Source organism: Halomarina oriensis, assembly GCF_009791395.1.
Lineage (GTDB): Archaea > Halobacteriota > Halobacteria > Halobacteriales > Haloarculaceae > Halomarina > Halomarina oriensis.
In genome coordinates this window covers 774,114-830,037 of the sequence record NZ_WSZK01000015.1, presented here as the reverse complement: position 1 = coordinate 830,037, position 55,924 = coordinate 774,114, and the positions used below count along the sequence as shown (strand labels likewise).

54 protein-coding genes, 3 tRNA genes, 3 rRNA genes and 1 other RNA gene (2 of these 61 only partly in view) are annotated in these 55,924 nt (G+C 67.8%); 24 read left to right on the top strand and 37 right to left on the bottom strand.

The features are described 5' to 3' along the window. Positions 1-395: the 3' portion of a 50S ribosomal protein L16 gene (locus GQS65_RS10855; protein ID WP_158204598.1), read on the top strand. Its footprint begins 136 nt before the window's first position; the window shows 395 of its 531 coding nt (coding positions 137-531); its start codon lies off the left edge, out of view; the stop codon is at positions 393-395. A gap of 102 nt (positions 396-497) precedes the next feature. After that, positions 498-1,367, top strand: a complete 870-nt coding sequence (locus tag GQS65_RS10850; protein ID WP_158204597.1) for an ATP-grasp domain-containing protein — start codon at positions 498-500, stop codon at positions 1,365-1,367. Positions 1,368-1,414: 47 nt separating this feature from the next. On the opposite strand, the gene GQS65_RS10845 is transcribed toward GQS65_RS10850, so the two are convergent. The 6 genes from GQS65_RS10845 to GQS65_RS10820 all read right to left on the bottom strand — a co-directional run bounded on the left by GQS65_RS10845 (position 1,415) and on the right by GQS65_RS10820 (position 8,782). Further along, positions 1,415-2,374 carry a hypothetical protein gene (locus GQS65_RS10845; RefSeq protein WP_158204596.1) on the bottom strand — a complete coding sequence of 320 codons (960 nt, stop codon included), beginning with the start codon at positions 2,372-2,374 and terminating at the stop codon, positions 1,415-1,417. A 38-nt stretch (positions 2,375-2,412) separates the two neighbouring features. Then, positions 2,413-3,585: a matrixin family metalloprotease gene (locus tag GQS65_RS10840; RefSeq protein ID WP_158204595.1), complete on the bottom strand. Its 1,173-nt coding sequence runs from the start codon at positions 3,583-3,585 to the stop codon at positions 2,413-2,415. Positions 3,586-3,815: 230 nt separating this feature from the next. Then, positions 3,816-4,188: RNase P RNA component (gene rnpB / locus GQS65_RS10835), an RNA gene on the bottom strand. A gap of 39 nt (positions 4,189-4,227) precedes the next feature. Next, positions 4,228-5,370, bottom strand: coding sequence for a nicotinate phosphoribosyltransferase (locus GQS65_RS10830; protein WP_158204594.1), 1,143 nt, complete (start codon positions 5,368-5,370; stop codon positions 4,228-4,230). Between the two features lie 385 nt (positions 5,371-5,755). After that, positions 5,756-7,051, bottom strand: coding sequence for an Hvo_1808 family surface protein (locus tag GQS65_RS10825; RefSeq protein WP_158204593.1), 1,296 nt, complete (start codon positions 7,049-7,051; stop codon positions 5,756-5,758). A 3-nt stretch (positions 7,052-7,054) separates the two neighbouring features. After that, complete coding sequence (locus GQS65_RS10820; RefSeq protein ID WP_158204592.1) at positions 7,055-8,782, bottom strand: Hvo_1808 family surface protein; 1,728 nt, start codon at positions 8,780-8,782, stop codon at positions 7,055-7,057. 79 nt (positions 8,783-8,861) lie between these two features. On the opposite strand from GQS65_RS10820, the gene GQS65_RS10815 reads away from it, so the two are divergent. Then, entirely contained in the window at positions 8,862-9,434 is a 573-nt protein-coding gene (locus GQS65_RS10815; protein WP_368280059.1) for an isochorismatase family protein, read from the top strand. 3 nt (positions 9,435-9,437) lie between these two features. Here the strand turns inward: GQS65_RS10815 and GQS65_RS10810 are convergent, their stop codons facing one another. From GQS65_RS10810 to GQS65_RS10795, 4 genes are all read right to left on the bottom strand, one after another. Continuing rightward, complete coding sequence (locus GQS65_RS10810; RefSeq protein WP_158204591.1) at positions 9,438-9,911, bottom strand: PaaI family thioesterase; 474 nt, start codon at positions 9,909-9,911, stop codon at positions 9,438-9,440. A gap of 63 nt (positions 9,912-9,974) precedes the next feature. Next, a complete protein-coding gene (locus GQS65_RS10805; RefSeq protein ID WP_158204590.1) occupies positions 9,975-10,418 on the bottom strand; it encodes a hypothetical protein in 444 nt (147 codons plus the stop codon). After that, entirely contained in the window at positions 10,418-11,707 is a 1,290-nt protein-coding gene (locus GQS65_RS10800; protein WP_368280057.1) for a right-handed parallel beta-helix repeat-containing protein, read from the bottom strand. The genes GQS65_RS10805 and GQS65_RS10800 overlap by 1 nt, the downstream gene beginning before the upstream one ends. A gap of 96 nt (positions 11,708-11,803) precedes the next feature. Further along, positions 11,804-12,298: a halocyanin domain-containing protein gene (locus GQS65_RS10795; RefSeq protein WP_368280055.1), complete on the bottom strand. Its 495-nt coding sequence runs from the start codon at positions 12,296-12,298 to the stop codon at positions 11,804-11,806. A 34-nt stretch (positions 12,299-12,332) separates the two neighbouring features. Between GQS65_RS10795 and GQS65_RS10790 the strand changes: the two genes are divergently transcribed. Beyond that, positions 12,333-13,379: a DUF7350 domain-containing protein gene (locus GQS65_RS10790; protein WP_158204588.1), complete on the top strand. Its 1,047-nt coding sequence runs from the start codon at positions 12,333-12,335 to the stop codon at positions 13,377-13,379. A gap of 267 nt (positions 13,380-13,646) precedes the next feature. Beyond that, on the top strand, positions 13,647-14,099 hold the full coding sequence (locus tag GQS65_RS10785; RefSeq protein ID WP_158204587.1) for a DUF4385 family protein: 453 nt from the start codon (positions 13,647-13,649) through the stop codon (positions 14,097-14,099). 3 nt (positions 14,100-14,102) lie between these two features. On the opposite strand, the gene GQS65_RS10780 is transcribed toward GQS65_RS10785, so the two are convergent. Further along, positions 14,103-14,984, bottom strand: a complete 882-nt coding sequence (locus GQS65_RS10780; protein ID WP_158204586.1) for a hypothetical protein — start codon at positions 14,982-14,984, stop codon at positions 14,103-14,105. Positions 14,985-15,092: 108 nt separating this feature from the next. Here GQS65_RS10780 and GQS65_RS10775 point away from each other — a divergent pair, with 108 nt between their 5' ends. Further along, on the top strand, positions 15,093-15,773 hold the full coding sequence (locus tag GQS65_RS10775) for a lipoyl protein ligase domain-containing protein (RefSeq protein ID WP_158204585.1): 681 nt from the start codon (positions 15,093-15,095) through the stop codon (positions 15,771-15,773). A gap of 81 nt (positions 15,774-15,854) precedes the next feature. Next, a complete protein-coding gene (locus GQS65_RS10770; protein WP_158204584.1) occupies positions 15,855-17,186 on the top strand; it encodes a dihydroorotase in 1,332 nt (443 codons plus the stop codon). 16 nt (positions 17,187-17,202) lie between these two features. Here the strand turns inward: GQS65_RS10770 and GQS65_RS10765 are convergent, their stop codons facing one another. From GQS65_RS10765 to GQS65_RS22025, 5 genes are all read right to left on the bottom strand, one after another. Further along, positions 17,203-17,580, bottom strand: coding sequence for a DUF7268 family protein (locus tag GQS65_RS10765; protein ID WP_368280054.1), 378 nt, complete (start codon positions 17,578-17,580; stop codon positions 17,203-17,205). A gap of 1 nt (position 17,581) precedes the next feature. Further along, positions 17,582-18,538, bottom strand: a complete 957-nt coding sequence (locus tag GQS65_RS10760) for an ABC transporter permease (protein ID WP_158204583.1) — start codon at positions 18,536-18,538, stop codon at positions 17,582-17,584. Further along, entirely contained in the window at positions 18,538-19,581 is a 1,044-nt protein-coding gene (locus tag GQS65_RS10755) for an ABC transporter permease (RefSeq protein ID WP_158204582.1), read from the bottom strand. Before GQS65_RS10755 ends, GQS65_RS10760 begins: the two co-directional genes overlap by 1 nt. A gap of 40 nt (positions 19,582-19,621) precedes the next feature. Continuing rightward, positions 19,622-21,376, bottom strand: a complete 1,755-nt coding sequence (locus GQS65_RS10750; RefSeq protein ID WP_158204581.1) for an ABC transporter substrate-binding protein — start codon at positions 21,374-21,376, stop codon at positions 19,622-19,624. 102 nt (positions 21,377-21,478) lie between these two features. Next, positions 21,479-24,100, bottom strand: coding sequence for a dipeptide ABC transporter ATP-binding protein (locus tag GQS65_RS22025; RefSeq protein WP_368280053.1), 2,622 nt, complete (start codon positions 24,098-24,100; stop codon positions 21,479-21,481). 104 nt (positions 24,101-24,204) lie between these two features. On the opposite strand from GQS65_RS22025, the gene GQS65_RS10740 reads away from it, so the two are divergent. Continuing rightward, entirely contained in the window at positions 24,205-24,768 is a 564-nt protein-coding gene (locus GQS65_RS10740; protein WP_158204580.1) for a DUF7529 family protein, read from the top strand. A gap of 29 nt (positions 24,769-24,797) precedes the next feature. On the opposite strand, the gene GQS65_RS10735 is transcribed toward GQS65_RS10740, so the two are convergent. Next, positions 24,798-25,535, bottom strand: coding sequence for a DUF5806 family protein (locus tag GQS65_RS10735; RefSeq protein ID WP_158204579.1), 738 nt, complete (start codon positions 25,533-25,535; stop codon positions 24,798-24,800). A 131-nt stretch (positions 25,536-25,666) separates the two neighbouring features. On the opposite strand from GQS65_RS10735, the gene GQS65_RS10730 reads away from it, so the two are divergent. Both GQS65_RS10730 and GQS65_RS10725 read left to right on the top strand, forming a co-directional pair. Continuing rightward, positions 25,667-26,035: a universal stress protein gene (locus GQS65_RS10730; protein ID WP_158204578.1), complete on the top strand. Its 369-nt coding sequence runs from the start codon at positions 25,667-25,669 to the stop codon at positions 26,033-26,035. Further along, the gene (locus GQS65_RS10725) at positions 26,032-26,628 is read left to right on the top strand and encodes a GNAT family N-acetyltransferase (RefSeq protein WP_158204577.1); all 597 of its coding nucleotides are present in this window, start codon (positions 26,032-26,034) and stop codon (positions 26,626-26,628) included. Before GQS65_RS10730 ends, GQS65_RS10725 begins: the two co-directional genes overlap by 4 nt. Positions 26,629-26,637: 9 nt before the next feature. Here the strand turns inward: GQS65_RS10725 and GQS65_RS10720 are convergent, their stop codons facing one another. Further along, complete coding sequence (locus tag GQS65_RS10720) at positions 26,638-27,018, bottom strand: universal stress protein (RefSeq protein WP_158204576.1); 381 nt, start codon at positions 27,016-27,018, stop codon at positions 26,638-26,640. Positions 27,019-27,112: 94 nt separating this feature from the next. On the opposite strand from GQS65_RS10720, the gene GQS65_RS10715 reads away from it, so the two are divergent. From GQS65_RS10715 to GQS65_RS10705, 3 genes are all read left to right on the top strand, one after another. After that, the gene (locus GQS65_RS10715) at positions 27,113-27,466 is read left to right on the top strand and encodes a DUF7344 domain-containing protein (protein ID WP_158204575.1); all 354 of its coding nucleotides are present in this window, start codon (positions 27,113-27,115) and stop codon (positions 27,464-27,466) included. 65 nt (positions 27,467-27,531) lie between these two features. Then, positions 27,532-27,930 (top strand): universal stress protein, encoded by a 399-nt coding sequence (locus GQS65_RS10710; RefSeq protein ID WP_158204574.1) that lies wholly within the window; start codon positions 27,532-27,534, stop codon positions 27,928-27,930. A gap of 118 nt (positions 27,931-28,048) precedes the next feature. Continuing rightward, positions 28,049-29,182 (top strand): DHH family phosphoesterase, encoded by a 1,134-nt coding sequence (locus GQS65_RS10705; RefSeq protein WP_158204573.1) that lies wholly within the window; start codon positions 28,049-28,051, stop codon positions 29,180-29,182. A 363-nt stretch (positions 29,183-29,545) separates the two neighbouring features. Here the strand turns inward: GQS65_RS10705 and GQS65_RS10700 are convergent, their stop codons facing one another. The 4 genes from GQS65_RS10700 to GQS65_RS10685 form a co-directional block, all read right to left on the bottom strand. Beyond that, positions 29,546-30,475, bottom strand: a complete 930-nt coding sequence (locus GQS65_RS10700; protein WP_368280052.1) for a PfkB family carbohydrate kinase — start codon at positions 30,473-30,475, stop codon at positions 29,546-29,548. Between the two features lie 128 nt (positions 30,476-30,603). Then, the gene (locus GQS65_RS10695; RefSeq protein WP_158204572.1) at positions 30,604-31,050 is read right to left on the bottom strand and encodes a DUF5807 family protein; all 447 of its coding nucleotides are present in this window, start codon (positions 31,048-31,050) and stop codon (positions 30,604-30,606) included. A gap of 170 nt (positions 31,051-31,220) precedes the next feature. Next, complete coding sequence (locus tag GQS65_RS10690; protein ID WP_233265074.1) at positions 31,221-31,643, bottom strand: DUF7112 family protein; 423 nt, start codon at positions 31,641-31,643, stop codon at positions 31,221-31,223. A gap of 4 nt (positions 31,644-31,647) precedes the next feature. Then, entirely contained in the window at positions 31,648-32,064 is a 417-nt protein-coding gene (locus GQS65_RS10685; RefSeq protein WP_158204571.1) for a 30S ribosomal protein S6e, read from the bottom strand. Between the two features lie 90 nt (positions 32,065-32,154). On the opposite strand from GQS65_RS10685, the gene GQS65_RS21915 reads away from it, so the two are divergent. The 5 genes from GQS65_RS21915 (at position 32,155) to GQS65_RS10665 (ending at position 34,990) form a co-directional block, all read left to right on the top strand. Further along, positions 32,155-32,283, top strand: coding sequence for a hypothetical protein (locus tag GQS65_RS21915; protein WP_267902901.1), 129 nt, complete (start codon positions 32,155-32,157; stop codon positions 32,281-32,283). A 39-nt stretch (positions 32,284-32,322) separates the two neighbouring features. Then, the gene (locus GQS65_RS10680) at positions 32,323-32,652 is read left to right on the top strand and encodes a hypothetical protein (RefSeq protein WP_158204570.1); all 330 of its coding nucleotides are present in this window, start codon (positions 32,323-32,325) and stop codon (positions 32,650-32,652) included. A gap of 26 nt (positions 32,653-32,678) precedes the next feature. Beyond that, the gene (locus tag GQS65_RS10675; RefSeq protein WP_233265073.1) at positions 32,679-32,972 is read left to right on the top strand and encodes a hypothetical protein; all 294 of its coding nucleotides are present in this window, start codon (positions 32,679-32,681) and stop codon (positions 32,970-32,972) included. A gap of 83 nt (positions 32,973-33,055) precedes the next feature. Continuing rightward, positions 33,056-34,285: an MBL fold metallo-hydrolase gene (locus GQS65_RS10670; RefSeq protein ID WP_368280050.1), complete on the top strand. Its 1,230-nt coding sequence runs from the start codon at positions 33,056-33,058 to the stop codon at positions 34,283-34,285. A gap of 159 nt (positions 34,286-34,444) precedes the next feature. Continuing rightward, complete coding sequence (locus tag GQS65_RS10665) at positions 34,445-34,990, top strand: hypothetical protein (protein WP_158204569.1); 546 nt, start codon at positions 34,445-34,447, stop codon at positions 34,988-34,990. A 40-nt stretch (positions 34,991-35,030) separates the two neighbouring features. Here the strand turns inward: GQS65_RS10665 and GQS65_RS10660 are convergent, their stop codons facing one another. After that, entirely contained in the window at positions 35,031-35,231 is a 201-nt protein-coding gene (locus GQS65_RS10660) for a hypothetical protein (protein WP_158204568.1), read from the bottom strand. Between the two features lie 212 nt (positions 35,232-35,443). On the opposite strand from GQS65_RS10660, the gene GQS65_RS10655 reads away from it, so the two are divergent. Beyond that, the gene (locus GQS65_RS10655; RefSeq protein ID WP_158204567.1) at positions 35,444-35,794 is read left to right on the top strand and encodes a DUF7344 domain-containing protein; all 351 of its coding nucleotides are present in this window, start codon (positions 35,444-35,446) and stop codon (positions 35,792-35,794) included. A 229-nt stretch (positions 35,795-36,023) separates the two neighbouring features. Here GQS65_RS10655 and GQS65_RS10650 read toward each other — a convergent pair whose 3' ends face one another. Next, entirely contained in the window at positions 36,024-37,421 is a 1,398-nt protein-coding gene (locus tag GQS65_RS10650) for an HD domain-containing protein (RefSeq protein ID WP_158204566.1), read from the bottom strand. Positions 37,422-37,617: 196 nt separating this feature from the next. Here GQS65_RS10650 and GQS65_RS10645 point away from each other — a divergent pair, with 196 nt between their 5' ends. Continuing rightward, on the top strand, positions 37,618-38,040 hold the full coding sequence (locus tag GQS65_RS10645) for a hypothetical protein (RefSeq protein ID WP_158204565.1): 423 nt from the start codon (positions 37,618-37,620) through the stop codon (positions 38,038-38,040). A gap of 54 nt (positions 38,041-38,094) precedes the next feature. On the opposite strand, the gene GQS65_RS10640 is transcribed toward GQS65_RS10645, so the two are convergent. Together GQS65_RS10640 and GQS65_RS10635 are read right to left on the bottom strand one after the other, a co-directional pair. Continuing rightward, entirely contained in the window at positions 38,095-38,379 is a 285-nt protein-coding gene (locus GQS65_RS10640) for a DUF6360 family protein (protein WP_158204564.1), read from the bottom strand. Then, positions 38,379-40,157: a nitrite/sulfite reductase gene (locus tag GQS65_RS10635; RefSeq protein ID WP_158204563.1), complete on the bottom strand. Its 1,779-nt coding sequence runs from the start codon at positions 40,155-40,157 to the stop codon at positions 38,379-38,381. Before GQS65_RS10635 ends, GQS65_RS10640 begins: the two co-directional genes overlap by 1 nt. A 371-nt stretch (positions 40,158-40,528) precedes the next feature. Between GQS65_RS10635 and GQS65_RS10630 the strand changes: the two genes are divergently transcribed. Both GQS65_RS10630 and GQS65_RS10625 read left to right on the top strand, forming a co-directional pair. Beyond that, positions 40,529-40,690: a hypothetical protein gene (locus tag GQS65_RS10630; RefSeq protein WP_158204562.1), complete on the top strand. Its 162-nt coding sequence runs from the start codon at positions 40,529-40,531 to the stop codon at positions 40,688-40,690. 158 nt (positions 40,691-40,848) lie between these two features. Continuing rightward, positions 40,849-41,517, top strand: coding sequence for a DUF7119 family protein (locus GQS65_RS10625; protein WP_158204561.1), 669 nt, complete (start codon positions 40,849-40,851; stop codon positions 41,515-41,517). 175 nt (positions 41,518-41,692) lie between these two features. On the opposite strand, the gene GQS65_RS10620 is transcribed toward GQS65_RS10625, so the two are convergent. The 9 genes from GQS65_RS10620 to GQS65_RS10580 all read right to left on the bottom strand — a co-directional run bounded on the left by GQS65_RS10620 (position 41,693) and on the right by GQS65_RS10580 (position 51,589). After that, entirely contained in the window at positions 41,693-43,018 is a 1,326-nt protein-coding gene (locus GQS65_RS10620) for a M20/M25/M40 family metallo-hydrolase (protein ID WP_158204560.1), read from the bottom strand. 267 nt (positions 43,019-43,285) lie between these two features. Next, positions 43,286-43,359 (bottom strand) — tRNA-Lys (locus GQS65_RS10615). Positions 43,360-43,437: 78 nt separating this feature from the next. After that, the gene (locus tag GQS65_RS10610; RefSeq protein ID WP_158204559.1) at positions 43,438-44,712 is read right to left on the bottom strand and encodes a hypothetical protein; all 1,275 of its coding nucleotides are present in this window, start codon (positions 44,710-44,712) and stop codon (positions 43,438-43,440) included. 428 nt (positions 44,713-45,140) lie between these two features. Further along, a tRNA-Cys gene (locus tag GQS65_RS10605) sits at positions 45,141-45,216 on the bottom strand. Positions 45,217-45,455: 239 nt separating this feature from the next. After that, positions 45,456-45,574: ribosomal RNA gene (gene rrf / locus GQS65_RS10600) — 5S ribosomal RNA — on the bottom strand. 106 nt (positions 45,575-45,680) lie between these two features. Further along, positions 45,681-48,592 (bottom strand): 23S ribosomal RNA (locus GQS65_RS10595). 201 nt (positions 48,593-48,793) lie between these two features. Beyond that, a tRNA-Ala gene (locus GQS65_RS10590) sits at positions 48,794-48,865 on the bottom strand. Between the two features lie 116 nt (positions 48,866-48,981). After that, positions 48,982-50,453 (bottom strand): 16S ribosomal RNA (locus tag GQS65_RS10585). Together the 16S, 23S and 5S rRNA genes with 2 tRNA genes alongside form the textbook arrangement of a ribosomal RNA operon. Before the next feature lie 821 nt (positions 50,454-51,274). Further along, positions 51,275-51,589: a non-histone chromosomal MC1 family protein gene (locus tag GQS65_RS10580; protein WP_158204558.1), complete on the bottom strand. Its 315-nt coding sequence runs from the start codon at positions 51,587-51,589 to the stop codon at positions 51,275-51,277. Between the two features lie 174 nt (positions 51,590-51,763). Between GQS65_RS10580 and GQS65_RS10575 the strand changes: the two genes are divergently transcribed. Both GQS65_RS10575 and GQS65_RS10570 read left to right on the top strand, forming a co-directional pair. Next, positions 51,764-51,964, top strand: coding sequence for a hypothetical protein (locus tag GQS65_RS10575; protein WP_158204557.1), 201 nt, complete (start codon positions 51,764-51,766; stop codon positions 51,962-51,964). After that, positions 51,964-53,013, top strand: a complete 1,050-nt coding sequence (locus GQS65_RS10570; RefSeq protein ID WP_158204556.1) for a quinone-dependent dihydroorotate dehydrogenase — start codon at positions 51,964-51,966, stop codon at positions 53,011-53,013. The genes GQS65_RS10575 and GQS65_RS10570 overlap by 1 nt, the downstream gene beginning before the upstream one ends. Positions 53,014-53,186: 173 nt before the next feature. Here GQS65_RS10570 and pheT read toward each other — a convergent pair whose 3' ends face one another. Further along, positions 53,187-54,980 (bottom strand): phenylalanine--tRNA ligase subunit beta, encoded by a 1,794-nt coding sequence (gene pheT, locus GQS65_RS10565; protein WP_158204555.1) that lies wholly within the window; start codon positions 54,978-54,980, stop codon positions 53,187-53,189. Further along, positions 54,980-55,924 carry the 3' portion of a phenylalanine--tRNA ligase subunit alpha gene (gene pheS / locus GQS65_RS10560; RefSeq protein ID WP_158204554.1) on the bottom strand. Its footprint extends 573 nt past the window's final position, so the window shows 945 of its 1,518 coding nt (coding positions 574-1,518); the start codon falls outside the window, past its right edge — the gene reads right to left on this strand; the stop codon is at positions 54,980-54,982. Before pheS ends, pheT begins: the two co-directional genes overlap by 1 nt.

Genomic DNA, 55,924 nt, shown 5'->3' with positions numbered 1-55,924 from the left:
ACCCGGTCCAGATCAGTCTCGTCGTCGAAGAGTCCGTCCAGCTCCGTCACGGCTCGCTGGAGGCCTCGCGCCTCTCGGCGAACCGCCACCTCATCAAGGAGCTGGGCGAGAAGAACTACAAGATGATCCTCCGGAAGTTCCCCCACCAGGTGCTCCGGGAGAACAAGCAGGCGACCGGTGCGGGTGCGGACCGTGTCTCCGACGGGATGCGCCTCTCGTTCGGGAAGATCGTCGGCACCGCCGCCCGCGTCTACGAGGGTGAACAGCTGTTCACCGCGTGGTGTACGCCCGAACAGGCTCCAGTCGTCAAGGACGCCTTCCGCCGTGCGTACAACAAGATCACGCCGCCGTGTCGCATCAAGGTCGAACGCGGCGAAGAACTGCTGGTTTCGTAGACCCAGCGGTTCTTCGCTCCGTCCCGACGGACGCGGCGAGGAGCTTCTCGTCTCGTAGCGACCGAAACCTATCTTTTTGCGTTCTCCCACCCCGGATAGCGTATGCTCCGGCTGGCGATGACGACCGACGCCGAGACGTTCGAGCGCGTGGCCGACCCGCTGGCCGAGCGCGGTATCGAGGTGGGGTACGTCCCGACCGACGAGCGGACGTTCGCGCTCGGCGGCGAGGAGTCGACCGACCTCGGCGAGTTCGACGTCGGACTGGTCTACCCCTCCCGACTCGCGGAGGGTGGCGTCGTCGACGCCCTGCTCGACGTGCCGTGGGTCAACGACCGGGAGGCGATGCTGCGCTCGCGGCACAAAGGTGAGGCGCTGGCCCGCCTGTCGCGGGCGGGCGTGCCGGTCCCCGAGAGCGTCGTCGTCTCGAACCCCGTGGACGACGACCACCTGCGAGACACGTTCGAGCGGTTCGACCGGCCGGTGGTCGTCAAGCCGAACTCCACCACCCGAGGAACGGGTATCACGAAGGTCCACGACGCGGACTCGTTTCTCGGCGTCACCGACTACCTCTCGCTGGTCCACGACTACCGCGCGACCGGCGACAAGTCGTTCCTCGTCCAGGAGTTCCTCCCCGAGGCGCGTGACTACCGGGCGATGGTGGTCGACGGCGACTGCGTCGGGGGCGTCGAGCGTCGTCTCTCGGAGGACGCGCGAGCGGCCGGCCAGTGGAAGCACAACGTCCACCGTGGGGCGGTCGCAGAGGGGGTCTCGTTGCCGAGGGAGTTGCGAACCGTCGCCGAGGACGCGGCGGCGGCACTCGGCGTCGACTACCTCGGCGTCGACCTGCTCGTGACCGACGACCGGGTCGTCGTCGGCGAGACGAACGCCCGGCCGACCGTCGACGACGAGACGAAGTACGACCCCGGCTTCTACGACGACTTCGCGGCGCTGATTCGCTCGCAGGTCGAGTGAGCGAGCCAAGAGAGAGCGAACCGACGGTGACACCGCGCCCGTCCGCTTCAGCCCTCGAAGACGGCGACGGAGAGCAACAGCAGGCCGACCGTCACGCCGATAGCCGCGAGATACCAGCCGAGGACGCCGCCGAGAAGGCCGACGGCGAGCGCCGCCCCGACGACGTGCGCGAGGCCCATCGCACCTGCGACGAGCGTCACGGTCCGGTTCGACGACCGGGACGCGTCGTCGGTCGTCCTCGACCGCCCCGTCGTCGCGGCGTGTTCGAGCACCGCCGTCACGGCGGGGGCGTCGGTTGCCGGAACCAGCACGCGCTGGAGTTTCGTGAGACGCCCCGGTCGTCGCGGGTAGTGCAGTCGGAACAGCACCAGCGGCCCGAGTCGGTGGCGGGCGTGTCCCGAGAGTCCGGCGAACGACCGCTCGCCGCCGGCGTGGAGGGTGTACGTCCGGCGCTCCGGGTCGAGGCGGCCCGCAGTCGAGACGACGCCGACGACGAGTGCGGCGACGACACCGACGGCGACGAGAGCGAGTACCGCCGGGAGCCACAGCCACGCCGCCGTGACGACGACCAGTGCGCCGAGGACGGCGACGGCGAGACGACGCCGCGAGAACGGCCGCGGGCCGACCCCGTCGGAGACGGCGAGGACTCCCGTCGAGGCGATTCGCTCCCGTTCGGTCCGCGAAATCAGGAGGACGCCCATTGGCGAGAGCGCCACGCGGACGAGACCGAACGCGAGCGAGACCAGGACGACGGCCACGCCGTCGGTGTCTGGGACACCGTCGACGAACAGGCTCGCGAGGCCGACGAGCGCCGCCAGCACGGCCACGACGAGCGCCGTCGCGGTACTCACCAGCGCCGTTCGGACCGCGGCGACACCGCGAAGCCAGCGGACCGTGGTCGGGTCGTAGCGCCACTCGACAGGGGCGGGGTCGACCGGCCCGGACGGGTGACGGGGGATGTCGGAGGACCCCGAACGGTCGGACGAACCGTCGGATGGAGGGGACACGAGACCGTATCCGGGCGGGGAGAGTAAAAGTCCGGACGTCAGCGCCACCACTCGCTGCGGCGTTCGTCGTAGGACGCCGACGCGCGGAGCGGGTCGGGGTACTCCTCGTCTTCGAGACCCAAGCCGAGACCCAGCCAGCGGCCGACGTGCCACGCGACGGCGTCGGTGTCGAGCGAGGCGAGCGTGATCTGGAGCTTCGAGTACGACTCCAGTGCGCCGTCGCCGTCGGGGTCGAACCCGCCGACGCGCCCACAGGACCCCGGCGTCGCGCCACAGGGCGACTCCTCGGTGAACCGAATCACCACGTCTGCACGCTCGGCGTCGGCCGCCCGGACGAACGAGACGTTCTCGGGGACCGTACCCTCGGCCCCGTCGGCGAAGTACTCCAACGCGGCCGTCACCTGCCGTTCGGTGGCCTCGCGGTCCTCGACGCCGCCGTAGTCGACGAACACCGAGAGCGTCGAGTCGTTCCACGCGAGCGCCCGGTCGCTGGCGTCGGTCCGGGGCAGCGTCGTGAGCACCGTCGTCGCCGACATCACGGCGCTCGGTGCGTCGTCGTGACCGAGACCCAGCGTGTGCCCGAGTTCGTGTTCGAGGACGAGTCGCGTCGAGTCGTCGTCGTAGCCCGTCTGGATGCGGACGAGCGCGGGGCGCTGGACCGGCCCGTCGGTGACGTAGGGGGCACAGCCGGCGACGTGCTGTTCGCGGCCGCAGTTCCGGATGTCCGATACGAAGCGAACGACCACGTCCGCGTCCGTCGTGTCGCTCCCGTCCAGCAGTTCGTAGTCGATGGGGTAGCCGGCGTAGCGCTCGGCGTTGGCCTCCCAGTACGCCAGCGCCTCGCGGACGACGGGTCGGACGTCACGGTCCGCGGAGACGTTCCGTGCGTCGATAGCGACGGTCAGCGTCCCCTCGCCGTAGGGGTTCTCGCGTGATTCGACGGCCGGTTCTCGGGTCCCGTCCGTCGTCGTGGCGCTCGGCGTCACGGTGGTCGCGTCCGGTCGGGGAGTCGACGGCGTCGAGTCGCCGGTCGGTTCCGACGACGACGGTGTCGACGTCCGGTCGCGACCCGTCTCCGGTGTCGAAGGGCGATCACTCACCGTGCCGGTGTCGACGTCCGTCTCGCCGACGCCCGGGAGCGTGACAGGGGCAGAACAGCCCGCGAGCACGACACAGCAGAGGAGGGCGAGCGCGGTGACCCGTCTCGTCATCTACACACTGTACCACGGCGAGCGGAATGACCCTTGTGGGTGTGCTGTCGACGGGTCGAGGACGGATTCGGTGGCGACAGCAGGTGAGACAGACACCGGAAGCCAGCTAACCCACCGTGAGCGAGTGTAACGAGCGAGCGGGCCGAGGAGTCCCCGAAGGGGACGACGCGGGCTTTTGGTCCAGCTTTTACCAGTGAGCGGCGCAGCCGCTCACGCAGTAAAAGGTGGTGGGCTGCGAGCCGTAAGCCCCCTTCTGTTCGAACCGGCATTCGGCTGAGCGCCCGCGACAGGCCGACCGTATCGGTCGTCTGCCGGGCTACCTCGACGTCGCGGGCTTGCACCGGCGAGGGTTCGCCGTTCCATCCGTTCTCTTCCGTCGCGTGCGAAGTCGCACGACGGCCCTCGGTGGGTTCACTCGGTCATCTCACGAATCACTTCGCGCACCTCATCGGTCCGGAAGAGGGGTCTCGTTTCTGTTCCATAGCCGACGGTCTCCCGTCCCGGGCTTGTGCCCGGTCGCCTGCCCGGCCGGTGGGGGGACTTTCCTCGTTTGCGTCGCGTGCCCGCTGGCACGGACGCCACGGTGGCCGGTCACTCGCTGCCCGAGCGTCCCTAGCCGGTAGCGCGGCCTAAATCGTTCGGTTACTCGGCTTCGTCGAAGCCGACGCGCTCGGCGTCCGTCGCGGCCCGCTCCGCCGCCGCGTCGACGTCGAACTCCGCGACCACCTCGCCGTCCCGGACGAGCGGTTCGAGGAGCGACTCGGCGGCCTCGGGTGGCGTCTCGTCGTCCGGAACCACGAGGTGCTCGCCGTCGGCGGTCCGGTAGACGGCCTTCCGACCGGGCAGTTTGCCGCGTTTGGCACCCGCCTCGCCCTCGACGTCGACGATGTCCAGTGCGAAGTCGACGGGGTCGGCGTTCGAGACGAACCCGCCGACGCCGAAGCCGTCGACCACGTCACGCAACTCGCGGAGTTCGGCGGGGCCGAGGCCACCCGAGCAGAACACCTCGACATCCTCGTAGCCCGCCGCGTCGAGTTTCCAGCGCACTTCGCGGACGATGTGGCGGAAGTCCCCCCGTCGGGAGCCGGTCGTGTCGAGGCGGACGCCGTCCAGGTCGATGGTCTCGGCGGCACGAAGCGTCTCGTCGGTCTCGTCGGTGTAGGTGTCACAGAGCGCGATTCGGGGCGTCCCCTCGGGCGCGGCGGCGTCGAACGCCTCCCACGCCGCCTCCTGTTCGCCCGGACCGAAGCAGATGACCAGCGCGTGGGGCATCGTCCCCGACGCCTCCCGACCCAGGAGTTCACCGGCGGCGACGTGCGAGAAGCCGTCGAAGCCGCCGACCAGCGCCGAGCGCTCGACCATCGCGGCGATAGAGGGGTGGACGTGTCGGGCACCGAACGAGAGCAGCGAAGCGTCGGGGGCCGCACGGCGGGCTTTCAGCGCGTTCGTGGCGACACCGGAGGCGTGAGAGAGGAATCCGAGGAGGGCGGTCTCGAACCGGGCGAACTCGGTGTAGGTGCCCTCGATACGCATCACGGGGCCGCCGTCGAACAGCGTCCCTTCGGGGAGCGCGTCGACGGCGACGGCGAGTCCCGAGAGGAGTTCGGCGGCGTCCTCCACGCCGGCGAACACCTCGAAACCGCCGTCGGGGAACTGGTCGGCCGTCACTTCGGCGACGACGTGGGGGTCGCGGCCCGCGTGGTCGAGGGCGGCGACCGTCCGGTCGAAGTAGGCGTCGGTCGCGTCCCCCGACCGGATGGCCTCGGGAGAGACGATGTCGAACATGGATGACGAGCGGTACGCGCCATGGAGCAATCAAACGGGTGGGTTCGTCCCCACGACGGGGTGCCGTGCGACCGCGAAGGACGGGGCGACCGAGGCGTCGGCGTCACCACCCACGCCTCGGCCGAGTGACTCGAACGGCTCCCGAGGTCTCGGGAGCCGTCGGCAGACCCGCCACCGCACGAGCGCACCCGACCGCCGGACGTGTCTTTCCAGTTGAAAGACAGGGGTTCGTGAGCGCGTCAGACGTCCGGCAGACACGTCCTCGAAATCGTATCAATAGACTCCCGAGAGGCCGAACACCAGGACGAGTCGACAGTTCACACGACGACCGCCGGTGCGGACTCGCTCGTGACGAGTCGACCGTCGACGAAGGAAACGTGTGCGCTCAGTTGTGGGAGTAGACCGCGTCCAACTCCTCGCGCGTCGGCGCGTTGACGACGGTGACCGTGTCGCCGTCCACCGTCACCCGGAAGGCGTCGGCGTACGGCCCCGTGGGAATCACGAACACGTCGCCGCCCTCGCTGGTCGCGTTCTTCGAGCGGAGCAGTTCGCGGTAAGCGTCGGCGAACTCGCGGGCCTCGCTCGGCGAGTCCCACGTCAGTCGCCAGACGTAGCCCGCCCCGCCCGTCTCGGCGTTGGTGTAGGGGACGAGGCGGTCACCGGCCCACCCCGTCGACGCCGGGTGGGAGTAGTTGTAGCGCTCGTGGTCCTCCAGCAAGTCGTTGGTCTGGAACATCGTGTAGACGGCCACCTCGCCCAGCCGGTCGGTCTGCCGGTCACGCTCGATACGCTCCCACGCCGCGGCCGAGCGGTCCTCGACGGTCACCTCCGCGACCGGTTCGTCGGGGTAGCGCTCGGGGTGGATGGTCTGTTCGGTGCTCTCGGGGAACCGCTCGTAGGCGTCGTTCACCGCCTCCCAGCCCCCTCGGTCGTGGATGGTGCGGACGAACCGCGGCCCCTCGACGTACGGCTGGATGATGGCTCCGTAGATGGCGCGGTTGAACGACCCCGGCGACTCGGGGCGCTCGGGGACGGCGAGACAGTCCCACTCAGTGCCACAGCGCTGTTCGTACAGCGTCTCGACGTAGTTGGCGTCGCCCTCGACGAGACCCTCGCGGGCGCGTGAGCCGTCGAACGTCGTCCGTCGTGGGCCGAACCCGAGATGCTGGTCCTGCAGGGCGTGGAGGAGTTCGTGAGCGAGCGTCCGGGAGTCGAGTTGCGGCGTCTCGCTGTCGCTGACGATGACGATGCGGTCGTTCGAGTAGAACCCGATGACCGAACTGCCGTACACCTGCTCGAAGGAGGCGGTGGCGTCGGCGTCCTCGCCGACGCCGAACAGCGCCTCCCAGCGGGCGTTGACGAACGCGCGTTCGGCCGGGGCGGGCGTCGACGAGCCACCGGAGCGGTACTCCTCGCGGCTGATGAGTTCGACCTCGACTGTCCGTTCGAACTCCAGGCCGCGAAGCTCCTCGACGCGAGCCATCGTCCGGCCGAGGACCGCCTCGCGTTCGCTCTCGTTGAGGCCGTCGTCGGTCGTCACCGACAGCGACGCGTCGGCGGTGTAGCCCGCCTCGTAGCCCAGTCGGTCGTTCGGGTCCTCGGGTGCGCCCGGCCCGATGGCCGGGAGCGAACAGCCCGCGAGGACAACGAGCACCGCACAGCAGGCCGGCAGTACGCGCATCGACTACTCGCGCCGCGCGAGGAGGGCGACGGCGAGCAGTGCGACGAGTGCGACGACGACACCGAACCCGGGCCCGGTCTCGGCGGTCGTCCCGTCGTCGCCAGTCGCCGGAACCGAGTCGTTCGACGTGCCGCCGGTCGCGGTGTCGCCCGTCGAACCACCCTCGGTGGCGGTCGTCCCGCCGTTCGTGCCGGCGGTGGTCGTTCCGTTCTGCCCGCTCTGGACCTCCTGAACCTCGACGCTGCCGTCGACGCCCGAGAGGTCCTCGACCGTCGGGGCGTTGACGATGGTCGTCGTGTTCCCCTCGACGGTGACGTGGAACGCGTCGGCGAACTCGCCCTGTTCGACGACGTAGGTGTCCTGACCGACCTGCGTCGCGCCGTGGAAGCCGAGCAGTCGTTCGTAGCCGCTCCGGAACTCCTGGGCCTCCTCGGGGGAGTCCCAGTGCATCTTCCAGACGTAGCCCGTCTCGTTCGTCCCGGCGTCGTCGGCGACGTACGGCAGCAGTTTGTCACCGTCCCAGCCGTTCGACCACGACTGATTGTAGTTGATGGGGTCGAACGAGTCGACCTGGTTCGTCTCGTTGAGGTTGAGGAACTCCTGGGGTGCGAGCAGGCCGCCCTGCCCCTCTGAAGCGTACGTCGGGTAGATGAACATCGAGGCGATACCTCCCTCACCGAACTCGGCGTAGTCCACACCGCCCTCCAGTTCGAGGACGTTCCAGCGGTCGTCCGAGCGGTCCTCGATGGTCACCTCGGTGGGCGCGTCCTCGCCGTACAGTTCGGGGTGGATGGTCTGTTCGGTCGACGCGGGCGGGTTCTCGTAGATGGCGTTGACCGCCTCCCAGCCCTGCTGTTCGTGGATGGTGCGGACGAACGCCGGGCCGTCGCTGTACGGCTGGTAGACGACGAGGTAGAGCCCGAGGTTCAGGCTGCTCTGGCCGGTGGCCTGGTCGCCCGACCCGGACGCGGGACTGTCGGCCAGACAGTCGCCCCAGGCGTTCGGGTCGTCGTCGGGCAGTTCACAGCGCTGCTGGTAGAGGTAGTCCACGTAGTTGCCGTCGCCCTCGACGATGCCGTCGATGGCGTTGTGCTTCTCGCGGGTGGACTGGTTGTACGACCCGATGTCGAACTGCTGGTCCTGGAGGGCGTGGAACAGCTCCTGGGAGAGCGTTATCTCGTCGAGTTGTGGCGACTCGGCGTTCTCCGAGACGACGACGATGCGCTCGGCGGCGGGACTGTAGTAGCCGCCGACGGACGCCCCCTGGTTGGACTGCTGGACGCCGACGGCGTCGGTCGACTCACCGACCATGAACGTCGCCTCGTACTTCACGTTCTGGTGGAGGCGCTGGTCGGCCGAGACGTTGCTCGACCCCTGGCTGAGTTCCTGCTGGAGCTGTTCACGGGTGTATATCTCGACCGGGACCGTCCGTTCGAACTCCAGGCCCCGGACCTCCTCGACGCGGGCCATCGACCGGGCGACCACCTTGTCGAGTTCCTCGTCGTTCAGGCCGTCGCTGGGGTCCACGTCGATGCTCTCGTTGTACCAGTAGCCGTTCTCCCAGCCGAGGACGTCGGTCTCGGGGTCGGCCGGAGCTCCCTCTTGTGCCGATTCGAGCGTCGAGTCGGTCGAAGCGTCCAGTACGGGGACCGACCCGGGGACGGCGGCCGCGACGGGTGCCGACAGCGTCAGCACCGCGAGGACCACCGCGAGTAGTACAGGGCGTCGCATACCACCCGTACACGGGCACTGACAATGAAACCCATGTTGTCGTCGTGACTGTTTTTCCCACGGCGGTCGGACGTCGAGTGTGACGCTCGACCCAATCACGACGGCCGTCGTCGTCGTCGACATGCAGAACGGCTTCTGTCACCCCGACGGCAGTCTCTACGCGCCGGGCAGCGAGGAGGCGCTCGACCCCGTCACCGACCTCGTCGCGCGCGTCCGGGAGGCCGGTGGCCGCGTCGTCTACACCCGCGACGTCCACCCGCCCGAGCAGTTCGAGGACAACCACTACTACGACGAGTTCGAGCGCTGGGGCGAACACGTCGTCGAGGGGACGTGGGACGCCGAACTCCACGACCCACTCGACGTGCGCGAGGCGGACCTCGTCGTCGAGAAACACACCTACGACGCGTTCTACGACACCCAGTTGGAGGGGTGGCTTCGCGCTCGGGGCATCGAGAACCTCCTGCTCTGTGGGACGCTGGCGAACGTCTGCGTCCTCCACACCGCCGGGAGCGCCGGTCTCCGTGACTTCCGACCGATGCTCGTCGAAGACGCCATCGGCGCGCTCGAAGCCGACCACAGGGAGTACGCGCTGGAGCACGCCGACTGGCTGTTCGGCGAGGTGGTCGAGCACGCGGACGTCGACTTCGAGTAGGCCTCAGCCCCGAAACAGGCGGTACGCGCCCTGCCCGACGGCGACCGGTTTCTCGCTACGCCCGGACCGCTCCGCGTCCCGGTCTCCCGGCACCTCGCTCGTCACCGTCACCTGGCTCACGCCGACGGAACCACCAGCACGGATGACCTCGGCGTGGGCGGTCATGTCGCCCGCTGCCCGTCGGAGGTAGTTGACGTTGAGGTTGATGGTCGCCACGCCGCCCTGCATCGGGTCGTCGAGCGACGGGCGCAGTGCGAGGCCGCCGGCGGTGTCGACGAGCGTCGCCGCGATACCGCCGTGCATCGTCGGTGGCGAGGTGGGGTTGGTGAGTTTCTCGTCGAACGGCACCGCGAGCGTGATGGTGTCGTAGGTGAACTCCTCGACGGTGGTCCCGAGCCACGACAGGTAGCCGTGTTCCTGCTCGATGAACTGCTGGAGCATCGCCTGTGCCTCCGGCGGGAGGTGGTCGTCGGTCATATCCCCTGTCGAGTGAGGACGCGCTTGTAGGCAGCGGTCCACCGGGAAGTCGCGCTGTGGCGCTCAGCGCCCCACTGCCCGGCGAAACCGCGGGAGGAACGGCCCCGAAGCGACTCGATAACCGACCGCCGCGGGAACCAGCGCGACCACCCAGAACAGGCCGACGAACAGCAGGTCCGTCACCGAGAGGAGGTGCACGAGCGGGGCGGCCGTCGAGAGCGCGAGGACGAGTTCGTAGACGACCGGAATCGCGGCGACGAGTGCGGCGAGGGCGTACAGTCCCGTCGCCGTCACCGCACGCCGCGACGCTCGACCGTAGAGCACTCCCCCGAACCCGAGGACGCCGAGGACGAACGTCAGCACACGGGGGAGCAGGTCGGCGAGGACCCACGCCGCGAAGACGCTCAGGACGAGCGCGAACGCGACGACCACCCCCGTGGTGACGGCGTCGTGAGACGCCCCGAACGCGGCCCCGAAGCGCTCTCGCAGCGCGTCCGTCGTCGACATCACGACTCACCTCGGCGGACCGCCTCGCGGGGCGGTGCGTCCCGCGCGTTCGGCATGCTCTCCAGTTCGGCGAACGGCGGTTCCGGGGCGTTGCGCCAGTCGCCACGTGGGGCCTCCCCACGGTCGAGCTGTGTGAACTGCTCGAACAGGACCATCGTCACCCACGGGTCGCCGCCGACCAGTCGCGTCCCGCCGTCGAGGCCGCCGGGCCGGGACGACCCGGCGACGTTGTCCTCGAAGACGTTGCCACCGTCCTCGGGTGCACCGATGGCCAGGTCCGCCCGCCCCGACCCGGAGACGTCGTTGTCGACGAAGCGGTTCCCGCGCGGCGGGTAGAGGTTCTCGTCTATCATCGGGACGGCGACGATACCGAAGTTGGCGTGGTCGCGGACGGTGTTGCCCACCACCTCGTTGTTGATGCCGCCGGCGACGTTGATGCCCGTGCCGAACGCGGCGTAGCCGAACGACTCGTCGGGCGCGTCGGCGTTGTTGTTCGACTCGACGAGGTTGTTCTCGATGCGGGCGCTGTCCTGTGGCGGGTCGGCCTCGCTGTCCAGCGAGTTCGGGACGATGCCGCCCATGTTGTTCCGCCAGACGGAGTCCCGGACGGTGAGGTAGCCCCCCGCGTTCGTCCCGGAGTAGCCGATGGCGTTGTGCTCCGAGCGGACGTGCTCGATGACGGCGTGACAGGGTTTGCACTGGCCGATGTAGAACCCCGAGTCGGTGTGACCCGAGGCGTAGCAGTTGTCGTAGCGACCGTGCTGACTGGCGATGTTGTAGATGCCGTAGACCTGGTTGTTGTAGGCGGTGAGGTACGACCCCCGCCACCCCGACACCGACGACCAGAAGAAGCCGTTGCGGACGTAGTGACGCGCCGTGAGGTTCTCGACGACCACGTCGTCGACGGTGACGAGGACGCCGTCCTCGCGTTTGAACTCGCCGTCGAGGACCACGTCGTTTCGGTCGGTGCCCCGAATCGTCAGCCGTGGCGTGTCGGTCACCTCGACGGCTTCGCGGTAGACGCCCGGTTCGACCAGCACGAGGTCCTCCGGGGCCGCCGCCTCGACGGCCGCCTGGACGGTGTCGTACTGGCTCGGCACCTCGTGGACGGTGTAGTCCTCGTAGGCACGTGGCTCGCCACGCGGTGGCTGGCCAGCAGGGTACTGCCCGCCCGACTGCTCGGCCTGCGAGGCGGCGTCCCCGACGAACTGTCCGCCGAGGACGCCCGCCACACCGACGGCACCGGCCGCCCCCATCGCCCGCAGCAGGTCACGACGCCGCGGCGTCACGACCCACCACCCATGTTGGTTGATAACATGACACTATCGTTGGAGCAGCCGGGCTTAAACGCTCCGCCGGGGGCCGCTCCCGGTCGCGTGGTGGTGTCAGCCGTCGCCGTCGGCCCCGCCGACGACGTCGACGCCGCCTTTCATCCCGAGTGTCCGGTGGGGGTCACAGAAGTACGGGAACACACCCACCTCCTCGAAGGTGTAGGACCACGTCTCGCCTTCGGCCTGGAGGAGCGGGCTGGAGAACGCGTCGTCGCGTTCGACGACGTTGTGCCCGCCGCCCCGCCCGGTCCACTCCCAGACGACGGTCGTACCGGGGTCGACCTCGATGGCGGCGGGCGCGAACGCGAGGCCGTCCTCCGCGCCGACGGCGACGCTGGTCTCGGACTGGCCGGTCCGGTCGACCGCTCCGTCGTGGTTGTCCACGTCGTCGAACCAGTCGCCGTAGCCCTCGCCGCCGCTGCCGCCACTACCGTCGTTCAGACAGCCGGTACCGACCGCCAGCGACCCCGCGGCGACCGCGAGGAACGCTCGTCTGGTCGGTCGTCGCCGTGCGGGTCGGACGGTGCTGGAGGACGCTGGAGGCTGCACAATCCATATCATCCGACAGTTCCCTCTTAACTGTATGCGCCGTCGGACGTTCCTCGCTACGGCGACCGGTCTCGCGGTCGGAAGCGGCTGTCTCGGCCCCGGTGCGAGCGAGAGCGACACGCTCCCGCCGCGCGTCGAGGCCCCGCCGAGCGGCGTCTACCGGCCGCCGGCCCGGTTCGAGATGGTACTCGTCGGCGTCGCCGACGCGGGACCGTTCCGCGTCGGCCTGCTCTACAGCCACCCCGTCCGGTTCTGGGAGGTCGTCGGCGAGGAGACGTACCTGCGCGACGCCGACCCCGAGGACTCGGTCCACCTGCTGGCGCTCGCGTGGGACCGCGAGACGGGCGTCGTCTGCCCCGAAATCGGTCTGACCGTCGAGGTCGAACGCGACGGCGAACTGGTCGCCGAGGAGGCCGTCTACGCGATGGCCTCGCAGTCGATGGGCTTTCACTACGGCGACAACGTCGCACTCCCGGCCGACGACGCGTACGACGTCACCGTCGCGGTCGGCGGCCTCCGACTCCGCCGGACCGGAGCCTTCGAGGGACGGTTCGGCGACCCGGCCAGCCACACGTTCACCGTCGAGTACACACGGGCGGCACGCGACGCGCTCGGCGTGGTACGGACCGAACGGGCCGGCGAACACGGTGCGCTCTCGCTCCCCGAGAGTCCGTCGGTGCCGGCTGCCGTCGCTCCCGACCCGAAGCCCTCGTGGACCGTCCTCGACGAGACGACCACCGCGGACGCCCGACTGACCGGCTACCTCCTGACCGGCGACGACGCCGCGCGGTTCGACGCCGACCGGTACCTCGCCGTCGTCGCGGCGACGCCGTACAACCGTCTCGTCCTCCCGTCGATGGGGCTCCGGGCGACCGTCGAGCGTGGCGGAGCGGCGGTGTTCGACAGCATCCTCACGCGGACGCTGGACCCGGACCTCGGCTACCACTACGGGACGGCGGTGCCGACGCTCGACGGCGGCGACGAACTCGTCGTCGAGACGCTGACGCCGCCACAGGTCGCCCGCCACGAGGGGTACGAGACGGCGTTCCTGTCGATGCCCGAGGCCCGACTGCGGGTGTGAACCAGCCACACGGCTACAGCTGTCGACGCGTCGCGGGACCGAACCGATAGGCGTAGCCGTGAGCCTCGTGCGTTCGACGGTGGTCCTCTCCGATGCGGACGACGCGACGGGCCCCCCGACCCAATCATCACGCTCGTCGCGTGGCCGCGACCAGTTCGGCGACCGAGAGCCGTCACTCCGACGTGTCTCACCCGACGGCCTCGGTGGCCTGCCACTCACCTCGCCAGCCACAGGTTCACCGGACCGGCGTGCGAACCGACGAACCGCATGAGCGACGGCGACGACGGCGGTCCCGAGTACGACGTGGACTTCCGCACACACCCCGAGCAGTACGACGTGGGCCGCGGCGAGGAGGGCGTGTTCAAGGTCGAACCGTACAAGTCCGAACTCCTCCCGCTGTGGGGGTACGCCGACCGCGAGACCGCCGACGAGGCCGGCGAGGCCATCTACGAACGGTTCCGCGAGTACCGCGAGCGCGAGGAGTTCGTCGGGATGGACATGGCGCGGAAGTACCTCCAGATGGGCTACACCAGAGCGATGCGCTACGCGCGGTATCCGGGCGGGCGGAAGTACGTAGCGGGGGAAGAACGCGACCCCGAACACTGGGCCGACCACGACAAGCGCGAGGCGGCGCTCGTCTACGAGGTGTGGTGGGGGATGGTCGAAGACGACGAACGGTACCAGCAGGCGAGAACCGCCCACCGCGAGCGGGCCGAGTAGCGTTCAGCCCAGAACGGTCGGGTCGTCGGTGGGTTCGAGCGTCACCCGAACCACGTCGCCGACGGCGAGGGTGTGGCCCGGACAGACGACCTTCGCGCCGAAGCCGTCGTCGCGGGCGAGGAACAGCGACAGGCCCGTGACGCGGTCGTCGTCGACGAACACCGCGAGACCGTTCCAGGCGACGGTCCCGTCCTCGGCGACGCCCACCTCGCGGCCGAGGAGCGTCACGGGGCCGTCGGCCGCGCCGTGAACCCCGCCGCCGTCGTAGTGGACGAGGCCACCGTCGAGGACCCCACCCGTCTCCGAGGCGATGCCGGCGAACCGGCCAGGCTCGGGGTGAACAGGTGAGTCGAGGACGACGGAGGTCCCACCGGCCTCGCGGACCGTGCCCGTCCCGTCCCAGTCGAGTGCCAGCGGGTCGCAGTCGAGGGCGATGGGCATCGACCCCGAGGCCCGGTACGGGTTCGCGTCGGGGGCGCGAAAGCCGAGGTGGATGTGGTTGTCGACCCACGGTGCGAAGAAGCCCGCGCGGACCAGCGTCCCGAGCGAGTCGCCCACCGCGACGTGGTCGCCCGCCTCGACTGCGGGGTCGACGTGGAGCAGTCGGGCGACGGTCCCCGGTGGCGCGTCGATAGGGGAGTCGTCGGCCAGTTCGACGAGGAGCAGGTGGTCCTGCTCGGCGGCGTAGGGTTTGGGAGGGGCGCGCACCGAGCGGGTGTCGAGCACCTCACCCGCGACGGGCGAGGGCGCGGCGACCGCCCGCCGGGGACCGGTTTCGGGGTAGAGGTCGACGGCGCATCCGGCGTCGTGGGCGACGTACGGCGAGTTGTACTGGGACAGTCGAGGGTAGCGTTCGAGCACCGACTCGGGCAGCGTCACCGCCATTGGGCGGGCTACGGGAGCGGGCGGGTTAGCCACGTCGAAAGTGGAAAGCGGTCGAGCGGCCACGCGGTGAGCGGACCGCTTTAGCCGACACGCACCCGACCGACACCCATGCGCGTGGTACGCGGACGAGCGACGGACGCCGAGACCGACCGAGCGGTGACGCGGACGCTCGTCGAGGACGTCCGTGACGACGGTGAGGGTGCGGTCCGCGTCTGGACCCCTCATCGACAGGTGGCGTTCGGGCGGCGCGATACCCACGCCGACGGGTACGAGGCCGCACGAGCGGCCGCCGAGGAACGGGGCTTCCCGCCCCTGGAACGCCGCGTCGGCGGCCGGGCGGTGGCGTACACCGGCGAGACGGTGGCGTTCGCTCGCGTGACACCGGTCGGCGACATGCGTGTCGGCATCGACGAGCGCTACGAGGCCGCCGAACGCGACCTGCTGGCGGCGCTCGACGGGCTCGGGGTCGACGCCCGACCCGGCGAACCGCCAGACTCGTTCTGTCCCGGCAGTCACTCCATCCAGGCCGACGGGAAGGTCGTTGGGCTCGCACAGCGCGTCCAGCGCGGCGTGGCGCTCACTGCCGGCATCTGCGTCGTCGCCGAGCGCACCGACGTCGCCGACGTGCTCGACGCGGTGTACACGGCGCTCGACCACCCGTTCGACCCGGCGAGCGTCGGGAGTGTGGCGAGCGCCGGCGGACCGGACGACGCGACGGCGGTCGTCCGATCCATCGAAGACGCGCTGGTCGGCGGCCGGGAACGCGACGTCGAGCGACTCGACGGCTGAGCGGGTCGGCGCGTCCGGGCGGTCGATTACGGTAACCGACGGAAGGGACAGCGTTACGACCGATGCCGCCGGAGGGGCGGTATGCTCATCAGGGACGCCCAACTCGCGGACGGGCGGGTCAGAGACGTTCGGGTGCGCGACGGTCGCATCGTCACGGTCGGACGGAACCTCCAGGAGAACGACGACCGGGTGCTCGACGCGCACGGCAATCTCCTCTTGCCGGGCGCTATCGACGTCCACGTCCACTTCCGGGAGCCGGGAGACTCACACAAGGAGACGTGGACCACCGGGTCGCGCAGTGCGGCCGCGGGCGGCGTCACCACCGTGGTCGACCAGCCGAACACCGACCCGCCGACGACGACGGGCGAGGCGTTCGACGAGAAGGCCGCTCTCGCCCGCGACTCGCTCGTCGACTACGGCATCAACGGCGGCGTCACGCCCGACTGGGACCCCGACTCGCTGTTCGAACGCCCGCTGTTCGCGCTCGGTGAGGTGTTCCTCGCGGACTCGACGGGCGACATGGGTATCGACGTCGACCTGTTCCGCGAGGCGCTCGAACGCGCTCGTGACGCCGACGTTCCCGTCACGGTCCACGCCGAGGACGCCGACCTGTTCTCGGAGGCCGCCCGAGAGCGCAGCGACGTTCCCGAGAGCGACCCTCTCGGGAGCACGCGGGACGGCGGCCGTCCCGCGGATGCCGACGCGTGGAGCGCGTTCCGGACCGCCGAGGCCGAGATCGCCGCCGTCGAACGCGCCTGTGACGTCGCCGTGGACGCCGGGACGACCATCCACGTCGCCCACACGTCCACGCCGGAGGCGGTTGACCTCGCCCACGAGGCGGGCATGACCTGCGAGGTGACCCCCCACCACCTCTACCTCTCGCGGGACGACTACGAGGAGCTCGGGACGTTCGGGCGGATGAACCCGCCGCTCAGGAGCGACGGCCGGCGTGCGGACCTGTTCGCACGCCTCGACGACGGCACCGTCGACGTCGTCGCCACGGACCACGCGCCGCACACCCGCGCCGAGAAGGACGCGAGCATCTGGGACGCCCCGAGCGGCGTCCCCGGCGTCGAGACGATGCTGCCGCTGTTGCTCGACTCCGCGCGTCGGGGCGACCTGCACTACGAACGTATCCGCGACGTGACCGCGCGCAACCCGGCGCGTCTGTTCGGTCTCCCCGAGAAGGGTCGCATCGCCGAGGGCTACGACGCCGACCTCGTGCTCGTCGACCCCGACGCGCCCCGCGAGATTCGCGGTGCGGCCCTCCACACGAACTGCGAGTGGACCCCGTTCGAGGGTCGACAGGGGGTGTTCCCGCTGTGGACGATGGTTCGGGGTGAACTGGTCTACGAACGCACCGGCGAGGACGAGCGCTTCGGCGACGCGGTCGGTGAGAACGTCCGGGAGTAGCGAGCGTCGGGGCCCCTCAGAGTCCGGCGACGACACTGCCGAGCACCGCGACGGCGAGCATCGCGCCGAGGCCGGCACCGGCGACACGGGCCATCGCCCGTCGTGAGTCGGCCTCCGTCCAGTCCGTGTTCGTATCGAGGAAGCGCTGGGCCGACTCGACGCTCCCACCGAGCAGTACCGACCCCGACCAGCTCAGCGTCCCGAAGCCGAAGACGAGCGCGCCGAGCGCGAACGCCGTCGTGCTGGCAGCCCGCTCGCTCTCGCCGGTGGCGAGCAACCCGAGGAGGAGGACCGCCCCGAGCGCCGCCCCGACGAGGGCGCTCCGGGCGAGCAGGCCGAGGCCATCACGGAGATATCGGCGGAGCGCGGCCGTCGAGCCGAGCGGGTCGCTCACGTCAGTCGACGGTCTCGCGCATCCGTGGATCGAGTGCGTCGCGCATCCCGTCACCCAGCAGGTTGAACCCGAGCACCGTCACCGCGAGGAACAGGCCGGGGAAAAAGGAGAGCCACCACTGGCCGGTGAGCAGGCCGTTGTTGACCCCTTCCGAGAGCATGATGCCCCACGAGGGCGTGCCGGGGGCCGCACCGAACCCGAGGAACGACAGCGCCGCGAGGTCGATGATGGCCAGTCCGAAGTTGAGCGTCGACTGGACGGTGATGGGTGCCAGCGAGTTCGGCAGGACGTGTTTCACGAGGACGCGCGGGTCGCTCGCACCGAGTGCGACCGTCGCGTCGACGTACTCGTCTTCGAGCACCTTCAGCGCCGCCCCACGGACGACGCGGGCGAACCGCGGCGTGTAGACGAGCACGAGCGCGATGACGGCGTTGCCGAGACTCGCCCCGAAGATGGCGACGAGTGCCAGGGCCAACAGGAGCGACGGGAACGCGAGCAGCACGTCCATCGTCCGCATGATGACGTTGTCCGTCACGTCGCCGTAGTACGCCGCGAGCGTGCCCAGACCGACACCCAGCACCGTCGAGAGGCCGACGGTGACCGTCCCCCACTTCAGGGCCAGCCACGCGCCGTAGAGCGTCCGTTCGTAGATGTCACGAGCCTGTGCGTCCGTCCCGAAGATGTCCGTGAGGAGCCCCTGGCCGGCGAGCCAGCCGGGCGGGGCCTTGTTCTGGGCGTTTCCGAGCTGCGAACTCGTGAGGTCGCTGAGCGGTGCGCCGAAGGGGCCCGCGACGAACAGGCGGGCGTAGAGCGCGACGACCACCATGGCGAAGATGATGCCCAGGCCGGCCACCGCGAGACGGTTCGAGAGCAGGTTCGAGAGGAACGGCGACGCTCGGAGTCTGTCGAACAGGCCGCGCGAACTCGCCGCCGTCCGTGTGCGTGTGTCTGCTGCCATTACTGTTGGATACGTGGGTCGAGGTAGCTGTAGGTGATGTCGACGCCGAGGTTCACGAGCGTGAACAGCAGCGCGAACGTGAGGACGGTGCCCTGCACGAGCGGGTAGTCCGTCGCCCCGATGGCGGCGACGAGCATCGTCCCGATACCGCCGATACCGAAGATGGTCTCGGTGAGGACGGCTCCGCCGAGGAGCGTCCCGAACTGGATGCCGATGACCGTGATGACCGGGATGAGTGCGTTGCGAAGCCCGTGTTTCAGGACCGTAATCTTCGCGCCCTGACCCTTCGCGCGGGCGGTGCGCATGTAGTCCTGCCTGACGACCTCCAGCATCGACGAGCGCATCATCCGCGAGAGCAGCGCCATCGAGTAGATGCCGATGACGACGGCCGGCAGGAACAGGTGCTGGACCGCCGAGACGAACGCCTCCCAGTTGCCGAGCAGGAGCGTGTCGACGGTGACCATCCCCGTCAGCGGCAGTTCGGTGCCGAGCAGCGTCCAGGTGTCGGGGAGGAAGAAGGCGGTGCCGATGCGGCCGCTCGTCGGTAGCCACCCGAGGGAGGTGGCGAACAGCAGGATGAGCAACGGTCCGCTCCAGAAGATGGGGACCGAGATGCCCGCCAGCGCCCCGACGCGCGTCAGGTGGTCGGTGATGGAGTCCTGCTTGACCGCCGAGAGGATGCCCAGCGGGATGCCGAAGAGGATACCCAGCACCTGGCCGTAGAGCGCGAGTTCGATGGTGACCGGCAGGCGCTCGACGAGCACCTCCCGAACCGGCGTCCCACGGGCGATCTGGTAGGAGTTCCCGAAGTCGAAGACGACGGCGTCACCGAGAAACCGGACGTACTGTATCCAGATGGGGTCGTTCAGACCGAGTTCGGTACGGACCTGCTGGACCTGCGCCGTCGACGCCCGCTGGCCGACGATGACCTTCGCCGGGTCACCGGGTGCCAGGTGGAGGATGGCGAACACGAGGCTCGCCACGCCGAACAGCACCGGCACCAACAGGAGGAGTCGCTTGACGACGAACCGCTTTGAAACCATTTGTGTGAGAGTGAGGTGAGGGGAACTGCGCGCGACGGAGCTACTGGTTCAGCTGGACGGTGTTGAGGTACGGACCGCCGACGGAACTCACGGTGTAGGAGTCCTGTGCGACCGCCTGGTTGACCCCACGGAGCGTCTTCGCGTAGTCGATGAACACCCACGGTGCCTGGTCGTGTGCGATCTGGGCGGCGTCCTGATACAGCGACCGGCGCTGGCCCTCGTCGTAGGTCGCCTGCCCCTGCTCGACGAGGTCCATGTACTCGCTGTTGGCCCACGCCGAGACGTTGAGGGTGTTGTAGCCCTCGGTGTCGAAGCCGACCCAGTCCTGGTCCTCGGGGATGGCCGAGCGGTCGACCTGCGGGTGGAGCAGGGCGTAGAAGAAGTTGTCCGGGTCGGCGTTGTCGGTGTACCAGCCCAGGAAACAGGCGTCGTGCTTGCCCTGGTCGGTGTAGTCGAGATACGAGGAGAACGTCGAGAACTGGTTGATGGAGACCTCCAGGCCGACGTCGGCGAGGTCGGATTTGACCTGCTGGGCCGTGTTGACCGGCGACGGGTTGTAGCCACGCGGGTTCGAGAACGTCGCCAGTTCGAAGGAGAAGTCGGTCTGGCCGGCCTCTTCGAGCAGGCTCTGGGCCTGTTCTTTGTCCTGTGGGTACGGGTCGAGCTCCTCGTTGTACCCGAGGACGTTGGGCGGAATCGGCTGGTCGGCCTGCGAGGCGAAGCCCTCGTAGATCTGTTCGACGATGGCCTGCGTGTTGATGGCGTAGCTGATGGCCTGACGCACCTTCGCGTCGCGGAACGCCTCGAACCGAGCCATGTTGAACGCCATGTAGCCGACGTTGATGCCGTCCTTCTCCGCGAGCGTCGCGCTGTCGGCGTTCTGAATCTGCTGGGACGCCTGTGCGCCGATGCCGTCGATGATGTGCGAGTCGCCGTTGACGACCGACTGGGCCCGCGTGGAGTTCTCCGGGATGGTGTTGAAGATGACCTGGTCGACCGACGCGGTCTCACCCCAGTACTCCTCGTTGCGGACGAGCTGGACGCGCTGATTGGAGTTGTCCATCTGCTCGAAGGTGAACGGGCCGGTCCCGACCGGTTCCTGACCGAGTTCGACCTGACTCGCCGGGTCCGCACCGAGGCTCTCGATCTGTGCCCGCGAGAGCACGGAAGCGGCGAACATCGCCAGGTTGCGCAGGAACGGCGCGTACTCCTGGGTGAGTTCGAGTTCGAGGTTGTAGTCGTCCTGGACGTTGACGGAGTCGATCCACGACCCGAGCGTGAACGGGCCGTACCCCGAGGCGTTCTCGGTGCCGAGGTAGTACTCGTAGTCCTCGTCGACGAACCGGCGGTAGGTCGCCTCGAAGTCCGCCGCGGTGAACTCCTCGCCGTTGTGGAACGTCGCGCCCTCGCGGAGCGTCAGCGTGGCCGTCGTCCCTTCGAGACTGTACTCCGTCGCCAGCCCCGCTTCGAGTTCGCCGCCACCACCGGGGACGAACTGGATGAGCTGGTTGAAGATCTGGTTGGTGACCTTCGCCACCTCGCCGCTGGTCGTCTGCTGTGGGTCGTAGTTCGTCGGGTGGTCGCCACGCGAGTAGACGAGCGTGCCGCCGGACTGGCCGCCGCCACCGCCACCACCGCCGCCGCCGTCGGTCGAGCCGTTGCCGTCACCGGAGCCGTTCGAGTCGTCACCCTCGCCGCCACCGTCACCGCCGAGACAGCCGGCTATCGAGGCCACCGCAGCGGTACTCCCCGCCGCTTTGAGAAACGTTCTCCTAGAGGTGTCAGTATCAGCCATATCCACACTCGACACAGGACGAGGGATAACTCTACCGGACTTAGAAAGCGGAAATTAAGTCACCGTCTCACGGTTTCTCTGCGCTCGAATCGGGCGACCCGCTCAGGCCGAGTCGTCGCCGTCGGGTTGCTCGTAGAGGTGACACGCCGCGGGGTGGGGCGCGTCCTGGAGCGTCGGCCGGTCGCGCTCACAGACCGTCTCGAAGCGGTCGCGGAGCGTCGTCGCGGCGGCCTCCCGGTCGCCGTCGAGCAGTTCACCGACCGCCCGCTCGACGGTCGTCCGGTTCTGCCCCGAGAGGTCGGCGTCGAACAGGTCGTCGACGACCGAGGTCGGACTCACGTCGAACGACTCGCGCTCGACGCTCCGGGCCCCGGTGCCGCCGTCGGTCGCCGCCGTCGGTCGGTCGGGGTCGCGGAGCGCGTCGACGTCGATACGGTCCTCCTCGACGCGCTGGCGGAAGTCCATCACCTCGCGGAACGCCGCCTGCTCGATGTCGACGTCGGCCGGCGGGATGACCGACGGACAGCGCGTCCGGAACCGACACCCCGAGGGTGGGTCGACGGGACTCGGCACGTCGCCTTCGAGGATGACCCGGTCGGTGTCGGCGGTCGGGTCCGGCTGTGGTATCGCCGAGAGCAACGCCCGCGTGTAGGGGTGTTTCGGGTCCGCGAACAGTTCGTCCGTCGCCGCCACCTCCACCACCTCCCCGAGGTACATGACGGCGATGCGGTCACAGATGTGCCGGACGACCGAGAGGTCGTGGGCGATGAACAGGTAGGTCAGCCCGAACTCCTCTTGCAGCTCCTCCATGAGGTTGAGGATCTGGGCCTGGACGCTCACGTCGAGCGCCGAGACGGGTTCGTCACAGACGATGAAGTCGGGGTCGACGGCGAGCGCGCGGGCGATGCCGACGCGCTGGCGCTGGCCCCCCGACAGCTCGTGGGGGTAGCGGTCGGCCTGGCTCGGGTCGAGACCGACCGCCTCCATCAGCTCCGTGACGCGCTGTCGGCGCTGTTCCTTCCGGGAGACGCCCTGACCGGGCGCTTCCTCGGGGAGGTCGTGGATCTTCAACGGTTCGGCGATGGTCCCACCGACGGTCTGGCGCGGGTCGAGACTCGACAGCGGGTCCTGGAAGATCATCTGCATGTCCCGGCGTTTCTTCCGGAGGGCGCTCGTCGAGAGGCCGCCGAGGTCGTCGCCCGCGAAGACGACCGTCCCGTCGGTCGGGTCGAGCAGTCGGAGGATGGACCGGCCGGTCGTCGACTTCCCGCAGCCGGACTCGCCGACCAGCCCCAGCGTCTCGCGTTCGTGGACGGTCAGGTCGACGCCGTCGACGGCCTTCACCGTCCCCAGGTCACCGCCGAGCAGGTCGTCGAGCATGCCGTCGGCCCGCGAGAAGTGCTTCTTCAGCCCCTTGGTCTCCAGGATGGGGTCACCGATCTCGCTGGCGGAGCGGGCGGGGACGCCCGCGTCGTCGCCGTACTCGCGCTCGTCGAACTCGTCGAGGATGCACTTCGAGCGGTGGTCCACGTCGTCGGGACCGTGTTGCAGGTACGGTATCTCCCCCTCGGTACACTCCGGTTGCGCCCACGGACAGCGCGGCGCGAAGTGACACCCCTCGGGCATGTCGATGAGGTCGGGGACGTTCCCCTCGATGGGCGTCAGGCGGTCGGCGTCCTCCCGTGGGATGGATTCGAGGAGCGTGTAGGTGTAGGGATGGGAGGGGTTGTGGAATATCTCCTCGACCGGCCCCTCCTCGACGATCTCGCCGGCGTACATGACGGCGACGCGGTCACAGGTCTCGGCGACCACGCCGAGGTCGTGGGTGATCATCAGGACGGACATCCCGAGGTCGGCCTGCAACTCGTTGATGAGGTCGAGGATCTGGGCCTGGATGGTGACGTCGAGCGCCGTCGTCGGTTCGTCCGCGATGAGCAACTGCGGGCGACAGGCGAGGGCGATGGCGATGAGCACGCGCTGGCGCATCCCGCCGGAGAACTCGTGGGGGTGTTCGTCGACCCGCTGGGCGGGTTCGGGGATGCCGACCTCCGCGAGCAGGTCGACGGTCTCCTCGCGGACCTCTTCGCTCATCCCGCCACGGGAGAACGTCTCCCGGACGGCGTTGAGCCACGAGTCCTTCTTGCGACCGCCGTAGCGGTGGAGGCGCAGCGACTCCGAGACCTGCTCGCCGACCGTCAGCGCCGGGTTGAGCGAGGTCATCGGGTCCTGGAAGATCATCCCCATGTCGCCGCCCCGAACCTCGCGCATGACGCGCTCGGGGGCGGCCGTGAGGTCGACGTGCCCCTCGGTGATTTCGATAGCGCCCTCGGACTCCGCCGTGGCGACGAGACTCGGGTCCTCGCGGGCGGCCCGTGCCACCTCCTCGGAGTCGGTCGACGACCCGTCGACGCGCCCGGCCTCGACGTTGAGGTAGCCGTCGTGGTCGGGGGTGGCGATGCCCTTCGGATACCGGCGTGCGAGGCGACTGACGGTCTCGCTCGCCCGGAACTCGACGGTGCCGTCGGCGATTCGGCCGGGCGAGTCGACGAGGTCCATCGCCGACAGCGCGGTGACGGACTTGCCGGACCCGGACTCGCCGACGAGGCCGACCGTCTCGCCTTCGCGGACGGTGAGGTCGACGCCGTCGACGGCCTTCACCGTCCCGCGGTCGGTGTCGAACTGGGTGCGGAGATCGGAGAGAGAGAGTAACTCGTCTGCGGTCACGTTCGGCGTTGGTCGAACCGAAGTAAAGTCGTTTTGGGACCCAGCCGTACGGGCCGAGATAGCACATGAGAAACGGGTTTACGTCGGGAGACGCCACGCCGAGTATGGACCAACCGCCCGAAGGGGACCGCGAACGGCCCATCGACCGCGCCGCCGGCCACTGGGAGGCGGTCGTCGACGACATGGCCGCCACCGCCGACCGACTGCGCGAGGCGGGCGCGGACGTCGTCGAACTCCACCCCGGCGACATCGTCCCGCGCGCCGACATCGGCGGGTTCGACGTACTCGTCCCCGACGCGGAGTTCGAGCGCCTGCGGGAGACGGTCGCCGACACCGCGTTGACCGCGACCGACGTGTTCCGCGCCGAGGAGTCGGGCGTGACGTTCGCCGTCGCCGTCCTCGCCGCATCGGACGGGTCCGCGGCCGTCTGTTGCCCGCTGTACTACGACCGCGCCGACGAGACGGTGCAGAGCCTCCAGCGAGCAGCACGCGACGGCGACCCGCTCAGGACGTTCGTTCGACCACTGGCCAACGAGGAGGCCGTCGTCCTCCAGTTCGACGACGCCGACGTGTTCTTCGAGGCGGACGCGACGGACGAGACGGGAGAGAGCGGCGAGCAAACGGGGTCGGACGGCACGGACGCCCCCGAAGCCGACGGCGACGAGTAGTCGAGGCGACGACGCGGCGAGTCGTGACGCTACTCCTCGCCGTCGGCCTCCTCCTCGCGCAACTCCGCGCTGGCCGCTCGCACCTCGCGCATCACGCTGGAGATGCGCTCTTCGGCCTCCAGTTCCTCCTCGACGCTCAGGTCGACGCCCTCGACTTCGAGCAGGAACTTCGCCACCTCCGTCGCCTCGTACATCACGTCGTCCAGCTCCTCGGCGGTGAAGAAGTCACACATCGCGCCGTAGAGGAACGTCGCGCCGGCCATCCGGATCTTGTCCTCGAACGCCGAGCGTGCCTGGTTGACCGCCTGTGGCGTGTAGGTGTCCTCCATGAACGGGACGAGTTCGGGGAGGTTCTCGCCGATCTTCGTCATCTCGACGCCCGTCTCGGTGCGGAAGTCCGAACAGAGTCGGGCGATGGCCCACTCGCGGGCGGTGATGTACGTTCGGTCGCGCAGGAACGTGTTCGCGCGGTCGTAGGTCGCGCCGTCGATCTTCTTGAACCGGGCGTACTTCTGGACGTCTTCTGGAATCTCGCGGTCCTCCTCGACGCTCTCGGGGTCGGGGACGCCCGGTTCGCCCGTCTCGGCGGCGGTCTCCTGTCCGTTCGTGGCGGTCGTCTCGTGACCGTTCGTGGCCGCGTCGGCGTGCCCGTCGGTCGAACCGTCGGTCGATGATTCCCCGGTGTGTGGCCCGTCTGCGACCTCGTTCGACTCGGCTGCCTGCTCGTCGTCGGACCCGGTGGCGGGGCCGGGCGACTCCTCGTTCATGACACGCTCTGGTCGCCAGGAGTGTAAGAGCGTGTCGCCGTCCGGACGGTGGAACCGAAGGTGGAGGTTGCGCTTCGGGCGACCCCACGCTCGCCGGGAGGCTTTTGCCACCTGCGAGCGACGACTCCGCCATGCGAACACTGGTGGGTATCGGTGGCAGCGACGACTCGCTGCGGGCGTTGACGGTCGCACTCGACCGGGCGGCGGCGGCCGGGGACGACGTGACCGTCGCCGTCGTCGAGAACCCCGACTCCGAACTGTCGGTCGAGGCGGTCGAACGGCGGGTCCACGAGGACCTCGACGGACGGGGCGTCGAGGCCGAGGTCCGTGTGCTGCGAGGGCATCCGGGGAGTCGCCTCGTCGAGGTCGCCGACAGCGAGGGGTTCGACCGTATCGTCCTCGGCGGCGGCGAGACGAGTCCCCTCGGGAAGATAACCATCGGGAGCATCGCGGAGTTCGTCCTGTTGAACGCAAACACCACCGTCACGCTCGTCCGATGAGTCCGGACCGTATCTACCCCGACGACGTCGCCGACGAGTTCGAGCGCCCGCCCATCTCGTTCGCCGACCGCGAAGACCGGCCGGTGACCGTCCGTGACCACGAGGCGACCGACGAGGGCTTCGAGTCGCTCGTCGAGATGTACGTCGCGTTCGACCCCGAGGACCGCGCACAGGGCATCCCACCGACCGGCGAACAGCAGGTCCGCGACTGGCTGGAGCACATCCTCACCGGCGACTGTGTCAACGTCGTCGCGGTGCTCGACGACGGCCGCCGTATCGGCCACGCCACGCTCGTTCCCGACGTTCCCGCATCGCAACGCGATTCGGGAGCCAGCGAGAACGCGTCGCGTTCCGGTGACGGCGAGGTGGCGTACGAACTCGCCATCTTCGTCCTCGCGGCCTACCAGGGGGCGGGCATCGGGACGTCGCTCATCCGGGGGTTGCTCGGCGCGGGACAGGAGCAGGGTGTCGAACAGGTCTGGCTCACCGTCGAACGCTGGAACCACCCGGCGGTGGCGCTGTACAAGAAGGTCGGGTTCGAGACGTCGAAGACCGAGAGCTTCGAGTTGGAGATGTCGTTGCGCCTGAACTGACGCGGCCGCTCAGAGCGACAACACGGGCTGTTCTGCGTACTGGAGGACGTAGCTGGCGGCCTTCCCGAGCAGGTCCGAGGGCCGTTGGCGGGGGATGACGATGAAGTCCGCACCGACGTCGTCGCTGGCGTCGAGGATGACGCTGCCGGGGTGGTGTGCGAGCATCGAGGTGTCGAACCCGTACGCCGAGGAGTGGCCGACGTGGACGTCGCCGGCGGCCATCTGGGTGGCGACCATCATCTCCTCGGTGTGGCTCTCCTCGTCGTGGTCCAGCAAGTAGAGCGCGTGGATACCGCCACCGTAGCGTTCGGCGATGGCGACGGCCACCTCGACGGCGTGCGACGAGCGTGAACTCCCATCGACCGGGACGAACACCGTCTCGATGTCCATACCGACTCCACCGCGAGCGAGTAGCAAAAACGCTCGGTATTCGTGGCAGGCGGCCGATACGATTAACAGGACGGGTGGCGAACCCCCGGACCGGATGTCCTCGCAGACGCCCCCCTCCGTAGACGACGTGTTCGCCCTCCTCACCGACCCCGACCGTCGTGCGGTGCTGTCGGTGCTCCGGGAACACGGCTCCGTCGAGGAACGGACGCTAGCCCGGCGGGCCGCGGCCCACCAGCACGACAGCACGCCGGACTCGGTCAACGACGAGCGAGTTCGGGCGACGCGCCTGACGTTCTGGCACGTCCACCTCCCGAGGCTGGACGAGACATCGCTCGTCGACCACGACCGGTCGGCCGGGCAGGTCGAACCCGGCCCCGCGTTCGGGCGCGTCGTCCCCGTGCTGGAGGCCGCCGCCGAGTACGCCGGACAGCACGCCGAGAACGACTGACCAGCGGCCCGCCTCGACGGCGGCCGACCATCGGTTATTAGCCGCCGGACCGCGCAGGGTCGGGTATGTTCGAGACGGTCGTCATCGCAACGGACGGCAGTCCCAGTGCGGAGCGGGCCGTCGCCGCCGCCGTCGAACTCGCCGAGCGGTTCGACGCCGACGTCCACGTCCTCTCGGTCGTCGAGGCGGACGACGACGAGAGCGACGAGCAGCGCGTTCGGACGACGCTCGCGCGGTTCGCGGGCGAGGTCGGCCGACCCGTGACGACGGCCGTCCGCCGCGGCGACCCCGCGGCCACCATCCTCCAGTACGCCGACCGGGTCGACGCCGACCTCGTCGCTACCGGGACGCGAGGCCGGGACAGTCCCTACTCCTACCACCTCGGCAGTGTCGCCGAACGCGTCGCCCACGACTGTCCCGCACCGGTGTTGACCGTCCGACAGTTGGAAGCCGACGCGACCTGACGGCAGGGTCGGCGCGGCCGGACGGAACGCCTCGTCGAGGCTGTCGCACGTCGTCCGGGAAACCACGCCGAGACCAGTAAACCACGTCTTTCATCCCGCTGGCCGCGCTCTGGAGGGCATGGACGAAACCCTCATCGACAGCGATACCCTCCCCCTCTCCCGGAAGTCAGTCCTTCCGGGGGCCGGCTTCTTCACGCCCGACCGCGAGGGGCCGAGCGAGGGCCGCATCGAACGCCTCGAACGCGCCGAGACGGTCGTCGTCGCCGACGGCGACGCGGACGGTCTCGGCTGTGTCGCCCTGATTCGGGAGGCCCGCGAGGACCCTCGCCTGCCCGTGAGCGTCGACGACGACGAGATAGAGTACGAGGGGACCGTCCCGGTCGTCCCGGCCTCGCCGCACAACCTCTCCGACGCACTCGAACAGGTCGTCGAGTACACCCCCGCCGGCGTCGAGGTGTTCGTCTGTGACCTCTGTCCGGACCGCGAGAGCGACGTCGCGCCGCTCGCGGCGCTTCGGGAACACGCCGCCTCGGTGACGTGGTTCGACCACCACCAGTGGGACGAGGCCCTCGCAGCACTCGTCCGCGACGCGGGCGTCGACCTCACCGTCGGCGAGTCCGACGAGGAGTGTACGACGGACGTCGCCCTGCGCGAACTGGCTCACACCTTCGACGACCAGTACCGGGACCTCGCGGCCGTCACGCGCGACCACGACCTCTGGCTGCGCGAGGACCCGCGTTCGGACGACCTGGCTGACTTCGCGTACTGGGCGTACTACGAACTCTACGTCGAGACGGTCCGCGAACACGGTGCGGACCTCCCCGAATCCGTCGAACGCTACCTCGAAGAGCGACGCATCGAGAAGCAGGCGCTCATCGACCAGGCCGTCGAGCGTGCCGAGATGCACACCATCGACGGCGTCGTCGTCGCCGCCACCTACGGCCGCTGTTCGCAGAACGAGGTGTGCGAGACGCTCCGCGAGCGTGGCGCGGACGCTGCGGTGGTCGTCAAACCGTCCGGGAGCGCCTCCATCCGCGGAAGCGACGGCTTCGAGCGAGCACACGAGGTCGCCAAGCAGGTCAACGGCGGCGGCCACCCGAAGGCTGCCGGCTGTAAGCCGGACATCTACGACGACATGCTCGACTACGCCCACCACTGGACGACCCGCGGTGCGGTCGCCAAACAGGTCATCCTCGACGGGTTCCGGAACCTGCCCCCCGAGCAGGACGACTCGGGCGAACGCGGCGAGTGAGCGTCGTCGGAGACCGAACGGTGACCGCCCGAGCCGTGGGTGAGCGATGGTCGACTCCCGGCGAGGCGCGTCGAGGCCGGGAGACACGTCGCTGTCGGCTGTTCTCGTCCGCTGTAGCGTTCGTCGTGTAGCACGCTACCGACCGGGTCGGCGAGCGAGTCGCTCGAAGAACGGTGTCACTCGGGTGTCGAATGCGGAACAGAACACAGGCCCGGACGGGATGAAAAGGGCCCGTCGAGGCCTGGCGTTCTGAGATTGGTCCCCGCTGACGCTCCGGCCCTCCAGACGAAGCGTCAACCTCTGCTTGTATCTCACACCTAATAAGCCCTCACCTTCCGAGCGGCGATTCGTCCCCGGTACCACTCAGGTTTCGTCGGTGAGTCGGGTTTCGACCGTCGTTCGTGTCGGTAGGCCGCCACGTGCGCCGGCGGCGGTGCAGTTCGCGGCGGCCACCGCGGCCGCGAACCGTCCCGCGTCGCGCGCCGACCGGTCGTCGAGCACCCACGCGTCGAGCAGGCCCGCCGAGAACGCGTCACCCGCACCGGTCGTATCCACCACATCGACGGGGAACGCCGGGACTTCGGTCCGCTCCTCGCCGTCGAACAACAGCGCACCGTCCGCGCCGCGGGTGAGTGCCGCCCGCTCGACGCCGCGTGCTCGGAGTTCGGCGGCCGCCTCGCGCCCGGTACAGTCGAGATACGAGGCGACGGGGACCGTACTGGCGACGAAACAGTCGACGACGGGACAGAGCGCGTCGATGGTCGCCTCGGTGGTCCCCCGACCCGCCAGTTCCGCGAGCGGCCCCGCGAGGTCGAACACCAGCGGTGGGAACTCGTCGTCGCGGGCGGCCTCGGCCAGTCGCGCGACGGCCGCGTCGGGGGCGTAGGCGCTCGTGAAGACGGCGTCCGCGCTCCGGCAGTAGTCGAGAACCGCGTCGTCGAGGCGGAGCGCGGGGACGCTCTCGCCGCCGGCCACTATCATCCGCTGGCCGTCGTCGTCCCGCAGAATCATCGTGTAGCTCGACCGCTCCTCGCCGCGTTCGACGTGGGTCGTCTCGACGCTCTCGGTGGCGAGACCCGCGAGGACCCGGTCGCCGTCCGGGTCGTCGCCGACCCGGCTGACGACGCCCGTCTCGTGGCCCAGGCGGGTGAGCGCGACGGCGACGTTCGCGGCGACGCCACCGGGGGCGAGACGCTCGTCGCGGGCGAACGCGCCGCCGTCCGGTTCGGGGAGGTTGGTCACCGGGTAGATGCGGTCGAGCAACGCGCTTCCGACGGTGACGACGGTCGGCACGAACTACCTCCGGGCCTCGTCGCGCCCGACGGTCGCCGGCCGGCGGTTCGAGGCGGTCACTCCGCTCCCGTCTCGCTTCTCTCTCGTCTCACGGCTCGGCCCCGTCACCGTTCGACTGCCCGAGGCGGTCACTCCGTTCCCGCCTCGCTGTCCACGACCCAGCGGTCGGAGTACGCCATCCCGCAGGTGCAACTGACGTAGGCGTGGACGATGTCGCCCTCGGAGTAGACGCCACCGACCTCCTCGTTTTGCTCTTCGGCGAACGAGAAGAGGAACTCCGCGTCGTGGGCCTCCTCGGGCGCGGACTCCGCGCGGGGACAGGCTCCGCCCGTCAGGTCGCGGTCGACGGCTCCGGAGTTGCTCATCGCCGTGCCCGCGAACTCCATCGGGTCGATACCGGTCGCCCGTTTGCAGGCGTCACGACCCTGCTCGCCCGGCATGACGAGGACGACGCCGTCCTCGACGACCTCGCCGTACTCGCCCAGTCCGTCGGTGTCGGTCTCGCCGTCGGCGATGTACAGCAGGATGTCGTCGGTCCGCTCGCCGGCCAGATACTCCCGTCGTGCGTCGTTCATGCCCAAACCGTTCGGTGCGGGAGGGAAAAACGACGCGGGTCTGGTGAGGGAGTGAGCGTCGGCGAACGACCGAGCCAGACCCAGCGAATCCCCGATTCGCGTGGTTTCACGAGCGACTATCGGGAGCGAGTGAGCGTCGGCGAACGACCGAGCCAGACCCGGACGAGCGGCTACTCGTCGAGGTCGTTGGCGATGTTCGAGAGGGAGTCGTTCGGGGAGTCCGTCGGCGTGTAGACGGCACGCTCGCCGGGTGCGCGGACGCCGTAGAGCTCGTCGTCGACCGCGTCGAGGTGGACCGACCGTCCGAAGTCCAGTCCCGTCCGCTCGGCCCAGGCGACGAGGTGGTTCTCACCCTCGCGTTCGCGGGCCATCCGGGCGTTGTCGTACGCGCCGCGAATCTCGACGGTGCCGTCGACGGCCTCCTCGATAGTCGCGTGGCGTGTCGACCCGTCGAGGACGAGGCGGACCGGCCGCTCGCGGGCGGGCACCTCGTCGGGGAGAACGAGCTTCGGGCGACTGGTCCGACCGGCGCGTTCGAGTGTCGCGCGGTGGGTCACGACCGAGGCGTGGTCGTGCTGAATGCGGTCGGCCACGGTGTTACTCGTCGTCGCTCTCGCCGTCGCTCTCGTCGGCTTCGAGACCGAGCAGTTCGGCGACCGACTCGCTGCCACGCTCGGAGAGCTTCGCGTTGATCTGGCGGGTCTCCTCGCTGATCTCGCTGCCACGGACGGTGACGCGCTTGCGCTCGCCGTCACGTGTCGGCTCGTAGCCGACACCACCGGTCAGCAGCACGCGCTTGACACCTGCGCCCGCGACGTCCGAGCGCATCGGGCGCCCGGAGTTGTCGGACCCGCCCGTCAGTTCCAGGGTGTACCCGTCGAGGCCGACGGCGCTCCCGTCGACGTCCTCGCCAAGGTCGAGGCCCATGAATCGGTTCGCGTCCTGTCCGTCCACGTCGAACTGGTGGGTCGTGCCGTCCTCGGGGTCGGCGACGACGACTTGAAACTCGGCCATACGGTGGCAAAACCGACGCGTAGTCAAAAGGGTACTGAAACTCCCGTCACCCTGCAGAAGGGAGACGAACGACGACAGCGTACAGTACGCGTGAACAGCCCGCACAGCATCCCGTACGACGACGCCCCCTACGCCGCCGCCGGTGACTTCGAGGCGCTGAGTCCGTGCCCCAGCGTCACACAGTGTAGCCGTCACGACGAGCGGTCGCTACACACGTAGCCCGCAACGGCGTCGGTCGGCGGCCACTCCGGTCTGTCGATGAACACGGACCGCCCGACGTACGACGGAGCCGCATACGCCGTCGACCAGGCCCGCCGCCACGCCGACGAGGCGGGGTGGGAGACCGTGGGTGACCACGCCGTCGACGCGCTCGAACAGGTCGGCGACGCCCCCTACCCCCACCTCGTCGACCGCCTCCACCGGCAGGCGACGGACGTCGTCCTCTCGTGTAAGCGCGACGCCGTCGACGCCGATCGCGTCGTCTCCCGTCTCGACGGGATGCAGGAGACCCTCGGAAAGATGCACGCGCTCGCACTCGACGGGGCGACGATGTTCCCCGACGAGTTCGACGGGGTGACCGACAGCTAAGTCCTCGCGGCACCTCACCGCCGACGATGGCTCGTTCGCCGACCGACGAGGCCGACGCGTACGCCGAGGCGCTGGCAGCGGCGTTCGACACGACGGACGCCGAACTCCGGGTCGTCGCCCGACAGGCCCGTGACCTCGCCGAGACCGAGCGGTACGTGGCGGACACCGGCCACACGCTGACCCCCGCGCTCGTCGTCGACCACCTCCGGGACGCGCCCGACGAGCGACTGCCCTCGAAGTGGAACTGGTGGCTCGGGTCGCTGGAACTCGCGTTCGGCGACTACGTGGAGTTCCGAGTCCGGGTGGTCGACCGCGAGTAGTCGTGCTCCGGGCGCATCGGCGACCGTTCTCGTGGACCGTCGAACCGACGGGACTTACCCGCTCGCGGCGGTAGCGACCGGCAGTGAAGCTCCAGTTCCTCGGCGGCGCGGGCGAAATCGGTCGGAGCGCCCTCCTCGTCGACGACTCGCTCCTGCTGGACTACGGCATGGCGAGTACGACCCCTCCCTCCTACCCGGTCGGTCGCGTCTCGCCCGACGCCGTCGTGGTGAGCCACGGCCACCTCGACCACGTCGGCGCGCTCCCCGCGCTGATGTCCGCGAGCGACCGACCCGAGGTCCACTGGACGGCCCCGACCCGCGAGTTCGCGCTGACGCTCGCCCGCGACACGCTGAAACTCCACGGGAACACCCCACGCTGTCCGTTCACCGAGACCGACGTCGGGCGACTGACCCAGCAGTCCCGGCCCCACGCCTACGGCGAGTCCTTCGAGGCGGCGGGTTACGAGGTGACGTTCTTCGAGGCCGGCCACATCCCCGGCAGCGCCCACGTACTCGTTTCGGACGGGGAGACCGACCTGCTCTACACCGGCGACTTCCACACCAACCCACAGCGACTCGTCGCCGCGAGCGAGGAGCGCCCCGACGCCGACGTGGTGGTCTGTGAGTCCACCTACGCCGACGTGACCCACGAGCCACGCGAGCAGGTCGAACGCCGGTTCGCCCGGTCGCTCCGCGATACGGTCGCACAGGGTGGCACCGTCGTCGTCCCCGCGTTCGCCATCGGCCGCACGCAGGAGGTACTCATGCTCTGTGAGCGCTACGGCCTGGAGTGCTACGTCGACGGGATGGGCACGGACCTCTCGCGGATGCTCCGGAACCACCCCGACCACCTCCGGGACCCCGAGGCGTTCTCGCGGGCGGTCAGCCACGCTCGGTTCGTCACCTCGAACGGCCAGCGCGAACGCGTCGCCGCCCAGAACACCGTCGTCGTGACCACGAGCGGGATGCTCTCGGGCGGACCGGCGATGACCTACGTCCCCGCGATTCGCGGGTCGCCCGTCAACCTCGTCGCGTTCGTCGGCTACCAGGTCGAGGGCACCACGGGACGGCGCGTGCTGGAGACGGGGCGCGGCGAGTTCGACGGCCGCGTCCTGCCCATCAGCGCCCGAACCGAACTGTTCGAACTGTCGGCTCACGCGGACAGCGGCGGCCTCCAGGAGTTCCTCGGGGACTACGAGGACGCACGGGTGCTCGTCAACCACGGCGACCGCTGTGGCTGGTTCGCCGAGCAGTTACGCGCCGAAGGGTTCGACGCGAGCGCGCCCGAACTGGGTGAGACCGTCGAGGTGTGACCCGTCGGGAGCGTCCACACCACGACGGGGACCGAATCACGGCCCGCGACCCTCCGGCGGGTGTCGGCGCGGGTCGACTGGCGGGGCTGTGCCGCGAGTACGTCGGCGCGTCGACGGCTCCGCCCGAACGCTGATTGTTCGCCGAGAGTAGTTCGGGTCGTGGTCCCCACCAGCACTCCGCGATTCGGACTCCTGATCGTCTGCATCGTACTCACCGCCGGCTGTGCAGGGTTCGGAGGGACTCCGTCGTCCCCGACGACCGCAGGCTCGCCCACCGGTGTCGAAGACACGACGTTCGGGTTCGCTCCGGCGTACGCAGCCGACGAGGACGGGACACCGGACTACTTCGAACCGGAGGCGGACACCCGAGAGGCCACACGCGTCGTCTGGTCGGACGGCCACGTCACCGTCTCCGGTCTCACCGTCGGCATCGGTGACCGGAACTGTATCGACGTGCGACTCACGGAGGCACGAGCGGTGAACGGGACCACCCTCCACGTCGTCGTCGAGAACGACGCGACCGTCCCGTCGGACAGGAGCGGCTGTAACGGGACTGCGGCCCCCTACGAGTACCGGGCCGAACTCACCGTCTCCGGGAGCGCCCCGGAGCGAGTCGTCGTGACCCACAGGGACGCCGAGACCGGAGAGACGCAGTTCGAGAGCGGTGTGCTGCGTGCTCGGAACGGCACCGTCGTCTCGCCGTGAGTAGCGGTGATTCGGTCGGCGGAGACGTGCCGTGAACCCCTCACTCGGTCCAGCCGGCCATCTCCAGTTCTTCGAGGTCGGCCTCGTCGACCTCCTCGAACTCGTCGCCGCCACACTCGCGGCACTCCCCGTGGGGGGTGACGACGGTACCCGACTCGTCTACCAACGCCGCAGTCTCGGTGTTACAGTTCGTACACCGTGCGAACGACCGCTCCCCCTCTCCCGTTAGCTCGTCAGACATACGATGGTACAGAGGAGCCTTGGGCTTCAGTATCAAAGGTGTGCCTACATCGATACGGAGTCGGAACTGTCCCATCGATACACACCCCTCCGGCCGCCGACACCGGTGGTCCACGCGGCGGTTCGGAGGAGTCCGACCGTGAGACACCGACCCACAGCCAGGGACGCCGGCCCAAACTGCTATCAGACTCGTCGGTGTTGGTACCTGTCGGGATGGACGACTCCTCCACGGAGGCGACAGACCCGAGCACCGCACACGACCTGCTGCAGACGGCGGTTCGCCGCGCGGTCGTTCGCCTGTTGCTCGAGACCGACCGGCAGTGGGACGTCGAACCGTTCGCCGACGAACTCCTCCGTCGGGACGACCTTCCGGCCGACCACGCCGACGACCGCCTCCCCGACCGACTCTACCACCGCGCTCTCCCGAGACTGGACGACGCGGGCGTCGTCGAGTTCGACACCGACGCACACACCGTCGAACCGACCGACCGGCTTCCGGACCTCGCGTCCTTCCTCCGGAGCTACGAGCAGTCCGACCGGAGAGACGACCGACCGGAACAGTGATGCGGAGTTGCTTCTCGGCAACCCCGCCTCTCGGCGTCGACGGTTCGGACGAGCACGAGTGACGCGAAACCGGTCGTCCTGGCCCACGCCGGTCGCCCTGTGCCCCGCCAGGGGACACGCCACTTCTCCACCGGTCGTCGTCGCTGTCGGTCACGACTCCAGCGACCGCAGCCTCGCGCCCGTCGTCCGGTGACGGCGGCAGTCGACGGGCCGTGGTCGTCGCCGGGACTCACCACTCGTCGCGGTAGCGTTCGTTGAGCAGTTCGACGGTCCGGTCGACGTGGCCCTTCGGGACGTAGACGAACGGAATCGAGCGGTCGAACGCACGGTCGCCGTAGAGGCCGTACTCGCCGACGGACTGGGTGCGGCCGTTGTGTGCCAGCGGGATGTCCTTCAGTTCGGCGGGTTCGTACTCCGGGACGTACGAGCGCTCTATCCACACCTCGTGGACCGGCACGTCGAGTTCGCGGGCGAGAGCGCGTTCGAGGAACTCGTCGTTGGCCAGCAGCCAGCGGGTGTAGTCGTCGACGGCGGCCTCCCCCTCGGCGGCGACCACGTCGGCGTAGCCGAGGCGGTGTTTCCAGCACGACTCGGCGAACCGGCGGGTCCGGTAGCGCTCGTAGAGGTCGGCGAACGCCTCGCTCGGCGGGTCGCGGGCCGTCCGGCGGAACCGGTCGAGGACGGCGTGGTCGTCGAGGTCACCGTCCAGCACGGCGTCGGCGGTGATGGGCGAGTCCTCACAGTGGGCGGCGAGTTCGTCCAGCAGGCGGCGTACGAGGACGTTCGCGTACACCGACTTGTGGTGCTGGGTGACCCACATGTACAGCGAGATGCGGCCCTCGAGGTAGTTCCCGATGGTGCTGAGCGCCTTCTCCGAGAGCGCGAGGCCGGCGTCGGGGTGGGCGGTGTAGGCGGCGACCATCCGCTCGGTGTCGACGCTCAACACGTCCGCGCCGGTCATGTCGTCGTCGCGGATGATGTAGTCGAGGCGGTCGACGTCGATGGGCGAGTGGAGCAGTTCGGCGGCGACGCCGTGTTGCCAGTGGTCGCCGGCCTCGTAGCGCAGGCTCCACCCCAGCACGTACGCACAGACCTCGTGGGGGTCGACGCCGAACGCCTCGATGGCGTCGCCGTACACGTCGAGGACGGTGACACAGCCGAGCAGTTCGTGGGGGTTCGCCCGACGAACCGGGACGGGCAGGCCGTCGACGCTCGGGACGCCCACCTGCTCGAACGCGCGGTGGAGGCCGAGGCCGTCGAGTCGCTCGCGCAGGGCGGCGGCGTCGAGGTGGCGTTCGCCGAGGTGCGACAGCGGCGGGTGGCCGACGTCGTGGAGCAGGCAGGCGAACGCCAGCGTCCGCTCGATGGTGTCGAGTTCGTCCGTCCCGATGCCGTCGGTGAAGTACGACTGGGTGCGGAGGTTCTCGAAGACGCGCTGGCCGAGGTGGTAGACGCCCAGCGAGTGCTCGAAGCGGGTGTGGGTCGCGCCGGGGTAGACGAGGTGGGTCGCCGAGAGCTGGCGGACGCGGCGCAGTCGCTGGAACGGTGCGGTGTCGACGACGCGCTCGACGATGCGCTCGTCGAGGTCGACGTAGCCGTGGACGGGGTCTTTGAACTGTCTGGTCATGGGAGTGGTCGGCGAAGTAGGTCGGCCGGTCGACGCCGAGGACCGGGCGCGCTCGTCGGTAGAGAAACGCGAACGTCGCAGTTACCCCACAGAGCGGCCACGACGGCGTGATTCTTTCGGTTCCGAGCGCCGGACGCGTCGCCACGGCGGGGCCGGCGGGGAAGCGCGTATCCCGTCAGCGAGCGTGGCGGTCGGCATGGTCGAGTACACCGACCCGGACCTGAGCGAGGCCGAACGCGAGGCGCTGCACGACCTCCAGTTGGGCATCGAGAAGATACACCGCGGCTACGGCGCGCTGTTGGACTGGCATCACCACGTCGGCGGCGGGATGGACTACTTCGCCGACGCCGAGGAGCGACTCCGCGAGGCGGGCCACACCGAGTTCGCCGACGAACTGCGCGACGTCCACCTCCCGGCAGGGGCCGTCGAGGACAGGTGGACGTACGAACTCGTCGACGAGTTCCGCCGCGAGTTCCTCGCGGACGTGACCGCCTTCGAGGAGGGCGTTCGGGAGGCACTCGCCGAGGGGACGCCGCACGTCACCGAACGTCGCCAGCAGCGACGGTGGCGCGAGAACGCCGAGAGCGAGGCGTGGAGAGCGGACAGAAACGAGGAGTGAGCGGGCGGCGGTCGGGCGACGAACGGCGGCCAGTGCGACGGGACGTGTCGGGAGTCAGTCGTCCCGTGCGGCCTCGACTGCGTCGGCCTCGTCTTCGAGCGCCGCCGCGACCCGACGCGCCTCCTCGGGGGAGAGACGGACCCGGTCGGCGTGGGGCGGGAGGTGCTCCAGTGTCGTGCCGTCGAGTTCCAGTGCGAGCGAGACGTGGTCGGGGTCGTTCCGTGGCGAGGAGACGTTCAGGACGCCGTCGGTCTCCTCGGTGAAGTCGTGGCCCTCGGCCTCGGCGTCGACCAGGTCGAGCGTCGTGTAGGCCGTGACGCTCAGGATGCGCTCGGCCATCAGTCGTCGCTCGGGGCGGCGCTGTCGCCGGGCATCGTCTCGGGGTCGTAGGGGTACCACGCCTGTTTCGTGTTGTGCATCATCGGGTCGTCGTAGGAGGTGTCCATCGGCTCCGCGAGACCTTTCAGCCCGTCCTCGCCGTCGGTCTCGGAGACGCGCGTGACGAACTCGCGGAACGACTCGACGCCCGCCTCACGCTCCTCGCGTTCGGCCTCGTAGGTCGAAAGCAGGTTCTCGACGTAGCCCGGCACCTCGTCGGCGGCGACGCGCATCTCGACCCACTCGGCGAACTGCGGGTCCTCCCCGAGGCCACCGCCGAGGCCGATGTCGAACGCCTCGACCGGGTCGCCGTCCTTGCGGGTCTTCATCCCGCGCAGCGAGACGTCCGCGATTTGCGGTTGGGCACAGGAGGCCGTACAGCCCGAGAGGTGGATGTGGAACTCCTCGACGCCGTCGGGGAGAGCGACGTTCTCTTTCAGCCAGCGGGCGTAGCGGACCATCCGGTTTTTCGTCTCGGTGATGGCGAGTCCGCAGAACTCCGTGCCCGTGCAGGCGATGGAGCCACGCATGAACGGGTGGGGGTCCGGCGAGTAGTCCTCGAACAGCGGGTCGTCGAGGAACGCGTCGACCTCGCTCTCGTCGATGTCCGCGACGACGACGTTCTGACGCTGGGTGAGGCCGACGAGTTCGCTGCCGTACTCCGCGGCGCGGTCGGCGAGTTCGATGACCTCCTCGGCACCCATCCGGCCCGTGAGCACCGAGAGGCCGACGAAGCGCTTCTCGGCGTCGTTCTGCTCGTGAATCCCGACGTAGTCGCCGGGCGCGTCGGTCCGGCCCGCGTTGTAGTCGTACTCGTGACGCAGGTCCTCGCCCGCGGTGGGGAGTTCGTAGTCGACGTACTCCTCCTGGAGGACGTCACGGAACTTCTCGGCGCCCCACTCGTCGACGAGGAACTTCACGCGAGCGTTGAACCGGTTCTCGCGGTCGCCGTGGTCTCGGAACAGCGCGGAGACGCCCGCCGCGACGGTGGTCATCTCCTCGGGCGTGCAGAAGACGTCGAGGTCACGGGCGAAGCGGGGTTCCTTCCGGGCGAGGCCGCCGCCGACGCGGACGTTGAACCCGTCGACCGTCTCGCCGTCTCGTTCTTTCGTGGCCGGTTCGAAGGCGAGGTCGTTGATGTCGCCCTGACCCGCGCCGCGGGTGTCGCCCGTGACGGAGACCTTCCACTTCCGCGGGAGGTTCGCGTGTGCGGGGTTGCCCTTGAACTCGCCGTTGAGTTCCTGGACGAGCGGCCAGACGTCGAGGTGTTCGTCGGCGTCCCGGCCCGCGACGGGCGACCCGACGATGTTGCGCCACGAGTCGCCACAGGCCTGGATGGTCGAGAGGCCGACCTCGTCGAGACGGTCGAAGATGGCGGGGACGTCCTCTATCTGAATCCAGTGAAGCTGGATGGACTGGCGGGTGGTGAAGTCCGCCCAGGCGTCGCCGAACGCCGGGTTCTCGACGGGACCGCTCGCGTACTCGCGGGCGATTTCGCCGACGACCCGTAGCTGTTCGGGCGTCAGTCGACCCATCGGGACGCCGACGCGCATCATGAAGTTGCCCTCCTGGCCCGAGCGCTGGTGGTACAGCCCCCACCACTTGAAGCGCTCGAACCACGCGTCGTGTTCGTCCTCGGGGATGGCGTCGAACCCGCCCTCCTCCGCGAACCGCTCCAGGTGGTCGCGGATCTCCACCCCGTACACCTCGTCCTTCCATCCTTCGACCTTCGACGGCATACCCTACCGTCCGTGAGTCCGGGGTAAACCGCCGTGGCTCCCGTCAAGGCTGGGGGAGGCTCCCGTGAACCAGCCACAGTTGCCGGTTTCTCTCAGCAGTCGTTCGTGTCGGCGAACGACGACGACCGACCTCGGCACGACCAGCGCCGGTCACGGGACCGGACCCCCGGCCAGCGACGAACCGGGCCACCGGAGAGCCACGTAGGATGCGGCAACGACTGCCGGGAGAGGGAAGCACGGGTCAACGTTACGGGCGAAAGCGAGTTTAAACGAGGCGAAGGCATAGGACGGGCGATGACCGAGAGAGAGTCGCCGGGTGCGTCCGTCGCACCCGCGGACGTCGCACCGGAGTTGTACGAGGAGGAGACAGAGTGAGCGAGCAGCGGAGCGAGACGCGCGAGTCGGCGGGAGCCGACTCCGACCGGGAGAACGAGGAGGAGAAAGCGGTCGACACCAGCCACCTCGACGGCCTCGCCGACGGGTGTGGCTGTGCCGAGGTGATGGACCACCTCTCCGAGCAACGCGAGGAGTAGGGCGATTCGAGGTGACCGACAGGAGCGAGAACCGTCGCGTACCGAGCGGCGAAGCCGCGAGGAGTCGCGTGGTTCGGGACGGGCGACGTGTCGGAACCCGTTCGCTCCGTCGCACGACCGCGCGAGTCTTTTGAACGCCCCCGACGTGAGTTCAGAGAATGAGTGAGGACGACGTCCCGCCGGCGGACCGACGGTCACCGGTCGGGCGACCGGTCGTCCGGGGCGACCCGACGTTGATGGGCGAACGCGCCGAGCGTGCCGTCCAGTTCGACCCCGAGGACCCCGCTTCCCTCGAACGGGCCGCCGACGTCGTCCACGCGTTCGCCACCGAGAGCGCCGGGGCCGCCGACAACGTCTACATGCTCCGCGGTGCGGCCGCCTGCGCCGCGCTCGTCCGCGGCGAAGGGTCGTACAAGGCCGCCGCCGAACGGGCGGGCGAGGAGGTCACCGTCTCGTTCATCCGGAAGTGGGCGCGGGTCCACGACCTCCCCCGAGCGATTCGGGAGTGTGTCGCCACGGGCCGTATCGCACCGACGGCGGCCAAACACATCGCCCGCGGCCGCGGGGAAGCGCGATACCACCTCGCGTGGGCCGTCCTCGACCACGACCTGACCGTCCGGGAGGTCCGGACCGCCGCCAGCGCCATCAACGACGGCCGGAGCGTCGAGGCGGCGCTGGCCGAACAGGGCGTCTCGGTCGGCGACATTTCGCTCTCGCTGAACGCCGAGAGCTACCGGGACCTGCGCTGGCGGGCCGCCCGTCGCGGCGTGGACCCCGAAGACGTCGTCGCAGAAGCGCTGGCGAACCTCGACCCGCTAGAGGAGTAGCGCGGTTCGGAGTTCCGTGAGCGTCAGCGAACGGGAGCACGAAGAACGAGCAGCACGAGGTCCTCGGAGCGAGCGTGACGAGCGAGAACCGCCAGTACCGAACGACGGAACCGTGCGGAGTGGTCAGAGCAGGCTTCGACTCCCCCGCCGGAAGCGACCGACCGGAATCACCGACTCACGAGAGGAATCGCTCGACAGCCGTCGAGAGCGTCACACCGGCGGTCAGTACCTCGTCCCACTCGACGGTTTCGTTGGGGAAGTGCGCCTGGTCGATGCTCCCCGGTCCGAACAGCACCGCCGGGACGCCGGCGTCGGTGTAGTGACGCGCGTCCGCACCGTAGGTCACACCCAGCGGGTCTGTCCCGGCGACGCCGTGGTCGACCATCGCGTCCTGGACGGCGACGACGACCGGTTCGTCGGGCGCGATTTCACTCGGCTCGAACTGGACGTCGAACCGCTCTATCGACAGCGCGTCGGGCCATCCGGCCTCGCGGGCGGTCTCGGTCAGTCGCTCACGGACGGCCGTCTCCACCTCGTCGACGGACTCGCCGGGGGCGACGCCGATGCGCGTCTCGGCCGTCAGCCGCGCTGGCACCGTCGAGGGCCACTCGCCCGCGCGGACCGTGCCGACCACGACGGGCCACGGCGTCGTGTACCCATCGTAGAGGGGGTGAGTCGTCGTCTCGGTGTGGTCGGACTCGTACCCCCGGAGCGCGTCGTGAACGACCTCGAACCGGTCGAGCGCGCTCGCGCCACGCCACGCGGTGGCGGCGTGGGCCGACCGCCCACGTACCACCAGACGGAGCATCAGACAGCCCTCGCTGGCGACGACGGGGCGGAGTTCGGTCGGTTCGGCGACGACCACCGCGTCACGCTCGCCGGTGTACGGCGCGTCGAGTGCGCTCGACGCCGCGCCGATGCCACCCTCCTCCTCGCCCGCGACGCTCTCGACGACGACCCGACCGTCGACGTCCGCCTCGCCCGCCTCGACCCGGTCGGCCAGATACCGGGCCGCGTAGACGCACGCACCGAGTCCCGACTTCATGTCCGCCGCACCGCGGGCGGTCAGCCGCTTCCCGTCCTCGCTCCACGTCGCCGTGAACGGGTCCGACCGCCACGCACCCCCGTCGGTGGCGGCCGAGGCCGACGTGTCGTCCCGACCACCCGCCCCGGCGTCACTGGCCGGGACGACGTCGACGTGCCCGTTCAGGACCAGCGTCCGACCCTCCCCGGAGCCGAGTTCGAGGACCCCCGCGACGCTGGGGCGACCCGCGGTCGGAATCGCCGCGGGGTCGTCCGGGAACGACGGCAGGCCAGCCAACCGCTCCGGGTCCGCCTCCCACTCGTACGTCTCGAACCCCAGCGCGTCGAGGTGCTCACGGACGAACGACTGGATACCGGCCTCCGCACCCGGCGTCGATTCGAAGCCGACCAGTCGCTCGACGAACGCTCGAAGCTCCGCATCGTACCGCTCGACGAACGGTGAACGCACGTCAGTCATCGCCCGACGATACACGGGCACCGCCAAGAGCGTTTGGCATGGTTCCACACGAAACCGGGGGGTCGAACCGGACGACGGCGAGGCGGCCCGCTCGCTACGCCAGGGCTCGCCCCACCACGACCCGATTCCACGGAGAGCGGGGACACCACCCCCGGCGACGGTGCAGGGACGGGCCGAGAAGGACTCGAACCTCGGTCGCTCACGATGTTTGCTCTCTGGTTCGAGTCCTCTGTAGCGTTGTCACTGCTCACGTGGGTCGTAGGAAAACGGGCTGAGAGGGATTTGAACCCCCGACCGTCTGGTTAAAAGCCAGACGCTCTCCCTAACTGAGCTATCAGCCCTCACCGAAGCTACCGTCGCTCGTCGCTAAACCGTTACGGTTGACGCGGCCCCGTGAGCGAGAACAGGCACGTCGTCTCTCAGCCCCGAACCGGCAGGAACGCCAGTCCGACGACCAGCAACCCGGCCAGCGAACTGATGATGATGACGTTCCACAGCCCGGTCATCCGGTCGGTGAACGACGCCTGCGTGTCCGCCTGCTCGGCGTACACCGAGTAGTCCTGCCCGAGTTGGACACCGGAGATAGACGTCTCGTTGCCGTGGCCCTCCGTCTGGAAGTTCACGACCCGCTGCTCGCCGTTGGCGAGCGTGACGTTGCCGCCCTGCGTGAGTTCGGCCGTGTTGTACTGCGGGACCGTGTACTCGACGACGGCGGAGCTGTTGGTCACGTTGACGACCGTCGCGGAGACGTTGACCATCCTCGAACCGTCGAAGGTGTCGATTTCGAGCTGCAGTTCGAAGCTCTCACCCTCGGCGACGCGCGTCTGCTCGGCCGGCGAGAGATACTGCGCGATGGGGACGAACGTCCCGTTCGACTGGTACCGAACGAACGTCTGGCCCTGCGCGGTCACCGTCTCGTTGTAGACGGCCGGATCGGACTCTAAGATGGCCGTGACGTCCGTCGTGTTGGTGAACACGAGCGTGTCCTGTGCCTCGGTGTAGAGGCTCCCGTTCTCGGCGGCCTGCGTCCCGTTCGAGGAAGCCACACCAGCGCTACCGCCCGCGTCGGTGGAGTTGCTGCTGGCGTTGCTACTCGCGTTCTGACCGGTGGTCGTCGCGTTGGCACCGCTCGTACCGTTCCCCGAGACACCGCTTCCCGCCGTGCCGTTGGTCTCGAGCCCACCGCTCTCGGTCCCGTTGCCCGCAGCAGGCGTCCCGCCACCGGAGGCGTTGCCCGACTCGTTACCGCTCGCGTTGCCCGAGCCACCGGCGTCCATCCGCTGACCGGCCGCCGAGAGCGCCGTCACGTTCCCGTCCGCCGAGACGTACGCGTTCTCGAGGTTCGGCGCGACACCGGTCGTCACGAGCCACGTCCCGTTGAACACCTCGGCCGTCGAACCGTTCCCGTAGCTCTGGTTCTGCGTCGTCTCCGGAACGTACCACTGGAGCGTCCCCGCCGGCGTCGGACCGCCGCCACCGCCACCACCGTGGCCGCCACCGCCGCCGCTGCTCTCTTCCATCTGTGCGAGAACACGATACTCCTGGTCACCCGCCGTGAAGTTCGACCCGTTCTGGTACGTCTCCGCCCCGTCCAACTGGATGTCGGGACTCTCCGCGAGTGAGACGACGGAGTACGCACTCGCCGCCATCACCACGAAGAAGACGAAGAGGACCGCGGCCGCTCGTCGTTGCATACATCACGCGAAGATAGCGCGGCCTATATCGATTGCGTTCTCCGTGACCGACGACCCGTCCACCCACGACGACGGCCGAGACGAGACGCGTGGAACGCCATCACTCACCACCCACCCCGCTCGAACGGTGTCTCTCCACCCTCGACCCCCAGGAGTCGGGAGGCGAGAACTACCCTCCAACAACGGCGGGGCGGCCCGTACTCCAACCACCGGCGACGCCAGTCGGCCGACCGCTCATCCGACACCGAACGACAGCGACCCGACCACCACCGGCCCGCGTCGAACCGAACGGCAGCGCGTCCGCTCCTCGTGAACCGACACCGATCGAAGCGACGGGGCTGAACTCGAACCGAGACTGCTTCGCCGCCGCTCGCCACTGGCTTCGAACCGACGGAGCGGCCGCTGCTCACGCGTGACTCACAACAGGAAGCCAAGGGCCGGATTCGAACCGGCGTGATCTCGCTCTGCAGGCGAGTACGTATGGCCAGACTCTGTCACCTTGGCGCGTAGCTGCCTCTACTGTGACGATGTGAATAAGGATAGCGGTCTGGTGTGACCGCGTCCCGTTACAACGACGAAAAGCGGCCGCACTCCGATAGTGCGGCCGCTCTCGGTTGGATGAATACGGTATGAGTGGGAGGCGGCGAACCACCAGCTGCGGGCGTCGACGGACCGATCTCCGATTCCACCGGGACGAACCCTGCGTGTACTACGGATCACGGTCCTCGGCCCGTGCTTGGCCACCCTTGCGGGTCAGTTTTCCCAGAGACTCTCGTACTCCAGTACTCGCTGGAACGCTGGCAGGCTTATCTTCCGTGTTCGGGATGGGTACGGGAGTCGCCCTGCCGCTGTGGCCGCCTTAACGCCGACTCGCGGAATCGAACCGCGTGTGGGTAAGGACCACCGTCGGTCAGAGTACGTGCGATCCAGTTAACGCCTGGACCCGTTTAACGGGACCAGTGCAGATGATTGTGTGGCTTCGGTCGATTAGTGCTCGCGGGCTGAACATCTCGTTACCTTGATGCGTACACCCCGAGTCTATCGAACTCGTCTTCTACGAGTGACCTCAACGGTACTTCTTTTCCATGTGGGTTTCGAGCTTAGATGCGTTCAGCTCTTACCCCTTGTTGCGTAGCTGCCCGGCACGTGCCCTCTCGGACAACCGGTACACCAGTGGCAACCATTCGTAGTTCCTCTCGTACTATACGAACGTTCACGTCAAGTACCAAAACACCCCCAATAGATAGCAGCCGACCTGTCTCACGACGGTCTAAACCCAGCTCACGACCTCCTTTAATAGGCGAACAACCTCACCCTTGCCCGCTGCTGCACGGGCAGGATGGAGGGAACCGACATCGAGGTAGCAAGCCACCGGGTCGATATGTGCTCTTGCCGGTGACGACTCTGTTATCCCTAAGGTAGCTTTTCTGTCACTTATGGCCCGCATCGGGCGGGCACATAAGATCGCTAGACCGCGCTTTCGCGTCAGCGTCGCTCGTTAGGCACGACACTGTCAGCCCATCTTTTGCTCTTGCGCTCTTCTCCGGATTCCTGACCCGGATGAGATGGACTTAGGGCGCGCTCGATATCTTTTCGAGCGCGTACCGCCCCAGTCAAACTGCCCGGCTATCGGTGTCCTCCTCCCGGAGTGAGAGTCACAGTCACTAACGGGTAGTATTTCACTGATGCCTCGGTGGCCCGCTAGCGCGGGTACCTGTGTAACGGCTCCTACCTATGCTGCACATTAGCGACCATGTCTCAGCGACAGCCTGCAGTAAAGCTCTATAGGGTCTTCGCTTCCCCTTGGGGGTCTCCAGACTCCGCACTGGAACGTACAGTTCACCGGGCCCAACGTTGGGACAGTGACGCTCTCGTTGATCCATTCATGCAAGCCGCTACTGAAGCGGCAAGGTACTACGCTACCTTAAGAGGGTCATAGTTACCCCCGCCGTTGACGGGTCCTTCGTCCTATTGTACTAGGTGTTCAGATACCCGCACTGGGCAGGATTCAGTGACTGTACGAGTCCTTTCGGATTTGCAGTCACCTATGTTGTTACTAGACAGTCGGAGCGTCCTAGACTCTGCGACCTGCCTCTTTCCGAGGCAGGCATCCCTTATCGCGAACTTACGGGACTAATTTGCCGAATTCCCTAACGTCGGTTGTACCCGACAGGCCTTGGCTTTCTCCGCCACGGACACCTGTGTCGGTTCTTGGTACGGATTCCGTACTTGCTTTTTCACGGGCCCCAGGTTGACCGGATTTGCACTGTCTCGCCGTTCATCCGCTTCGTGCCATTACGGCTTCCACGGATTTGGACGATTCGACCGAGCGAAAGCTCGGCTCCGGCGACCCCGAGGCGTCAGCGTTCGTTGTACGGAAGCGCTGGAATATTAACCAGCTCCCCTTTTGTGATGCTCGAATTGCGACATCACTTAGGACCGGCTAACCCTCAGCTGACAAACATTGCTGAGGAACCCTTGTCCGTTAGGCCGTCGAGATTCTCACCCGACTATCGCTGCTACTATGGCCAGGATTTTCGTCACCAATCGGTCCACACGAGTTCTCACCCGTGCTTCCACCCAATCGGAGCGCCAACCTACGGGAACACGCTATGAGGCGTGCCGCTAGGTCTCGGTAGTGGATTTGAGCCCCGATCATTTTCGACGCCCCGAACCTCGGCCGGTAAGCTGTTACGCTTTTCTTAGAGGGTAGCTGCTTCTAAGCTCACCTCCCGGCTGTCTAGGGCTCGGGACAATCTTCAATCGCACTTAATCCACATTTTGGGACCTTAACCCAGCTCTGGGTTGTCTCCCTCACGGTGCACAAGCTTACCCCGCACACCGGGCTCCCTGCGTCTACGGCGTTCGTAAGTTCGGAGTTTGACAGGGGTGTCGACGCCTCTCGGCGTCGATCGCCCCAATCAGTCGCTCTACCTCACGAACAACCTCTGCAGAGGTCATGCTTCGACATGTTTCGGTTGGAACCAGCTGTTACCGAGTTCGATGGGCCTTTCACCCCTACACATAGGTCACGAGAGGGTATTGTAGGACACCAACTCTAGCAGGCTTCCACATGGCTTTCGCCATGCTTCACCTTGCCCATGTGTAGATCACTCGGATTCGGGTCGTGCCCGCTTGACTCCCCGCGCTTGAACACGGTGGCCCTGGCAATGCTGCGGCCATATTGGTTTCCCTACGCCTTCCCCGATACTCGGGTTAGACTCGTCAAACAGACACACTCCCTGGCTCGTTTTTCAAAACGTACGACGGAACATCGGCTCCGCAGACATTCTACTGTGGGGTCGCCCCCATGTCGTTCTGTCTACGGCCTTTTATGCCCCGTCGCTCCATCGCCACATGATTTCAGGCCTTATTTCAACCCCTTTTTCAGGGTACTTTTCAGCGTTCGCTCACGCTACTTGTCCGCTATCGGTCTCGAGTTGTATTTAGTCTTGGCAGTCGATGCCTGCCGTCTTCTCGAGGGATTTCCAACCCCCGATACTCTGGAACAAACCTACGATCGCCCACTCACGATACGGGGCTGTCACCCTGTATCGCCCTCCGTTCCAGGAGAGTTCTCGTGAGTCGTTGATCGCGTATGGTAAGTCCGAACACCACATTGGCCGAAGCCTTCGGTTTGGACTGTGTCGTCTTCACTCGCCGTTACTAACGACATCCCGTTCGGTTTCTTTTCCTGTCCTTACTGAGATGTTTCAGTTTTGGACGTTCCCCATTGCGCGAAGCAATTGTAAAGGGATTCCCATTAGGAGATCTGCAGTTCTAAGCCTCCGTGCGGCTCCCTGCAGCTTTTCGCAGCTTGGCACGTCCTTCGTCGGCACTCGAGCCGAGCCATCCACCACTGGCACAGTAGCCACGAATAATTAATTGAATGCTCTGGACCGCGGTAAACGGGTCCAGTGAGCGCCTGGATCGCACGTACACACGGTGTCATACACAGCTCCGGAGACTAAGCGGACCTGCGTCGACCCTTCCCATCCTCGCTTGCACGAGATGGTGCATCTGTCTTCATCGGAACGAGCGCCGGATCACACTTAAGCAACCCGGTTCCGTCCCGTGAATATGGACCCACTGGGATTCGAACCCAGGGCATCCTCCTTGCAAAGGAGGCACTCTCCCACTGAGCTATGGGCCCTACCTGTTAGCCCTGGTAGTTCTGAAGTGCTCGGTTGGCCACATCGCGGCGAAGCCGCGCAGTCGTCGACGTCCGCGCCAAAGGTGAGCCAGGCACGTCGGCCTGGTCTCGATCTGTGGAGGTGATCCAGCCGCAGATTCCCCTACGGCTACCTTGTTACGACTTAATCCCCCTTGCAGAGCCCAGATTCGACCACCGGACGGTGGCCTCATCCGGACCCCACTCGGGTGATTTGACGGGCGGTGTGTGCAAGGAGCAGGGACGTATTCACCGCGCGCTTCTGACACGCGATTACTACCGAATCCAGCTTCATGCGGGCGAGTTTCAGCCCGCAATCCGAACTACGACCGGGTTTAGGAGATTAGCGCCCCCTCTCGGGGTGGCTTCCCATTGTCCCGGCCATTGTAGCCCGCGTGTTGCCCAGCTCATTCGGGGCATACTGACCTACCGTTGCCCGTTCCTTCCTCCGCTTTAGCAGCGGCAGTCCCCCTAGTGTACCCAGCCATCGCGAGATGCTGCTGGCAACTAGAGGTGCGGGTCTCGCTCGTTGCCTGACTTAACAGGACGCCTCACGGTACGAGCTGACGGCGGCCATGCACCTCCTCTCAGTAACGTCGAGTAAGGTCATCAACCTGACTGTCATGATTACTGTCGGAGCTGGTGAGATGTCCGGCGTTGAGTCCAATTAAACCGCAGGCTCCTCCGGTTGTAGTGCTCCCCCGCCAATTCCTTTAAGTTTCATCCTTGCGGACGTACTTCCCAGGCGGCTCACTTCACGGCTTCCCTACGGCACAACGCAGGCTCGTAGCCTGCGTCACACCTAGTGAGCATCGTTTACGGCTAGGACTACCCGGGTATCTAATCCGGTTCGAGACCCTAGCTTTCGTCCCTCACCGTCGGATCCGTTCTCCAGAGGCGCTTTCGCCACCGATGGTCCGTCTAGGATTACAGGATTTCACTCCTACCCCAGACGTACCCCTCTGGTCTCCCGGTCCCAAGCCAGGCGGTATCCGCCGGACGCCCACTCGTTAGGCGAGTGGATTTCCCGACGGACCTACCTGGCCGGCTACGGACGCTTTAGGCCCAATAAAATCGGTCATCACTTGAGCTGCCGGTATTACCGCGGCGGCTGGCACCGGTCTTGCCCAGCCCTTATTCCTGTACCACCTTAAGGTACAGAAAAGCGAGGACTGTATGCCCTCGCACTCGGAATCCCCCTATCGCACTGTCGTGCAGTGTAAAGGTTTCGCGCCTGCTGCGCCCCGTAGGGCCCGGACTCTTGTCTCAGAGTCCGTCTCCGGGCTCTATCTCTCAATACCCGTACCGATTATCGGCACGGTGGGCCGTTACCCCACCGTCTACCTAATCGGCCGCAGCCACATCCTATGGCGCCGGAGCGTTTCGTGCTCTCAGCATTCCAGCATGAGAGCAGTATCACGGATTAGCCTCAGTTTCCCGAGATTATCCGCGTCCATAGGGCAGTTTGGCCACGTGTTACTGAGCCGTTTGCCACGAGTGTGAACTCGTGCGACTCGCATGGCTAAATCGGATTCCGATAGCAATGACCTCCGGCAGGATCAACCGGAATGTTCCCCTCGTAAGAGGGGGGTTGGCGGGAACACACTCAGAGAGTGTGTTTCCATATCCCATTTGCATATTGCATGTGTGTATCGGACGTCGGCGACAGTCGGACCAACCGAGTGTCACCGAACTACCAGGGCTAACATCAGATCCCGTCTTGACGGCGGACCGCAGGGGCGGAATCCTCACTTCTTTCGGATTTCACAGTAGCCGATTGAGGGTTATAAACCCATCGAACCGGACTCGAAATCCCGGACACGGCCTCGAAGGCCGCGCCCCGTCGCGTATTGCATCCGAACGCCCTCATACGTATAAGGGCACCGGACCGGAGATGGCCTCCCGAAGGAGACCACCTCGCTGTTTCCGCGTATTACGTCCAAGTTCGCCCTTACATATAAGGGCGTCGGACCCAGGATGACGCCCCGTGAGGAGCACCACCCGTCGTATCGCGTACTTGGTCCGAGCCTGCCCTTACATATAAGGGCGTCGGACTGCGGGCGTTCGCCCCCGGAAGGGGGCGTCCCGCGCTTCTTCGCATCCTATCCGAGTGGAGGGTCACGTATAAGGCCGTCGAACCATCGCCGCCCCGTCATGCGTTTTCATGGGAACAGTCTCCCATGGGAACTGTGTAGCACAGACCAGTCGGTGACCCGGAGCCGTGGCTCGTCGAGGAAGTGTCGCGCGGGTGGAGACCGGTTCGTCATCCCCCGCTCGCACGGGTAGTCGGACCGGGTGAGGCCGCGCGGTTACGCGTACGCACGCAGGTGGTCAAGAAGTTACTGGACGACGTCCGGCGGCGAGAAGAACGAGACAGTGTGTGAGACCGGGTCAGATCTCCTCGAGGTGTTCGATTCCCTTCTTCGAGACGTTGGCTTTCGTGATGCGCTGGGGCATCCAGTCCGGTTTGTCGTCCGGAGCCTCCTCGACCCAGGCCCACCCCTCGTAGTGGTGGACCTTCTTGGTCCCCTTCTCGCGCAGACTGATGTCCTCCCGGTCGGCTGCCGCCTCACCGTCGGCCGGGTCGAGGCGGCGGGCCGCTTTGAGTGCCGCCTGTCTCGGCGTTCGCCCCGAGAACACACTGGACTCGCTCCCGGACGTGTCCCGGAGCGCGAAGTTCCGCTTGCCGTCGTCGCTACGTGCCATGGTTTGGTACCTCCGTGTCAGTGTGAGACATGACCCTACATAACTATATCCCCGAAACCACCCGATACCGACCACTTCTTTAAGTAGTGGTCCGAACGTCGCCGGTGGCGATGTCGACGTTCTCACAGCAAACTTAAGTAGAGCGTGTGACGAAGTGCGAGGTAAGATACCGCGATGGTGCGAAAGAAGAAGCTCAGTCCGAGCGGCGCCAAAGACGAGAACGGCGAGTATCACAACGTCCACCTCAACCTCCACGAGGACGAGCTCACGGTCGCCGGCATGGAGATCGGCGACGAAGTGTACGTGCGTGTGCGTGACAACAAGATAATCATCCAGAAAGCCTCCGAGGAAGAGGAGATCGAGCACGAGTTCTAATGAGCTACCGTGCCGCGAAGCCACTCCTGTTCCGGCTTCCGGCGGAGACCGCTCACACCGCTACCAAGCGACTGCTCCGCGCCGCCCGGGGGACACCCATCGAGGAGGCACTGACCGCTCGCTACCGCGTCGAGCAGCCACGACTCCACACGAACGTCTTCGGACTCGACTTCTCGAACCCCGTCGGTGTGGCCGCGGGGTTCGACAAGAACGCCGAGATACCGGGGATACTCGGCGCACTCGGCTTCGGCCACGTCGAGGTCGGAGCCGTCACCGCCGAGGGCCAACCCGGTAACCAGCGGCCACGACTGTTCCGTCTCCCCGAGGACCGTGCACTCGTCAACCGGATGGGCTTCAACAACGCGGGCGCGGACGTCGTCGGCCCGCGACTCGCCGACACCGACGTGTCGGTCCCGCTGGGTGTCAACATCGGGAAGTCGAAGACCACACCCCTCGACGAGGCCCCCGAGGACTACCTGTACAGCTACGAACGGACCGCGGCGGGTGGGGACTACTTCGTCGTCAACGTCTCCTCGCCGAACACGCCGGGCCTCCGTGACCTCCAGAACCGCGAGCACCTCGAAGCCATCCTCGGCCGCCTACGGGACGCCGGGGCCGCCCCGCTGCTCGTCAAACTCTCGCCGGACCTCACCGAGAGCGCAGTCGAGGACGCACTCGCCGTCGTCGACGACCTGAAACTGGACGGCGTCATCGCCACCAACACCACCGTCGAGCGTCCGGACACGCTCCGGAACCACAACCGCGTCGAGGCCGGCGGCCTCTCGGGAGCACCCATCGAAGAGCGCGCCACCGAGACGGTCCGGTTCGTCGCCGAGCGCACCGACGTCCCCGTGATCGGCGTCGGCGGCGTCTCGGACGCCCACGGCGCGTACGCGAAGATTCGCGCCGGCGCGTCGCTCGTCCAACTGTACACCGCCCTCGTCTACGAAGGACCCGCACTCGCCCGCGACATCAACGAGGGCCTGCTCGACCTGCTCGACCGCGACGGCTTCGACTCCGTCGAGGACGCGGTCGGTGCTGACCTGTAGCTGAGACGGTGGCGGCAGTTCGAACGGAGATGCCCCCTCAGCCAACCGACCGGCACGGGCGGGACTGAAAAGGCCCGTTCTCTCGGTGAAGTGTCCGAGAGAACGAGGGCTTTCGAGTTCTCAGCGGCGATTCGAACGGAACGTCGGTCGAAAACCTGCCGACGGTTCGGACCTTACTCCAACGCACTTAGGTCGAACTCGAACGCCGCGACCGGCAGTTCGAGGTCGTGTTCGACCAGCACGCGCGGGTGGACCTCCCCGACCACACCGACACGTTCGCCGTCCAGTTCGACGGCCGCGGTCCGGCCCTCGATGAACGACGGGTGGGTGGTCGCGGGCGTCTCCAACGCCTTCCCGAACGCGCCGGCGAGCGCCTGGAGCCGTGCCTTCGCGTCCTCGTAGCCCGCGTCGGTACGCGCGAGGACGGCGGCGACCGTCCGCCGCTCGGCGGCCTTCGTCTCCTCGCGTTCGTCGACGTGTGCGGCGAGGCCGATCTCCGCGAGGTTCTGTGGGTACGCGCGGTGCGTGTTGTTCTCCAGAACGGTCAGCAGCGACGGGAGCGCCCACGTCCGGACGACGGTGTAGTCCTCGCTGTACGGTTCGGCGATGGTCACCGGCGGTCGCTGGCCCAGTGGCGCGTCGGGGGCCAGTTCGTCGGGGATGTCGAGGCCCATCCGGTCGAAGCAGTCGCGCTCGCTCGTCATGTGGAAGTCCAGCATGTCCTCGAAGCCCGACCCCACGAGCGCGTCGCGTGCGGCGCTCTCCAGCCGAGCGGTCTCGTGTCGCCCGCCGACCGTCGAGACGTCCGGGTAGCGTGGCGAGAGTTCGTTGAACCCGTGGGCGCGACCCACGTCGTCGACGACGTCGACGGGGTTCAGCACGTCGACGCGGTACGGCGGGATACCGACGCGGTACGCTGGCTCACCGTCGCGCTCGAGGGGCTCCGCGTCCAGCCCCGCGCGTTCGAGGTAGTCCACCACGTCGCTCTCGTCCAACTCGACTCCGAGCAGTTGCTCCACGCGTGCGTGCGTGACGGTCTTCTCGTCCACGTCGAGGTCCGGTCGGAGCAGGTCGCGTTGCTCGGACGGGTGGCCCTCGGGGTACTCGACGCGGACCTCCTCGACGCGCCCGCCACGCGCGTCCAGCGCGTAGCAGAGGATGGTACACATCTTGTCGATGGTCCACTGATCGGTCCCCGTCAGCTCGATGAACAAATCACGCGACTCGTCGTCCACTTCGGTTCGCCGCCCGTTGATGACCGGCGGGAACGAGAACAGGCCGATGTCGTCGTAGATGGCCGGGTACCGTTCGTACTCTTCGACGATGTCGGCGTACTGCTCGCCGGTCGGGTGGTCGGTCAGCACCTCGCCCGGCGTCAACTCGGCGTCCGAGTCCAGCGCGACGAACGTGTCCGCGTCGGGCGTGATACCCCGGTAGCTGATGGCCTTGCCCGCACCCTCGCGGGCGGCGTTGTCTCGCGGGCCCTGTCCACTCGACCGGTCCGCGGAACTCCGTTCCGCGCTACCCTTCAGCATCGTCAGGTCGTGGATCCCGATGGCCCCCTTGACGCGCTGGCGGCCCATCGTCGCGTGCAGTTTCTCCTGTAACTGGATGAGCGAGTCGAGTTTCGTCTGGCTCATGTCCAACCCGCGGACGATAGCGCCCGTCACGTACGGCCGCTCGTCGGGCACCGACTCGTCGACCTCGATGACCCACTCGGCGTCGTTGGTCTTCGGGACGTAGACGCCCCTGTCGGTGCCGTCCTGGTAGCGCAGCGAGCGCGCCACGCCCTCGACGGAGAGGCGGTCGAGACGGTCCGGGGCGAACTCCAACTGGAACTCCCCGTCCTCGGTCTCGCCCTCGAACTCCAGGCCGAGGTCGAACAGGTCGCGCTTGAGTTCCTCGTCGTCACGCTCGGTGCTCGCCAACTGCCGCAGTTCGTCGGGGTCGACGTCGACGACGGGCATCAGTAGATCACCTCCGCGTTCCGCAGGAAGTCGAGGTCCGCGAGCGTCCCGTGCAGGTCGCGGATGTCCTCCGCGCCGGTGACGAGCATGGCGAGGCGTTCGAGCGCCAGCCCCCACGCCATCACCTCGCAGTCGACGCCCAGCGGTTCGAGCACCTCGGGCCGGAAGATACCGGAGTTCCCGATTTCGATGAGTTCGTCGGTGACGGGGTGGCGGCCGAACAGCTCGAAACTCGGTTCGGTGTACGGGTTGTAGTGGGGCTTGAACTCGATGCCGGTGATGCCGAACTGCTCGTAGAACTCGGTGAAGGTGCCCATCAGGTCACGCACCGAGAGGTCCTCGGCCATCACCCAGCCCTCTATCTGGAAGAACTCCAGCAGGTGGGTCGCGTCGAGCGTGTCGTTGCGGTACACCTTCTCGACGGAAAACCACCGTTGTGGTGGCTCCAGTTCACCCTCGGCGTGTCCCGAGAGGTAGCGCATCGACAGCGACGTGGTGTGCCCACGCAGGTCCAAGCCGCGCGCCACGTCCTCGGTCCACGGCGAGTGGTAGCCGTCGCCGTCCTCGCCGACGCCCTCGCGGTGGGCGCGGGCGACCCGGTCGACCAACTCGCTCGGCATGTCGTCGTCGTCCATCTTCGAGGGGTTCGAGAGGACGAACTGGTCCCAGTGGGTCCGTGCGGGGTGGTCCTGTGGCATGAACAGGCAGTCGTTGATCCAGAACTCCGCGTCGACGTGTGGCCCCTCCATCTCCTGGAATCCCATCCCGACGAGCACGTCCTTCACGCGGTCGGCGGTCTGTCTGAGCACGTGTTTCCGCGCGGGCGTGACCGCCTCGGCGTCGGCTTCGACGTTGTACTCGGTGAACTCCACGTCCGCCCACTCACCGCTCGTGAGCAGTTCGGGCGTAACCTGTGCGACCGTCTCCGCCACGTTCACCCCCTC

Excerpts from the sequence above, each read along its gene's own strand:
- GQS65_RS10850 (WP_158204597.1), top strand. The coding sequence starts at position 498 with ATGCTCCGGCTGGCGATGACGACCGACGCCGAGACGTTCGAGCGCGTG.
- GQS65_RS10840 (WP_158204595.1), bottom strand. The coding sequence starts at position 3,585 with ATGACGAGACGGGTCACCGCGCTCGCCCTCCTCTGCTGTGTCGTGCTC.
- GQS65_RS10830 (WP_158204594.1), bottom strand. The coding sequence starts at position 5,370 with ATGTTCGACATCGTCTCTCCCGAGGCCATCCGGTCGGGGGACGCGACC.
- GQS65_RS10825 (WP_158204593.1), bottom strand. The coding sequence starts at position 7,051 with ATGCGCGTACTGCCGGCCTGCTGTGCGGTGCTCGTTGTCCTCGCGGGC.
- GQS65_RS10820 (WP_158204592.1), bottom strand. The coding sequence starts at position 8,782 with ATGCGACGCCCTGTACTACTCGCGGTGGTCCTCGCGGTGCTGACGCTG.
- GQS65_RS10810 (WP_158204591.1), bottom strand. The coding sequence starts at position 9,911 with ATGACCGACGACCACCTCCCGCCGGAGGCACAGGCGATGCTCCAGCAG.
- GQS65_RS10805 (WP_158204590.1), bottom strand. The coding sequence starts at position 10,418 with ATGTCGACGACGGACGCGCTGCGAGAGCGCTTCGGGGCCGCGTTCGGG.
- GQS65_RS10790 (WP_158204588.1), top strand. The coding sequence starts at position 12,333 with ATGCGCCGTCGGACGTTCCTCGCTACGGCGACCGGTCTCGCGGTCGGA.
- GQS65_RS10785 (WP_158204587.1), top strand. The coding sequence starts at position 13,647 with ATGAGCGACGGCGACGACGGCGGTCCCGAGTACGACGTGGACTTCCGC.
- GQS65_RS10780 (WP_158204586.1), bottom strand. The coding sequence starts at position 14,984 with ATGGCGGTGACGCTGCCCGAGTCGGTGCTCGAACGCTACCCTCGACTG.
- GQS65_RS10775 (WP_158204585.1), top strand. The coding sequence starts at position 15,093 with ATGCGCGTGGTACGCGGACGAGCGACGGACGCCGAGACCGACCGAGCG.
- GQS65_RS10770 (WP_158204584.1), top strand. The coding sequence starts at position 15,855 with ATGCTCATCAGGGACGCCCAACTCGCGGACGGGCGGGTCAGAGACGTT.
- GQS65_RS10760 (WP_158204583.1), bottom strand. The coding sequence starts at position 18,538 with ATGGCAGCAGACACACGCACACGGACGGCGGCGAGTTCGCGCGGCCTG.
- GQS65_RS10755 (WP_158204582.1), bottom strand. The coding sequence starts at position 19,581 with ATGGTTTCAAAGCGGTTCGTCGTCAAGCGACTCCTCCTGTTGGTGCCG.
- GQS65_RS10750 (WP_158204581.1), bottom strand. The coding sequence starts at position 21,376 with ATGGCTGATACTGACACCTCTAGGAGAACGTTTCTCAAAGCGGCGGGG.
- GQS65_RS10740 (WP_158204580.1), top strand. The coding sequence starts at position 24,205 with ATGGACCAACCGCCCGAAGGGGACCGCGAACGGCCCATCGACCGCGCC.
- GQS65_RS10735 (WP_158204579.1), bottom strand. The coding sequence starts at position 25,535 with ATGAACGAGGAGTCGCCCGGCCCCGCCACCGGGTCCGACGACGAGCAG.
- GQS65_RS10730 (WP_158204578.1), top strand. The coding sequence starts at position 25,667 with ATGCGAACACTGGTGGGTATCGGTGGCAGCGACGACTCGCTGCGGGCG.
- GQS65_RS10725 (WP_158204577.1), top strand. The coding sequence starts at position 26,032 with ATGAGTCCGGACCGTATCTACCCCGACGACGTCGCCGACGAGTTCGAG.
- GQS65_RS10720 (WP_158204576.1), bottom strand. The coding sequence starts at position 27,018 with ATGGACATCGAGACGGTGTTCGTCCCGGTCGATGGGAGTTCACGCTCG.
- GQS65_RS10715 (WP_158204575.1), top strand. The coding sequence starts at position 27,113 with ATGTCCTCGCAGACGCCCCCCTCCGTAGACGACGTGTTCGCCCTCCTC.
- GQS65_RS10710 (WP_158204574.1), top strand. The coding sequence starts at position 27,532 with ATGTTCGAGACGGTCGTCATCGCAACGGACGGCAGTCCCAGTGCGGAG.
- GQS65_RS10705 (WP_158204573.1), top strand. The coding sequence starts at position 28,049 with ATGGACGAAACCCTCATCGACAGCGATACCCTCCCCCTCTCCCGGAAG.
- GQS65_RS10695 (WP_158204572.1), bottom strand. The coding sequence starts at position 31,050 with ATGAACGACGCACGACGGGAGTATCTGGCCGGCGAGCGGACCGACGAC.
- GQS65_RS10685 (WP_158204571.1), bottom strand. The coding sequence starts at position 32,064 with ATGGCCGAGTTTCAAGTCGTCGTCGCCGACCCCGAGGACGGCACGACC.
- GQS65_RS10680 (WP_158204570.1), top strand. The coding sequence starts at position 32,323 with ATGAACACGGACCGCCCGACGTACGACGGAGCCGCATACGCCGTCGAC.
- GQS65_RS10675 (WP_233265073.1), top strand. The coding sequence starts at position 32,679 with ATGGCTCGTTCGCCGACCGACGAGGCCGACGCGTACGCCGAGGCGCTG.
- GQS65_RS10660 (WP_158204568.1), bottom strand. The coding sequence starts at position 35,231 with ATGTCTGACGAGCTAACGGGAGAGGGGGAGCGGTCGTTCGCACGGTGT.
- GQS65_RS10655 (WP_158204567.1), top strand. The coding sequence starts at position 35,444 with ATGGACGACTCCTCCACGGAGGCGACAGACCCGAGCACCGCACACGAC.
- GQS65_RS10650 (WP_158204566.1), bottom strand. The coding sequence starts at position 37,421 with ATGACCAGACAGTTCAAAGACCCCGTCCACGGCTACGTCGACCTCGAC.
- GQS65_RS10645 (WP_158204565.1), top strand. The coding sequence starts at position 37,618 with ATGGTCGAGTACACCGACCCGGACCTGAGCGAGGCCGAACGCGAGGCG.
- GQS65_RS10640 (WP_158204564.1), bottom strand. The coding sequence starts at position 38,379 with ATGGCCGAGCGCATCCTGAGCGTCACGGCCTACACGACGCTCGACCTG.
- GQS65_RS10635 (WP_158204563.1), bottom strand. The coding sequence starts at position 40,157 with ATGCCGTCGAAGGTCGAAGGATGGAAGGACGAGGTGTACGGGGTGGAG.
- GQS65_RS10625 (WP_158204561.1), top strand. The coding sequence starts at position 40,849 with ATGAGTGAGGACGACGTCCCGCCGGCGGACCGACGGTCACCGGTCGGG.
- GQS65_RS10620 (WP_158204560.1), bottom strand. The coding sequence starts at position 43,018 with ATGACTGACGTGCGTTCACCGTTCGTCGAGCGGTACGATGCGGAGCTT.
- GQS65_RS10610 (WP_158204559.1), bottom strand. The coding sequence starts at position 44,712 with ATGCAACGACGAGCGGCCGCGGTCCTCTTCGTCTTCTTCGTGGTGATG.
- GQS65_RS10580 (WP_158204558.1), bottom strand. The coding sequence starts at position 51,589 with ATGGCACGTAGCGACGACGGCAAGCGGAACTTCGCGCTCCGGGACACG.
- GQS65_RS10575 (WP_158204557.1), top strand. The coding sequence starts at position 51,764 with ATGGTGCGAAAGAAGAAGCTCAGTCCGAGCGGCGCCAAAGACGAGAAC.
- GQS65_RS10570 (WP_158204556.1), top strand. The coding sequence starts at position 51,964 with ATGAGCTACCGTGCCGCGAAGCCACTCCTGTTCCGGCTTCCGGCGGAG.
- pheT (WP_158204555.1), bottom strand. The coding sequence starts at position 54,980 with ATGCCCGTCGTCGACGTCGACCCCGACGAACTGCGGCAGTTGGCGAGC.